Source organism: Streptomyces sp. NPDC047315 (assembly GCF_040643215.1).
GTDB lineage: Bacteria > Actinomycetota > Actinomycetes > Streptomycetales > Streptomycetaceae > Streptomyces.
Genome location: NZ_JBEYTZ010000021.1, coordinates 113,000 through 168,705, shown reverse-complemented (window position 1 = coordinate 168,705; position 55,706 = coordinate 113,000). Strand labels below are relative to the sequence as shown.

Below are 55,706 nucleotides of genomic sequence, written 5' to 3'. Positions count from 1 at the left end.
CACCGTGCTCGCGCATCCACGTTATGCAGACCTGCCGCCCGCGAGCTGCCCGGCATTGCGCCGGGCCGGGCGGTGGCCGGGTCTCTCATCAGCGGTTCCGACGGCACCTCCCGGACCCGGTGACACCACCCCCCAGGTCATCCGTTCGACAGAGGGGACACAGTCATACCGGGCCCGGAGGCCAGCGGCCCCATTGCAGGACCGCGAAAAACATAACGGGGGAGGCCGCCGATGATGAACGTGGTGACCGGCCGGTCGGCTTTCACGATCGCGTGGAGGCGGTGCTGCCCGTCGAGGACGTTGCCGTTGCCGTTGCGGTCGAGCTTGATCGCCTCGCCGTTGATCGGCCAGGTACCGGCCTGGATGTCGCGGAGTAGTCGGCGACGGTTGCCGGGCGCAGGTTCCGGTTCACGGTGTTGCGGCGCAGGAGCCGGGCGGCGAGCCGGGGGTGGAGGGAGATGATGTGCGCGCTGGGACCCGTCGAGGCGCCGAGGAGGTCTTCGAGGGCGGCGAGGGTCTTCGGCTCGTCGTAGCCGGGGGTCTTCAGGGCAGAGCAGTTCGACATGAGAGGGGCATCTCCTCGTACAGGGACGTCGTGGTGCACCCGCGGTGCGGGGCTTTCGACGTCTAGTACGCCGCACTGCGGAATCTGTTACACCTTCCGGAAAACTGCAGATCAGACCCCTGGTGAGTGGTGTGTGGGCCGGAAAGAGGTGTGGGCGCCGACCGTCGGTCGGCGCCCACACCATGGCCGCGGCTCGCTCAGATCTGGGGCGCGGCCTCTGCCGGCATTCGGCCTCGCGGGGCGTGCGCTCCCTGTCTTCGCTCGGACTTCAGGCCAAGCGTCGTACGCGGGGAGGGTCTGTGTTCGTGAGCGGTACTGGTCCCTTTCTGGGGCGGTGCTCGGGTCAGTGGCGTAGCTTGCGAATGGGTGCGCTTCGCAGGCACATTGCGCCTAATCCCGCTCCGAGCACGGCGAGGGTGAGGGCGAGGGCGATCAGTGAGTCCGCGGGGTGCAGTACCCAGGCCCACGGTTGGGGGACGTTGCCTGGTGCCCACCCGGCGGTGGAGAGGGTGACGGGTACCAGTGTGGTCGCCAGGGCTGCGGATCGTCCTCCGAGGAATGCGGCCAGCAGTATCGCTATCCCGATGTAGGCCACCATGTTCCGGCCGATGACGACGGCTATGTCTTCGCGGGAGATCAGGTAGGCGACCCCTGGTACGAGGGCGGTGAAGGCCGCGCAGGAGAGACCCAGGGTTGCGTCCCATCGGTTGATGGGGCGTACCGCGATGCGTTCGCTTTTGACGTCGCCCCTGGAGATGCCGTGCATCAGGGCCACTGCCGGTAGAGCCGTGATGAGGTGCCCGGAAAGGAACGTTCCCGCCTGCCCCGTGATGGACGGTACGGGGAGTTCAGCGTCTCCGATGACGAGTCCCGTCATCGCTGTGAATACGGCGGTGATGATGAATCCGACGATCGAACGGGATTTCAGCCACCAGTTCATTCAGTGGCTCCTGGGGGAGCGAGTTGGGGCTTCGTGGAACACGAGCTGATGGCCTTCGTGTTCTTCTCGTACCAGTCGATCTGGGCGGCTGGAGGCTGCTTCCGCACGGTCGTTGCGAGGGCCAGAGCGCCGGGTATGACGTGGCGGGAGGCTGTGTTAGCGGGGACACCTGCGGTGAGGAGGAGCCATGCGGAGACCGGGGCGACGGCAAGAGCGCCCGGGTACTCTTCCTTTGCGGCACATGCGGGTAGGTCGGGGACGAGGCCCGAGACCACCCCGAGTGGCACCCTGACCGCCTTGTCGTCCGGCAGAAGGCCGAGTTTCGTCTCTCCGTCCTTGGGGCGGGCCGCCATGGTGAAGACCGGGTCGGTGGATAGACCGGCGGCATGGAGTTTGTTGACGACGTTGGCTGTCTCGGCGCGTACCTCGGTGCCGTGTTCCATCTCGGGCCAGAGGCATACGGTGATCCCCGACTGGGCCGTGCAGTTCAACTCGTCGGTCGAGCGGTCTACCGTAGGTTCCGCCGACAAGGACGACGCGATGCCGGTACCGAGGCCCGCACCAGCGGTGATCAGCACTGCGGACATCAAGAGGGTCGCCACAGACGTCCGGCGGCCCATCATGATGACGCAGGCGAGGATCACGGGGACAGTGAAGGCCACTGCACTCCACAGGGCCCGATCGTCGAAACTGTTGTCGACCGAGCAGCAGTTGCGTAGTCCTCCTCCGACGAGATGCCTAATCCACAAGGGCTCCCAGGACACGGGATACGCGTTGGCGATGAACGCTGCGATGAGGACTGCGGGAACTGACAGGACGGCGGTCCAACGGCGGCCGATGCAGTAGCCGACGAAGGTGTTGGTCATGATGAGGAGCAGTACGACGAGTAGCATCCGCAGCTCAGGCAGACCGGCTCCGACGCCTGCGGAGCTGGCGGAGAGGAGCAGGGCGGCCAGGGCGACCAGCATGCCGCCGATGACCACGGGGGCGAGGACAGGCGCAGTGATCCCTACAGCACTGCGGACGGACGTCTGGGTGAAAACCCGCCCGCGGGTCAGGCGCGCGCCTTCCCACGCGCCCAGTCCCGCGCAGATGGTGCTGATGAAGGGCAGGGCGTAAGTCGACGTCCCTGTGACGGAAGGCCAGTAGTTGGGAGTCGTCCCTAACGTGATGTCGTTCCCGATCGCGCCGAGGACGAACACGAGAAGGAAGGGTGTGACGTAGGTGGCAGCAGAGGATCGCAGGAGCGCGCGGAGCCGCATGCTTACGCCTCCCCGTGGACAAGTCGCGCGTAGGCTGCTTCAGCCCGCTCTCGTGAACCGGCCACATGGTCACCAGCAAGGTTGTGGAACTCTGCTGTGGTCCCCTGAAATCGCACTGTTCCTTGGTCCAGGACGACGACTTGCGAGTAGGAGTCGGCAAGGTCTTCGGTCTGATGGGTGGAGACCACCACCTGGACGTCGTTGCGAAGGTTCTCCAACAGACGTCTGAACACTTTCCGTTGGGTGGGGTCGAGTCCGGCTGTCGGTTCGTCCATCAGGACGATCTCACTGCGGTGCGTCAGTGCGCCGGCTAGTCCCATGCGCCTTCTCTGACCGCCGGACAGCTTGTTGCTGGGGCGACCAGCCAGGTCAGTGAGATCGACTCGACCCAGGGCGTCGGTGGACGCCTGCCATGCCGACGCCCGTGACATGCCCTTCAGCCACCCCGCGTACGCGACTTGCTCTCGGACGGTGAGGCCAGGGATCGCCACGACGTCCTGGGGCAGCCATGCAACGGCACGTACGTAGGCGGCGCGTGTCCGACGGTTCGAAGGGCGGTTGCCGCGCCACCGGACCTGTCCACGTTGCGGTTGAACGTCGGTCGCCGCCAGGGCCATCAGCGTCGACTTCCCGGCTCCGTTCGGGCCCAGGAGAACCGTCGCAGGATGGTCGAGGGTGAGGCTCAGTCCAGTGAAAACGGACGTCTGTCTGTTGTAGCGGAAGTCAATCCTGGTGAACTGCAGTGTCATGGGGGGTGAAACTCACTCTGCTGGCAATGGGGTTGGAGTGCAGCGTTGGCACATGAACAAATGTGAGGATGCGTTGGGCCCTGCGGACGGTTCCCGCAGGGCCCAACGCATCAACCGGTAACTACCACCTAATGTGCGCGGAATCCGCGAAGAAGACTGATCCTCCCGTGAAGCCACTCAGCTTGAAGTAGTAGTTTCCCGCTTGGGGGTCTCCCCAGGCCCACGTCCGGCAACGTTCGGTCTTCGTGCCGTAGCTGTCGTCGGGAGCGAAGTCGACTACCCGGTAGAGGGTGAGACTGGCGAAGGTGAACTGCGTGTCGGTGCTGCAGCCCACCAGAGCCACTGCTGTGGTTTCTGCGTCGCTGTTGCGGTCGTACCAACGGTTCGACTCATGGCCGACCTGCCAACCCTGAATGTAGCTCCACCGCTCGTTCTCGGCGTGGGCCGGAACAGCGTTCACGAGCAGCAGCATCACTCCTCCGGCAACAGCTGCCACGACTTTGCGCACAGTATTCATAAGCCCCTCCCCTATGACGGTCCCGCGCTGGTCAGAGCACAGGACTCCTGGCGTAGATCGCGATCGCAGAGTGATCATAGACCTACCCAGAGCACCCACTGTGGAACTTGTGTTCGAATTGGCCGGAACTGCATGCACGATGACGCTGCGACGCGGGCGCAGGCCTAATCACCTGGCGCGAGACCGACAGGCCAGCTCTCGTTGCTCGCGTGACCGGCACTGGAACCCACGCTACTCAGAGCTGGCGACCCGCTCCTCCGCGGCGGGTCCGATGTACGGAGCGAGCTCACAGCGCTCGATCCGGACTGGGTGTGAAGCGGCACGGACCGGGCAACGGTCGCATCGGACGGCAGCGTGACACCGTGTGCCTTCGCCCCTTCCCTCGGCGTCGGGAACGTCCGCGACGGCGGCCTGGACGATATCGTTGACGGGTCCGACACGGGCACCACCAAAGCCCTCATCCGAGAGTCGGTGCGCGAAGGCGGGAACGCCGGCGATGACGATGACGGGGACAACAAGTGCAACCCGGGGGCCGCCCCTGAGGAATGCAGCCCCTGGTACCCGGCCTCCAGATGCGCACCCAGGAACTAGCCCGCATGGAAGCTGACGTGACCGAACGCCTTCCCGATCCTGACTTCTTGGACCTCGTACGGCCCTTCACCGGGCCGGTCACGGAGATGAGGGCCACGGAAGGCGGATTCATGTCCGATGTTCTGGTGCTGGTCGACGGTGATCTCGGCCGCTACTTCGTCAAGGGCGTCCGGAGCGGGACGGAGGGCGCCGGGACTCCCTGGTCCGCGAACGGCTGATCAACGAAGCGGCGCGACCGGTCTCCCCTCCCCTGCTGTGGCACACCGAGGACAACCGGTGGACGGCGCTGGGATTCGCAGACGTGCACGGGAGGCCGAGTCGCTTCGAACCGGGCTCCCCTGACCTCCCGACCGTGCTCGACCTTCTCGGCCGAATCGGCGAGATCCCCTTGCCCGGCCTGGTCACGGACTGGCACGAAACACGCTGGGATGCCTTCACCGCGGGCCCGGATGAAGCCCGGTTGTTCCGCGGCAACAGCCTGATCCACGGCGACATCGCTCCGGGCAACTCCCTCGTCGCCCTCGATGGCTGCGGCGGCTGGGCGGTCGACTGGGCCTGGCCAACACGCGGTGCCGCCTTCATCGACCCCGCAACCCTGGTCCTCCAACTCATCGCCGCCGGCCACACCCCAGCAGCCGCCGAAGACCTGGGGTCCGCGTGCCCCGGCTGGGCGAAAGCCGATCCCCGCGCCATCGACGCGTTCGCCAGAGCCAACCTTCGGATGTACCGCCACCGCGCCGAGCGGTTCACGAAGCAGACATGGCTCCACGACATGGAAGCGACCGCCCAAGCGTGGGTCGACCACCGCACCGCCGGGTCAGCTCACCCCTCCGCCTCAGACTTCTCAGCGACGCGGGCCACCTCTGCCCACACCGTCAGCGTCGCCGACGCCGACGCCGATCTTCACGCAGATACCGTGCACCTCGCCATGGGTCACGCTGTCGTAGCCGCGCTCGATCCGCGAGAAACGCACCTGAACTCCAGCCATCGCCCGCGCGACGTTGGCGGACGGCATCTCGATCTCTTCGCGCCTGCGGCGCAGTTGTCCACCCACCCGTCGCTTCTCGGTGGGCGGGGTCCCCTCTTCTGCGTCGTCGTAGTCTGTCCCGCCTGAGTCACGCTTGACCATGCGCTCAAGCAGCCAGCAGATCCAGACAAACGACGGCCCGACTCCCCTGGATACCGTCCGAGAGAGACGGGCCATGCGTATTTGATCAGGCGCCGAGTTCGCCTCGTGTAACAGCTTCAACGAACGCCTCCCAGACGGCTGCGGGGAACGCGAACGCGGGTCCATGGGGGTGATGATTGCGGTGAACTCCAGAGGACTGGTCCGACGCAGGACCTCTTGGCGAGTCATTCGTACGGCAACCAGTCGATCGATTTGCTCGCTTGAAAGACCGGTTTGGACTTGCTCATGAATTGCTCGGATGTACGCCTCGGTCTGAAGCAAGCCGGGAACGTACTTGCTCTCACAGTTTTCCAACTTCTCGGCGGTGGCCTCAAGCCCGAGATACGCCTTGAAACTGGGCAGGATGACGTCCCGGACGTCCGGCGACTGCCACCAGTCCTTCTTGGTCTTCGTGACGGTGGCATAGCCGACCAGCGTTTCCTACGCCTCAGGCGATGCACCGTAGATCTGACACAGGGCGATGACGTCTGCGGGTTCCACAGCGCCGTTGTCTGCTGTCTCCAGTCTCGTCAGTTTCGAGGGGGCCCAGGACAGCTCGCGGCACACCGCGGCCCCCTTCTTCCCAGAGGCGACACGCAGTTCATGCAACGTCACACCAAGCTGCAGGCGGCACAGAGCAGGTGTCGCCGCCTCGAAGGACGGCATCCCCGGATCGCTGTCAGTCATCCCTGCGCCCGGTCCTGCATGTACGTGCCGCTCCACAGCATGACGCCGAACGTTCGACGGGTGCAACGCACCTTCTGCCGTTTCGCAGAACGTTCCCGCATGTGCGCCAACTCTCTTACGTTGAGGGAAAATTAGCAACAGAACTCCTCTCGCAGAATTCTGCGAAACGACTTCCACGGGCAGATTTCCGCTGCCATGCTTGCGCAGCCCCAGCCCCAGCCCCAGCCCCAGCCCCAGCCAGCGTCTCTGCCGTCCCCGCCGGACCGGCCGCCGCAGCAAGCAGGCCGCTCTCTCTGACGGAGGTACGCGATGCCCACAGCACGGCCCGTACACACCGGGCAGCCTCATTCTCCGGCCCCGGACGTCAGCCGCGACTTTGTGACTGCCTTCGAGCCCGACGTCTCCCGCGTTCCGCAGATGCGGCGACTCGCCCGGGAAGCGCTCCGTCTCTGGAGGCTGGAATCGGTGGTGGACGAAGCGCTCATCGCCGTGAGCGAGTTAGAGGTCCTAACAAAGGCGTTGGACGTGGCGGTGGGTGATCAGGCAGGTGGCGAGGCCGAGGAAGGCTTCGTGGATGTCGTCGCGTCGTTCCCATCGGATGCGCAAGCGGCGGAAGCCGTGCAGCCAGGCGATGGTGCGCTCAACCACGTACCGGAAGACGCCCAGGCCGGAGCCGTGGGGTTGGCCTCGTTCGGCGATGACTGGGCGGACGCCGCGGGCCCGGAGTAGACGGCGGTACTTGTCGTGGTCATAACCGCGGTCGGCGAGGATCGCGTCGGGCCGGCGTCTGGGCCGGCCGACGACGCCGGCCACGGCCGGGACCTTGTCCAGCAGGGGCAGGAGCTGGGTGACGTCGTTGCGGTTCCCGCCGGTCAGGGACATCGCGAGCGGGATGCCCTGCCCGTCGGTGAGGACGTGGTGCTTGCTGCCGGGCCGTGCGCGGTCGACCGGGCTGGGGCCACTTTTGGGCCGCGCCGAGCCGCCCGAACGTGGGAGGAATCGATCACCGCCCGCGACCAGTCCAACTTCTTCGCGGCCCGCAGCTTCTTCAGCAACACCAAGTGCAGTTGCTCCTAGACGCCGGCCTCGTTCCAGGCCGCCAGGTGGACGCCAACAGGTCATCCCCGAACCGAAGCCCAGCTCCTGGGGCAGGTACTCCCACTGGATACCGGTATGCAGCACGAACAGAATCCCGCATAACGCCCGCCGGTCCGGCACCCGAGACCGCCCCTCCACCAGCTTCGGACCCGGCCCCGGCAACAACGGCTCGATCAACGCCCACAGTTCATCCGACACAATCCACGGCCGCGGGCTGACGTTTCCCCACGACCCGACCAACGAGCAGACAAGCCAACAGTCACGTGATCAACAACTTCTGTTAGGACCTCTAAGCCCTCGCGTAGGCGAGACGGAACAGCTCCACGGCCCGCTCCAGGTCCCGCTCGGACAGGAGTTGGACCTCCAAGTCCCCCGTACCGTGATGGCCGAGGCCCGTCACGTCCCAGGTGACCCCGGGCACGAGGTCGACCTCCTTCGGGTCGGCCTTCAGGTAGGCGAGGATCTTGTCCTGACGTGCCGGCGGGACGCAGACGAAATTCCGCAGCCGACGGTACGCGGTGTACTGCTTGCGCCGAAACGCCGCCACATCACCCCCCAGGCCCAGCAGCACCTCGCCCAGGGCCGCCGAGAGATCCCTCATCGCTCCATCGGTTTCCCGGAGCCCCGGCGCCGCCGTGGTCCTGGCCCCCCGTCGGCTGCGGGGCGCTCCGGCGTGCCCGTGGGCGGAGGCGACGGTCTCCATCCCGATGTGGTGGTCGCCGTGGAGCCGGTAGCGGACGAGGTCGATGCTGCGGCGGTGCTCGCGTACGGCGTGGACGTCGTAGCGGGTGAAGTCGCCGGCCACGCAGATCACCCGCGGGTTGCTCCACAGGATCCGCCCGGCGGCCTCGGCAGCAAGGCGCTCCCGCACCAGGTGCTGGAACTCCGTGCGGTGGTCCATCAGCCAGGCCAGGTAGAGCAGGCCCTGGTGGATCACCCCGGCGTCCGTCGCCCGCTTGTACTCGACGATCACCGGTGCCCCCGTTCTCGTCCAGGCCCAGCGAGTCGACCCGTCCGCCGTGGACCGGCCCGGTGCTGTACTCGCTCGCCAGGAACCGTACCCCGAGCATGATCTCCATATGGGCCTCGACCAGGCTCTGCACATCCGCCTCGACATCCGCCAGACGCGGCATGGCCTCCGTCATGCCGCGCTCCGTGCTGAACAGCCTCAGCCCCATCGCCCCCATCCCAATATCGCTTCAGGGGGCCCAACACATGCGGCGGTAGGAATATTTCGCCGAGGAAGCCGAGCTCGAACCTGGCAAACGGAACCAAGTTCCGGAGAGCGACGATCCCCCTGGAGCGGCTGCAGGACCAGACTCCGGCGCCCTACCAACCCCTCCGGTCACGGTCAGCAGTTGCTGGCACCTCCACTGCAGCGGCGTCTGGGGGCGGTGCGTGAGTCGCTGCACAGGGTCGTGTACAGCCCGCACCCGCGACCAACGGTTTTCACAGCGGACAGAGTGGCACCTACCTCACTCGGGGTCGCCCGGCCGTACTCCTGCGCCCCAGGAGAGGCCGGTGGCCCCGTCTCGGTGCGCCGCGTCGAGTAGTTGCCGTGCAAGGGTGCCGACTTCGGCGCGCGCGACTGCCGGTTCCTCGGATTCTCCGATGACCATGGCGGCCTCGCTCAGCATGCGGAACAGCACGCGCGTCGCCAGTGAACTCGGCTTTAGGCTCATCTGCCCCGTTGCGGCCAGTTCGTTCAGCATCGTGTCCAGCAGGCCCATCATCTGGGCCTCCAACTCGCGGCAGCGCTCCCAGCCCAGCACGGCGGGTGCCTGCTGGAGACAGATGCGCTGGTACTCGTGGTCCAAGCACGCGTCGAGATAGGCGTCCAGGCCGCGCATCAGCCGGTCCCAGGGTTCCTCCTCGCTTTCTGCAGCGTGGACGACCTTCTCGGCGATGCGCGTGTTGACCGTCGCCAACACCTGCTCGAAGAGTGCCCGTTTGCTGGCGAAGTGATGGTAGAGCGCCCCCTTGGTGAGTCGGGCTCCGGCCGCCACCTCGTCCAGCGAGGTCTGCGCAAAGCCCTTCTCGGCGAACAGTTCCAAGGCCGACTCCAGCAGTGCGGCCCGGGTCGCGTCCACGTACTCCTGGCGTCGTCCCTTGACAGTCATGACCAGCAGGATATTCCATACTCTGAGTATCTAACCAACCGAGAGAATGTTTCTCTCGTCTCGTCCTCAGGGGGCCCCATGCTTGCCCGACTGGCGTCGCTCGCCTTACGACGACGCCGAATCGTCCTCGTCCTCGCCGTTCTTGGCTTCGCGATCGCCGGGGCCCTCGCCTCACCGGCCATGAAGGTCCTCTCCGCAGGCGGGTTCGAGGACCCGGACGCCGAATCGTCCGTGGCCGTCGACATCCTGCGGGACCGGTTCGACACAGGCGATCCGAACTTCGTGCTGCTGGTCCGTGCAGCCGGGCAGGCTGATTCCGCAGAGGTCGCCGCCGACGGGCGCGCGCTCACCAAGAAGCTCGCCAGCCAGACGGGCGTGGCGGAGGTGACCTCGTACTGGACGGCCAGTCAGGCCGCCGACCTCCGCTCAAAGGACGGCAGGTCTGCGCTCGTCCTCGCCCGTCTCGCCGGAGACGACGACGAAGTGCTCAAGACGGCCAAGCGCGTCGCCCCGCTCGTCACCGGAGAGCAGGGCGTGCTGGAGGTCCGGTCCGGAGGGCGGGCCGAGTTCAACCGGCAGGGCTCCGATCGCATCACCAGTGATCTCATGCGCGCCGAGGGCATCGCCGTGCCCGTCACCGTCCTGCTGCTGGTCCTCGTCTTCGGCTCCGGAATGGCGGCCTTGCTTCCGCTGGCCGTGGCGGGAGTCTCGGTAGTTGGCTCACTGGCCGTGCTGCGACTACTCAACGAGGTGACCGGGGTATCGATCTTCGCCATCAACCTGTCCACGGCATTGGGTCTTGGACTGGCCATCGACTACTCGTTGTTCATCGTCGGCCGGTACCGAGAAGAGTTGCGCACAGGTCACGACACCGCGGCAGCCCTGCGGATCTCGCTGGCCACCGCGGGGCGCACGGTGGTCTTCTCCGCGCTGACCGTGCTGCTGTCCCTGTCCGCGCTCCTGGTCTTCCCGCTCTACTTCCTGCGCTCGTTCGCCTACGCCGGCATCGCGGTCGTGTTCTTCGCCACCCTTGGCGCGGTCGTCCTGCTACCGGCGCTTCTCGCCGTCCTCGGCCCCCGCATAGACCGGTTCGACGTGCTCGCCAGGTTCCGTCGGGGCAAGGCGGGGAAGCCGACGAAACGGCCCGAGGACGGCTTCTGGCACCGACTCGCCACGGCCGTCATGCGGCGCCCGCTACCGGTCCTCACGGTGGTCCTCGTCTCGCTGGCCGTCGTCGTCATGCCCTTCACCCAAGCCTCGTTCGGCCTACCGGACGACCGAGCCTTGCCCAAGGACATGTCTGCCGCACAAGTCGGTGCGGCAACACGCACCGATTTCCCGTCCTTCGCCGGGCAGGGACTGAAGATCGTCCTACCGGAAGGCAGGCCGGACGCTGCTGCGCTCGGCAGGTACGCCGAATCCCTCTCCGAAGTGGCCGGTGTCGACCGTGTGGACACCGTGACCGGCAGTTACCGTGACGGCGCCCAAATCGCACCCCCGGCCGCAGGGGCGGAGAAGTCGTTCACCGACGCCGACGGAGCCTGGCTCGCCTTGACGACCGGCGTCGAGGCGTACTCCGAAGCAGGTCAGGAACTCGTCTCCGACGTACGGAACGTCCGCCCGCCGCAGGGTGCCGAGGCCCTGGTCGCCGGCCCAGCCGCCACGTACGAGGACACCCTGGACAGCCTTTGGTCTGCACTGCCGTACGCGGCACTGATCATCGCCGTGCTGACCTTCGTCCTGTTGTTCCTGTTCACCGGCAGTGTCGTGATGCCGGTGAAAGCCGTCCTCCTCAACCTGCTCAGTCTCACGGCGACGTACGGGGCGATGGTCTTCGTCTTCCAGGACGGCCATCTGCAGTGGCTGGTGGGAGACTTCACCGTCACGGGACGCATCGACGTGACCATGCCGATCCTGATGTTCTGCATCATCTTCGGGCTGTCGATGGACTACGAGGTCTTCCTGTTGTCGCGCATCAAGGAGGAGTACGACCGCACCGGCGACAACCGCACCGCGGTGGCGGCTGGTCTGGAGAACACGGGACGCATCGTCACAGCGGCGGCCGGTCTCCTCGCGTTCTTCTTCCTCGCTCTGGTCAGCGCAGGCGTGACACACGTCAAGATGTTGGGGCTCGGAACGGCACTCGCCATCCTCATGGACGCGGTAGTCATCCGGGGCCTGCTCGTACCGGTGTTCATGAGGCTGGCGGGACGGGCGAACTGGTGGGCTCCTGCGCCGCTGCGACGGCTGCACGACAAGATCGGCTTCAGCCACGGTCCAACTTCAGTTGACGCGGGAACACCGGTGTCCGCACAGGCCGGAGCCATGATCGTCGGCGAGGCGACAACACCGCACACCACCCGCTGAGACCTGGCTCTGGAAAGTGGTTCGGGTCCGGCACCGATCGGTGCCGGACCCGGAATCTTGACGTCGGACGAGGCGCCGCCTCAGCACCAGAACGAGACCGTGCCCACGAGTGCGACGACGGGCACGACGACGAGCCCGGCAAGGCATCCGGCGCCTGCCGTCACCGACCGCTTCGCGTCCACCGGGGCCGCGCCGAGCAGGCGGTTGATCCGTTCAGCGACATCGTCGGCCGAAGCGTGTAGTGCGGTCGACTCGACCAGGTTGGATCGGCCCTCCCCCGCGGCGACGAGCAGCGCCAGCCCCCGCGCCACGGTGACCCCTCGTGTGTTTCGTGCCGCCGCGTCGTCCGCCGCCATCTCCACCAGCCGTGCGACCGCGGGGCCGGCGGCGGTGAACAACGGAACACCCGGCAGCGCACGGGCGAAAGACGCTGCCACAGCCGTCAGTACGTAGTGCCGGCCGCTCAGATGCGCCCGCTCGTGCGCGGCGACGGCGTACAACTCGGCCCGGGGAAGAACGCGCAGCGCAGCTGTGGTGAGGACGATGCGCCCTCCCCTCGCTGCCACGCAGTAGGCGGCCGGGCACTCGTGGTCCACCACCACCGTCCCTTTGCCCAGCCTCTCGACCGGACGGCCGAGGAGGTCGATGGACTCGGCGAGGCGAAGCTGGTGTCGATGCCGTCTCAACACCTCGCACGTCACGACGGCGAGCACCCGGAGCAGTAGTCCGAACGTCAGCAGGACGCTTGCCGCCATCGGGACGGCCTTGGTCTGGTGACCGCGAAGTACGTTGAGGAGTTCGCGGCAGCACTCCCACCGACTGCTGCCGAAAAGGGCCTCCGTCGCCTCGCACCCGAGTAGGAGCGCGCCTGCCAGCGACGAGACGAGGAGCCCGAGCCACACGGCAAGCGCGGTCCGGGGCACCCGCACCACCCAGCGGGCCCGGCGTAACAGCAGCGGGACCGGAACCGTGACCGCCGCGAGGTAGAGCGCCACCAGGAGGGCGCCCGTCATGTTCCGTCGTCCAGAGCCCGTCGCACCGCGCTCAGGAGTGCGGGGGAATCGGTCGATGACATCCGCTCCACGAAGTGCAGCAATACCGACTCGGGGTTGCTGCTGTTGGTGAGGGCCTCGGCCATGAGCCGGGCGGTGCAGGCGTCCCGGCTCTCATAGGGCTCGTAGAGGAACTGCTTCCCGGATCGGGCGCGATTCAGCCAGCCCTTGCGGTGGAGCTTGGCCATGGTGGACATGACCGTCGTGTACGCGAGGGCGGCCGGGCGCTCGGCGTTCATGGCATCCACCACTTCGCGTACAGGAAGAGGACGGTCCGCGGACCAGATCCGCTCCATCACCTCGGCCTCAAGAGATCCCAGACTCCACACGATGCTGCCCTCCGGTTCGTTCGTCTGCATCGTAGCCATCGGGCGCACGACCGGAAGGGGTCGTACGGCGGCCGGGCCGAGACCACGGACGCTGTACGACCCCGGGAGGGCCCGTCGGTCACTCGGCACAGGCGGGCGCGAGCCAACGGCGGAACGAGGCGGCCAGGGCAGAGCCGGCGGTGTCGCGCTCGTCGGAGGCCGGGGACGCCTTCGCCGACTCGTCCGTTCCCCTCAGTTCGGCCAGGAGGTTCTTCAGCAACCGTTCCGCCTCCGGGCGGTCTGCTTCCGGACACGTCACGCCGATGAGCAACTCGCCCTGCACCTTGCCGCAGAGCACATCGAAGCGGTGACGTACCGGTGTGTCCGGGTCGACCAACGGCCCGGGGCGCAGCGCAGACGGTCGCAGTCCGGGGATGGCGTACAACTCGTCCACCGAACCGAGGTAGTTGAAAGCGAATTCCGACGCCGGCGCGGGCAGTCCGTCCACTTCCGCGACGGTTCCGTGGGTGGCGACTTCGTCGTCGAGGCCGCCGTTGGATCGGGCACCACGCGCCGCGGCGGCACTGAGGACTGCTTCGGTAGCATCCGCCGTTCCGTGCACCTCCAGTTGGTATCGGACGGACAGCCTGCCAACGGTGCGCGACAGATCGGCGGCACCACCGGTGGACGGCAGCGTCGCGCTGCGCCCATGTCCGTCCACGTCGACCCGGGTCGACTCGCCGAGGCCGGATGTGCGAACGGATCGGGCCAAGGCTGCCAGGAGCACGTCTCCCATGGTCGCGGTGGCGAGGAGCCGGTCGCGAAGGCGTGCGGTCGCGGGAGCCTCCAGGACGTCGATGAGGGTCACGGCGTCCCGAGCCACGCCGTAGTGTGGTGGCCCTTCGCGCGGTGGGGTCGGAGCCGCGGCTGTCTTCGCCAGCCGCTGTGCGTGGCGCGTCACCTGTCGAGCCCATGCCGAGGCCGGCAGGGTTGGCGGGGGGAGTTCCGCGTGCCCCGTCTCGACGATCTGAGCGTGCGCGGCAAACAGTTCCTCCAGTACGAGTCTGAGGGAGTAGTTGTCCACCACCAGCCAGTGGGCCACCGCGAGGAGCACGGGTCGCCGGTCCCGGCCCCGGTCGAAGTACAGGACCCGCAACAGTGGCGGAGCGGCGAGGGTGAAGCTCCGCTGGGACTGCTGGGCCAGGTCCTCGACGGCGCGGTCCTGCTCTTCGGTGGACAGATCGGTGAGGTCGAGCCACTCGAAGGGAACCGCAGGCACCTCGTTCACGGCTGCCACACGCTGCCGCCAGCCCTCGGGGCCATGGACGAATCCTGTCCGAAGGGCGTCGTGGCGGCCCACGATCGTGCGGAGCGCGACCCGCAGCGCCACCTTCTCCAGGGGCTCTTCGAGTTCGAACAGCAGCGCGTAATTGTGATGCCGCGCTACGGACGCATCCAGCCCGGCGAGCAGCCTGGCCTGTGCAGGGAGCAGCGGTACGTCGCCGGCGACCTCGGCCTGCACGTCGGCCGTGCGGGGTGCTGCCAGCGTCGCCGCACCGGCCAGTCCGGCGATGGTCGGGTGCTCGAAGAACTGCCGGGCGGTGAGGGCAAGCCCTGAGTCGGCCGCTCTGCCGATCACCCTGAGCGCCAGCAGCGAGTCACCGCCGAGCTGCCCGAAGTCATCGTGGATGCCAACGCTCTCGAGCCCGAGTACCTCCCTCCATATCTCCCCCAGACGCCGCTCGATGTCGTTGCGGGGCTCCGTGCCGTGGGCGCTGCCGGGGTCCAGGACACCTGGCGACAGGGTGCCCCCTCCGGCCTGCGTTACGGGCACGGGCAGAGCGCCTCGGTCAACCTTTCCGTTGGCCGACAGCGGCAGGGAGTCAAGGAGCACGAAGCTGCGCGGGATCATGTAGTCCGGGAGCACAGCGGAGAGCGCGGCGCGGACATCGGCGATGCACGCGTCCGCGTCGATGGTGCTGGGTGTGGTGGTTGTGAGGTAGGCGGTCAGGTGGTTGTTGGTGGCGGTGACGATGCTGTCTTTGACATGGGGGTGGGTGGTGATTGTGGTTTCGATCTCACCGAGTTCGATGCGGTAGCCGTTGACTTTGACTTGGTGATCGTTGCGTCCGAGGAATTCGATGGTGCCGTCGGGGTGATAGCGACCGAGGTCGCCGGTGCGATATAGACGCTCGCCGGTGACAGGGTGGGTGATGAAGCGTTCATTGGTTTTGTCGACGTCTGCCCAGTAACCACGGGCGAGGCCGGTGCCACCGATGAAGAGTTCGCCAGGAACCCAGGTGGGAACGGGATCGAGCGCGGCATCCAGAACATGGAACGTCTGATTCCCAAGAGGACGACCATAAGGAACGCTACGCCAGGCAGGGGCAAGATCACCGATGACGTGGTAGATCGACCAGATCGATGCCTCAGTAGCACCACCAAGACTCACGACCTCCGCCTGAGGAGCAAGAGCGCGAACCCGCCCCGCAAGACCGAGGGGAATCCAGTCACCGCTGAGAAGGACAAGGCGAAGCTCGTCGAAAGTCTCATCGTGGGCAGTGCTGTGCTCGACCAGCATCTCCATCAGGGCCGGGACCGTGTTCCACATGGTGATCCCATGAGCATGCATCTGTGCGAGCCACCGAGCCGGATCACGTCCGGCATCAGACGCGGGCAGGACGAGAGCAGCACCAGCAGCGAAAGTCCCGAAAATGTCCCAGACCGAGAGGTCGAAACTCAAAGAAGACAAGCCAAGAACCCGATCCGCAGACGTCACACGAAAGCGATCGTTGACGTCCGCGACCGTGTTCACGGCACCTCGATGGTCGATCATCACACCCTTGGGCTCACCAGTGGAACCCGACGTGAAGATCACATAGGCCAAATCCTCGGGCCCAGCCGCCGAAGTCAACGGAGAATCGTCACAAGGCCACACGCTGTCGTCATCAACAGCAAGGACGGCCACATCCGCAGGCCACACGAGCGAGTCCCTGAGATGCCGTTGCGTGAGCGCGATACGACATCCTCCACGCTCAAGAAGACGATGAACCCGTTCCACAGGCCAGGAGGCGTCAATGGGAAGATAGGCCGCACCGGACTGAAGAACCCCAAGAGCCGCAACGGGCTGCTGCCAACCCTTCTCCATCACCACCGCCACCAAGGTATTCGGAACCACACCCGAACACTGAAGATGCCGGCCGATACGAGCGGCATGACGATCCAGCTCCCCATACGTCAAACTGCGATCACCAGCAATAACGGCAACGGCATCACCACGCTCACGAAGCGAACCACCAAGCCCGTGAAGCAGCCCCGAAACCAGCGAACCCCCAGTCCTGTTCGCTTCCTCACGAGCAGAGAGATCCACGGAATCAACAAGCGCGAGACGGGAGACATCCCAGAAACCGTCATCATCCGCCATGCGCTCCAGAAGGCGAGCAAAAGCAGCAAACGCCGAGTCGATCAGCCCCGACGGAAAGAGCTCCTCCACCACCGCCCAATTCACCCGCAACGAACCACCCAACTCAAACACCTGGCATTCGAGAGCCACTTGCGGGGCGGTCGCCAAGACGTACGGCAGACCTCGCAGCCACGTGGGGAGATCCGCCTCGGCGAAGTCCTGGCCCAGCACGGCATCGAAGACGAAGGGCATCGTCGTGCGTGTGCCATCCTCACTTCTGGCCAGTTCACGAAGGACCTGAACGCCGCTAAAGGCACGGTGCTCGAAGTCCCTCCAGAACCGGTCCTGTAACGTGGCGATCTGGTCGCGCACGTGCGATGTGTCGCTGACTTGGAAGGCGACCAGGATCTGTGACGTGTATTCGCCGATGACCTGGTCGATGTCGGGGTGGAGGGGAAGGCGTTCGTTGACGGTGACGTTAAGGGTGAAGTCATCGCTCGCCGACCACGTACGCAGGACAGCGGCGTACGCCCAACACAACGCCATCGACGGAGTCAGCCCCCTACGCAGGGCCCCCTGACGCAAACCGGCCCAACGCTCCGACGAGAGCTCAAGCGACCGCGAGGAGAACCGCGCAGTCCTCACCGCCTCCGGCGCCACACGCATGGGAAGCTCCGGCGCCCCGGGCAACTCCGGAAGCCGCTGCAACCAATACTCCCGAGCCCGCACGAAACGGGAGGAATCCTCAACCCCCTCCAACGCCCGCACATAATCCCGGAAGGAGATCTGGGGTGCTGGGCCGAGATCTCGACCGTCCTCCAATGCCAGCCATTCGCCCAGGAGTTGGCGGATTCCTGGGGCATCGGCGATGAGGAGGTCGATGGCGAGGTGGACACGGGTGCGCTCGTCGTCGAGGCGTGTGACAGCGATCTCGAACAACGGCCACTGCCCGGGATCCCGTACCCGCCCCGCGATCTCCTCACGAATGTCTTCCAACACGGGACCGACTCCCGCCAAACCCTCACCGGAAGCCCGTAGGTCATGGCACTCGAAACGATAGACCGGGACCTCCGGCAAAGCCTGCTGCCGACCGTCATCCGTGAAGACCGTACGCAACATGTCATGACGCGCGACAACCCGATTCCACGCCACCTCCAACCGCCCGACATCGACCGACACGGCGTCGATCTCCGCATAGAACGCCGCAGGCACATTCCCCAACGCGAAAAACCCACCCCGCCCCAGCAAATACGCCTGCTGCAAATCCGTCAGCCCGAACGGCTCGAAGCGACCTTCGACATCGACGACGAGCTTGCCGTCCTGACGTTCACCCGCAACACCATCGAGTAGGCCCAACACCGTATCGGCGAGTTGCCGCGGTGTCGTGGCGCCGCGGAACTCCGGTAGCGCGATCTCCACTCCGAGACCGGCGTTCAGGACGACGTTGAGTTCCACCGCGATGAGCGATTCCACGGTAGTGAGGGTCTCGGTGTCCGCGTCCGGCTCCAACGAACGGGTTCGTACGAGGAACTCCAGCAGGGCGTCGGCCAGCAGCTCGCGGCGTTGTGCGTCGTCTTCCTCGCGATGCAGCAGTTCCGCGAACCCGGGGTCCGCCAGTCCGTATCCGTCGGGGTCTTGGTGGGACGCAGCGTCCACGGCGTTCACTCCTCGTACTGATGGGGGTGCGGGGCACGCCCCGACGCTTCCCTGCGGGGGCACGGGTCGCAACGCCCGTCGGAGCACGCACATGGATGGTGGCCGCACGGCTACCTCGGCGGGGCCGTCGGTCCTGGTCCGAAGAGATGGCCTTCGGCCGCATCCGGCGCCGCGGTCGGACGCCTAACTTCGGCGTCATACATCACCGATCACGGAGGTAACCGTGCCGCCCCATCATGTGCCCGCCCGGTCCTTCCTCGCCTCGGAGGCAAGCGGACACTCGATCGCCGAGGGCCTGCTCAAGGCTCGGGAATCCGCAGGAATGACGGTGCTCGACGCCGATCTGAGCCCGCGCCGCATCGGATACCGCGAGCTCGCCGACCTCGCCGAGGAGGCTGCTCGCGCGCTGCGGGCCCAGGGAGTCTGCGCTGGCGACCAAGTCTGTCTGCTGTCGCCCACCACGAAGGACCTTCTGATCACCCTGTTCGGGATCTGGCGACTCGGTGCGGCACCCGTGGTCCTGCCACGCCCCCGAGGGTCCGGGTCCGAGGCGTTCGTCGAGGAGGTGCGACGGAGGATCAAGGCTGCCGTACCAACGCTCCTGGTGACGACCGAGAAGGGCGCACAACTGCTCGAAGGGCGGATCGAGGTGCCGACAGTCAGTCTTCGACGACTGCGCACGTCCCACGCTGGCGTCGGCGGGCCGCTTCCCATGCCCGACCCGGACAGCATCGGTCTGCTCCAGTTCACGTCGGGGACGACGGCGCTCTCCCGCGCCGTGCCGGTGACCCAGGCACAGCTGATCAACAACATTGCGGCGGCGGGCGAGCGCACGGGCTTCGGCCCGCAGGACACGTACGTCAGCTGGCTTCCGCTCTACCACGACATGGGCATCGTCTCCCTGGCCGGTATCGCCGCCGGTGGAGCCGACGTCGTCGTCATGGCCACCGAGACGTTCACGCAGCAGCCTTCGTGTTGGCTGCGAACTGTCAGTGACTACGGGGGTACGTTCACCGCGGCTCCCAACTTCGCGTACCGTCTGGCCGCCAAGGTCCAGGCACTCCGGCCCGCGGTGCTGAACCTGTCCGGCCTGCGCATCGCGATCAACGGCGCCGAGCCCATCGACGCCGATGCCCTGGCCCAGGCGCAGGACGTACTGGGACGGTACGGCTTCGGGGACACCGCCATGTGCCCGATGTACGGGATGGCCGAGGCGACCCTCGCGGTCTCCGGAAGCGACCACGCGACTTCGGTGCGGGTCGTCGACCCGGTCGAGCCGTCCGCTGATGCGGTAGCCCGCGGCGGCCAAGCGCTGCCTGACCGCCGGCTGGTGAGCTGCGGCCCACCGATCCCTGGTACGGAGGTGCGCATCAGCGGCACCGACGGGGGCGCGCTGCCCGAGGGGGCGGTCGGTGAGGTGCTCGTGAAGGGCCCTGGTGTGACGCCCGGCTACTGGACTGCCGGCGGGCAGGTCGATTCCTCGACTTCCCACCGGGAGGGCTGGCTCGCCACGGGAGACTTGGGCTTCCTCGACCAAGGGGAGCTCGTGATCTGCGGCCGGATCAAGGACATGGTCATCGTCGGCGGGCGCAACCTCTACCCCGAGGACTACGAGATGGTCGCCGAGCGGGTTCCCGGCGTGCGGGCAGGCAACGTCGTGGCGTTCTCCGTACCGGACAGGGAGCGCATGGTGATCGTGGCGGAGGGGCGCAGCGCCGGAGCCGACCTGGAGGTGCTGGGTCGCCAGGTCATGGACCGGCTGAACGAGGAGTCCCAGCACACCCCTCACGAGGTGCTGTTCATCAAGCCCGGGACGCTGCCCAAGACGTCGTCCGGAAAGAGGCAACGACAAGCGACGCGTCGCCTGTACGAACGGGGTGGCCTCGACGTCCTGCACACGGTCCGGTGAGCGGGCGGTGACCGCGGGACGATCGCAGAGGAGAGATCGCCATGCACCATTCGAGTCGGGGCGTGAACCATGTCGGGAGCACGTCCCGTTGGCTGCTTGAGCCTCAGGTACCGGTGTCACCGAGAGCGACGACCCTGGTCTGCGTCCCGCACGCCGGAGCCGGGCCCGGTGTGTACCGGTCCTTCGCACGACGGCTCGCCCCACATCTGCGACTCCGGCTCGTGCACCTTCCGGGACGGGAGTCACGGATCGGTGAACCGGCCCTGGACAGCGTTCCGGGCGTCGTAAAGGCGGCATTGCCGTGGCTTGTCCCGGAGTTGCGCGGCAGGTTCGCCCTGTGGGGGCACAGCATGGGCGGCTACGTCGCCTTCGAACTCGCCCGTGTCCTTGAGGCCCGCTACGGTCTGCGGCCGGAGGCCCTGGTGGTCTCCGGTTGTCAGGCGCCCCTGTCTCCGGGGCGGCGGGCGCTGCCGCAGCGTCGCGAGATGGGCGACGACGAGTTGTGGCTCAGCGCGGTCGGACTGAACGGGATCCCTGAGGAGGTCTCCCGCGACCGGAACCTGCGAGAACTCCTCCTGCCCACGCTACGGGCGGACTTCGCCGTCTTCGAAACGTACGACTACCGCGAGGGTCCGCCGTTGGGCTGTCCAGTGCACGTGTTCGCGGGCCGGGACGACCCGGAAGCCTCGGAGGCGGACATGGAGTCCTGGAGGCGGGAGACACGCACGGAGTTCACGCTGACGGGATTGGCCGGTGGCCACTTCTTCCACCTGGACGACCCCGAAGGGTTTAGTGGTCGACTGACTGCGAAGCTGTCTTCGCGCGGGTGACGAGGAGCCGGAACGGTCGTAGTCGGGTCAGGACGCGGTGGCGGGCACGAAGCCGAGGCGGTGGGCGATACGGGCCGGCCTCCAGCGGCGGGTGAGGCGGACCTTGACGATCCTGCGTTCGGTGCGGGTCGGGGTGCGTCGGGGGCCGTGGTGCGGGCGGGAGGAGAGGTCACTCATCCCCATTTCGCCGTGCGCGCGGTAGCGGGTGGCCCACCGCTGGCGGTGGTGGGCCGGACCCGGAAGCGTTCGGCGGCTCGGCGCAGAGGCCAGCGACACTCGACCAAGCAGCGGGCCAGCCGCAACCGGCCGGTCTCGGTCAGGGGTGCATTACGGTCGGGCATGAGGGCCTTCTGCTGGTTGGTGTAGACGTCGCAATCCACACCGAACCCGGAAGGCCCTCACCCATTCAAGATCCCCCAGCCAAGACCTCCATCACCCGTCCACAACCTCCCGGGCAATGCACCTTCCAATGAGGAACTAGTCTCCGCTTGCCGAGTCCAGGTCGACCAGGCCCAACCGTAGTCCCAGGGTGACCGCCATGGTGCGGTTCTGGCAGCCGAGCTTCACCAGGATATTGGCCACATGACGCTTCACCCCGTGAACGGTGATGCACATGCGATTGGCTATCTGACGATTGCTCATTCCGGCGGACATGAGCCGCAACGTGTCCAGTTCACGGGCGCTGAGCAGCGGTCGGTCCACGGTCCCGGTACCGGCGGGATCCGCAGCCAGTGCCAGCAGTTCTCGCATGGTGCTCCTAGGGAGGGACGCCATGCCCTGACGGAGCGCCCTCAACGTCTCGGCCAGCGTCTCGACGGAGAGGTCCTGCTCGCGCACCACGGTGTCGACTGGCAGCTCGGCAGCGAGATGCAGGTGCTCGCGGTCCAGGGCTCCGGCGAGCAGGACGAGCCGTGCACAGGTACCGGCCATCAGGGCGCGCAGCGCACTCACGTCACCTGACAACGAACTTGCCGAGAGCAGGAGGGTGACACACCGCCCCGGACGGTGGGCTACCGCGTCGTCGGCGGTCGCGACCGCCACGACACGGGACCCGGGGTTGGCCTCTTCCAGCATGTGCCGCAGTCCCGTTCGAGTGACGGGCTGCGGCTCGACGAGGACGGTCGTGGCGTCTTCGCAGCCGAGGCACTGACGACTCGGGGGCGCACAGGGGCGCGGTGCCGCGACCCCGATCATTCGCTCAGCGGACATCGAGCGACCCCCGTCGTGTACTCGTGGACTCTCCGCGAAAGGTGTGCGTCCTTGTTGAGCAGGGATGATGTCGCACCTTCGCCCGGTCTACCCATCTTTATGCCTATTTGTAAAAATCCACCCGTACTTGCCCGGCCGAAACTCCACCCAGCCGGGCCTTCCCCGTAGGCCACGAATCCCCCAATGAACTGAAGGTATGTTGCATACCGTCGTCATGTACTGTGGTCCGTAGTAGTTCGTCCTGTCAAGAAATCCACACTCCGTAGTCGCCGATGCCTAGGGGGAATTCGGTCCGATGAAATTCGATGTCGTGGTGGTAGGTGGAGGGGCTGCGGGCGTGGACTCGGCGGTCGCCGCGCGACGGCACGCCCCTGATGCGAGCGTGGCTCTCATCAGCCCGGCGCCCGACCTCTTCTACCGGCCGTGGCTGGTCTATCTGCCGGCAGCGGCCGTCCCCTCACAGGATTTGTCCATACCGCTGCCCGGCATCGCGACCCAGCACGGTTTCGTGTACGTCAAGGACGGCGTCGGCGTGGTCGATCCGGTGCGTCGGGAAGTCGTCCTCGCCTCCACCGGCGAGCGCATCGAGTATTCCCAGTTGGTGCTGGCGCCGGGAGCCCCGGCAGACCGACGCCGTATCCCGGGCGCGGACAAGCACGCACTGTTCCCGTGCGACCGGACGGAGGCGGCCCTGCTCTTCAGTCGACTCGACGAGATGACCGAGGGTACCGTGGCCTTTCTACTCACCGGTGAACGGATCGGCCCTGGACTGGAGTACGCGGGCTGGATCGCCCGGACCCTGCGGGCGACCGGGCGGGACGCGGTCCGGGTCATCCTCGTGGAGCACGGCGACGCCCTGGACCTCCAGTTCGGCGCGCGAGCCGCCGACAAACTGGTGTCCGTCGCCGGCGCACTCGGTGTCGAGACCGTCAGGCACGCACGCCCGGCACGGATCGACAGCGACGAGCTGGTCCTCTCCGACAGGGCTGTCGGGGCCGAACTGATCGCCGTCACTAGTCCCCTCCGCGGACCCGACCTCGGGCTGCCTTCCGAACTGCTCGATGTTCGGGGTCTGTTGAAGGTGGACGACACACTTGCGACGCCGTCATTCCGCGACGTCTTCGCCGCCGGCGACTTCTGCGACGTACAAGGCATAGGCATGGAACCACCCAAGACGTGGATCATGGCGCGTCTCCAGGCGGAAACAGCGGGCCGTAACGCGGCGGCGGCTCTCACTGGTGACCGCGCCGTCGGAATCAACCGGGCCAAGGTCGCACGCATGGCGGCGATCTCCATGCCGGACGTGGGAGGCCGTACGCTCTTCGTCCGCAACCGCAAGCCCGTGGTCGGCGGAAGCTGGCCTCTCCGACTGCGCTACCGCATGGACGGCAAGTACCTTTCGCAGTACCGGGACCGCCCCGGGGCGGTGCGCCCCGTACGGTGAGGCGGCCTTGGCCCCGCCTCCGCAGCACCGCCGCCCCGGGCCGTCGGTTGGAGTCAGGACCACGACGAAGGGCGTCAAGTCCGGTCCCGGATGATCGTTGATCACGGGCGCCAGCCTGCCCCGCCGCTCGCCCGACAGGGCGGGGAGCGGGGCTCGCTAGGAGTTCACGGTGTCGTCCGTCGCGCCGGCGGCGAGGAGGGCGTCTGACTCGGGGGCGCCCACCCACCGCTCGCGGCCACGGCATCCGCCCCGAAAAGCGGTCACGAAACCCTGCGCGAACAGTCAGAGCTTCCAGCCTGGTCGCAGTCGACCACCCTCAGCCTGGTCCTGGCCGTCCTCGTCACGTCTTGGACCATGCCGACGTCGGGCGCTCCACCTTCTACAGGCACTACCAGAGCAAGGACGACCTCCTGCTCAGCGGCATGCGCGAGCTGGAGTCGGAGCTCGCGGCCCGGATGTCGGCGGACGCCACACCCACGTCACCACTGGCTCCCTTGTGGCCGCTATTCGAGCACGCCGCCGACAACCACCCCCCCTCTTCCGGGCACTGCTCAGCGGGCGGGCCAGCGCAGTGACCTTCCGCGCGGGGCGCCGGATGCTTTCGGACCTCCCCACCCGCCATGTACGAGACGGTCTCGGCGTCGACGACGAGGACCGCCTCGGCATGGCGGTGGCCCACCTCGTCAACGGGCTGATCGGTGTCCTCACGTGGTGGCTGGATGCCAGGCCGGACCTATCCGCCCGGCGGGTCTTCACCGATTTCGAACATCTGGTAGTCGAGGAGCTCGGACCCCAGCGTGCGGTTAGCTGACGGCGTACTGCGCGCCGTCTGCCGGTGCCCGATGCGGGCCGGGCTCCTCTCGCTTCGGCTTTGGTTTTGGCCTCAGCGAGTCTGCCCAGATGAGCCAATCACGGCCACTCAAGGCTGAATCCTCCAAGGCGAGTTGCCGAGCTCCAGAGGTATCGGGTTATCATCACGACATGATTACGACACGGTCGCCCTTCGGCGTTCGGCGAACCCGGTTATTTCCGGGGCCGCTGAGTATCGCCTGGCTGGCCCTGCTCGTCCTCGGACCGGCTTTCGCCTCTGGAGCCAGTGTCGAGAGCTCGATCCATCACGTTAATTTTGCATCTGCCTCATCGGCGAACCCGGGTCACTCTTCGGGCGATTCACCCGTCGCGGCCATTAAGGGCGCGCAGCCCTCCGCGACCCCCTTGACCTCGGCCCACCACTTCGACCGGGCTGTCCCCCGGTACCCCATGCACCGTCTGGCTCATCCCGACGAGCACTGCATGCCAGGCCAACCACAGTTCAGCGGTGCCATCGCGAACCCTGGCCCCGAAGGGGTTCCACCGGGCCCTGCCCGTCTACGTGTCGCTCCACCGACCGCGCCAGCAGAAGCCGCGCGGACCGTCGCACCCATGGCCTGTGGGCCTTTGACAGCAATTCTGCGCATCTAGGCCGACAGTCTCGCCAAGGTCAAGCCATCACTTTTCGCCTTCTTCCTCGACGGACCATGGTGACGTCCACCCCTCCCTCAACGCGGAGGGAGATGCCTCACTCGGCATTTATAACGGGCCAATCGGACGCATTCATACGGGAATAGCGGAAAGCTCCGACTCGCCTCGAATCCCACTTCTTGCCCACTTTACTCCGGGCAGCGCTGCGTCGAGTTTCGCCCTACCTCCTCGCCCCTTCGGGAAATTCACCTCAAGGACAACCGGCGGCTTTTTGCTGCGCATTCATCTTGCATTCTCTTAGCAACGCCGAGTCGCTTGGCGAATGTCCGAACGCCCTGCCACGCCGCGGCGACCGGTTCTCCCGTGGCGCGCCGGACGACGTCTTCATCTCCCTCGCGGCGACGCCCGCACGAGAGCCCTCGTCCGTCCCGGCTGTCGCAACCGTTCCAGACGGCCGCACCGCTCACCACGACGTGAGAGCTGCCGGGCGTGGGAGACGGGCCTCTCCCCCCAGCCCCGCCAGCACAAGGCGGATGCACCACCCACCACTCCACCTCCTACACGAACGAGAGCACGACACGATGACGACCTCGCCTCACACCAGCACCAGTCGACCCCGCACCACCACTCACACCCTCCCCGCTGCGAAGCCCGCGGCACGGACCGCGCTGTCCGGCCTGGTCGGCAACACCCCCGTACTACGGGTGAATGAGCCCTTCGCCCCCGGCGACCGCGGATTCTGGGCCAAGCTGGAGGGGTTCAACCCCGGTGGCATCAAGGACCGGCCCGCTCTGCACATGGTGGAACGAGCTCGCTCCCGCGGGGACCTGCGCCCCGGTGGCCGGATCATCGAGTCCACCAGCGGCACCCTCGGCCTCGGTCTCGCCCTCGCCGGCATGGTCTACGGCCACCCGGTGACCCTCGTCACCGATCCCGGCCTCGAACAGTCGATGACGCGGCTCTTGACGGCCTACGGGGCCCAGGTCAACACGGTGTCCGAACCGCACCCCACCGGCGGCTGGCAGCAGGCCCGCCGCGACCGGGTGCAGCGTCTGATGGAGCAGCACCCCGACTCCTGGTGCCCGGACCAGTACAACAACCCCGACAACACCACCGCATACACCCCGCTCGCCCTGGAACTCGCGGCCGAGATCGGCCACATCGACGTGCTCGTGTGCAGCGTGGGCACCGGCGGCCACTCGGCCGGAGTGTCCCGGGTACTGCGCCAGATCTACCCCGAACTCCGCCTCGTCGGCGTGGACACCGTGGGCTCCACGATCTTCGGCCAGGAGGCCCGGCCCCGACTGATGCGCGGCCTGGGCTCCAGCATCTATCCCCGCAACGTCGCCTACGACCGCTTCTCCGAGGTGCACTGGGTCGCCCCCGCCGAAGCCGTGTGGACCTGCCGGACCCTGGCCTCCTCCCACTACGCCACTGGCGGTTGGAGCGTCGGCGCGGTCGCCCAGGTCGCCGGATGGCTCGCCCGCACCCTGCCAGCCGACGCCCGGATCGCCGCCGTCTTCCCCGACGGTCCGCAGCGCTACCTCGGCACGGTGTACGACGACGACTACTGCGCCGCCCACGGGCTGCTCGACGGCCCGCCCGCCGCCGAGCCCGAGGTGGTGGGCCGAGTGGACGAGAGGCAGGTCACCCGGTGGACCCGCTGCGCAGTGGTCGTCGATCCGCTCGCCCCCGCCGGGAGCGACCCGGTGGAAGAGGGCGGTCAGGGGTGAGGAGCACCCTGCGACAGGTTCGGTCGTACGAGCGCAGCGTTCAGTTGTTGATGGTGAACCAGTTCACCATCAACCTTGGCTTCTACATGCTGATGCCGTACCTGGCCGCTCATCTGTCGGGCTCGCTCGGCCTCGCGGGCTGGGTCGTCGGCCTGGTCCTCGGCGTACGGAACTTCAGCCAGCAGGGCATGTTCCTCCTCGGCGGTGCCCTCGCCGACCGGTTCGGGTACAAGCCGCTGATCGTCGCCGGTTGCCTCCTGCGCACCATGGGATTCGCCGCGCTCGGCTTCGTGGAGTCGTTGCCCGCTCTGCTCACCGCGTCCGCAGCCACCGGACTGGCGGGGGCGCTGTTCAACCCCGCGGTCCGGGCGTACTTGGCCGCGGACGCGGGAGAGCGGAGGGTGGAGGCGTTCGCCCTGTTCAACGTCTTCTACCAGGCGGGCATCCTGCTCGGGCCGCTGGTGGGAATGGCGCTGACAGGGGTCAGCTTCCAGGTGACCTGCCTGGTGGCCGCCGTGGTCTTCGCCGTCCTGAGCGCGGTTCAGATCCGTGCCCTGCCCGCGCGGCGCGGCGACGCGCGGTCCGGCAGCGCCGCCCGGGTCCGGGGCGGTTGGCGCCAGATCCTCGGCAACCGGCCCTTCCTGCTCTTCTCGGCGGCCATGATCGGCTCCTACGTGCTCACCTTCCAGGTCTATCTGGCGCTGCCGCTGGAGGTCCGACGGATCGGTGGTGGCGGGAGCGCCGGTACGGCAGCCGTCGCCGTGCTCTTCGCCGTCTCTGGCCTCTCCACGATCCTGTTCCAGACCCGGATCACCGCCTGGTGCAAAGCGCGTGCGGAGCCGGGGCGAGCCCTGGTGTGGGGGCTGCTCGTCATGGGGGCCGCGTTCGTCCCACTCCTGGCGGCAGCGGCGCTGCCGGTGCCCGATGGCGGCGCACCACGGTGGGCACTCGCCACGGTGCCGCCCACACTGGCCGCGCTGCTGCTGGCCTTGGGAACGATGATCGCCTATCCCTTCGAGATGGACACCATCGTCCGGCTCTGCGGCGATCGACTCGTCGCCACCCACTACGGGCTCTACAACACCATCTGCGGCATCGGCATCACCCTGGGCAACCTGCTCACCGGTGCGTCCCTCGACGCGGCCCGCGACGCCGGGCTTCCGGCGCTGCCGTGGGTCGCCTTGACCGTGCTCGGGCTGCTCTGTGCCCTAGCACTGCACGGGCTGTACCGCACGGGCCGGCTGGCACCGCCCGCACCGGCCGCGGAACGCCAAACCGTTTGACGCCCGCGCTGCGGGGTGGGCATCCGTGCCCGTGTTCCCACCCCGCGGCGCCCGGGCCGCTATTGCGGCGACGCGGCGGAGAACGTCCCGCCGTCCGCGTCGCCCTCCTCGCTCTCCCGTCCCTCACACCCCCGCCCCAAGGAACCTCCATGCCCTCGCCCCGCCCCACCGACGACGGCGGACTGGACATTCGCCCGTTCCGGGCCGTGCGCTACGCCGTGTCCGACACCGGTGACCTGTCCCGGGTCATCTGCCCGCCGTACGACGTTCAGGACGCCGCCCGTGCCCAGGCGCCACGACATCGCCCGCACCACCTGTCCCGGCTCCTCTACGCCCGTCCCGGCGAGGCCGCCCAGCAACTGGCCCGGTGGCTGGAGCGGGGCGTACTGGTCCGTGAGGAACGACCCGCCCTCTACGTCTACGAACAACACTCCGAAGGCGCACGCCTACAGCGCGGCGTCATCGGCGAACTCGACCTGCTGGGCGACCGCGTACCGGTCCTGCCGCACGAAGGAGTCCGCGAGCGCGTCGTGGCACAGCGCGCGGCGCACATGGCCGGAGTACGAGCGCAACTCGAACCGCTGCTCCTGGGGTACCGGGCCCCGGGACCCGCACCGACCGCCCTGCTCGACCGCATCGCCTCCGGCCGGCCGCTCGTCACCGCCAAGGACGGCGAGGTGACCCACTCCCTGTGGGCATGCGCGGACCCGGTGGAACAGGACGCCATCACTGCGCACCTCGCCCGGGGCCATGCCCTGATCGCCGACGGCCACCACCGCCGCGCGGCCTGCCTGCAACTCAACACCCAGCAACCCGACGGACCGTGGCGGCGCACCCTGGCGCTCCTCGTCGACCAGGCCACCCACCCTCTGGAGGTCGCGGCCGTGCATCGGGTCGTGCCCTCCCTCGACGCGGAGAAGTCGGCGCGGGCGGCAGCGGAGGTGGCTCGGGTGGAACCACTCCCCCGCGGACCCCGCCCGCCCCGGCCCGGCGAAATCGTGATCGCCGGCGGTGGAAGCGCCTGGAGCGTCACCGACCCCCAGCCCGCGCCCCTGGCCCGCGCCCTGGCGGGCCGGCCCGACGCCTGGCGTGCGCTGCCCGTCGCCGTCGCCGATCACCTACTCATCGAGCACACATGGTCGGTTCCGGGCCTCCCCGGCACGATCCACCACGTCCACGACATCACCCTGGCCACGACCTCCGTCGCACCACCGGGGCACGGCGTCGCCGTGCTGCTCCCCGCCGTCGCGGAACGCACCGTCCGCGCCCTGGCGGACGCCGGAGACCTCATGCCCCGCAAAACAACATCCTTCGGCCCGAAGCCAGTCGCTGGCCTGGTCCTGCGGATCCCAGAATGACGACGGGCCACCCGTCCGGCCGACTCACGGACCGCTGCCCAAGCAGCGCGAAGGTGACGACCACGTACGGATCGAATTGCACGACGACCCAGCCGGCTGCCTTCTCGTGTTCACCCATGTCCTGGCCGACCCGTCGATCGCTGAAAGTGCTTCCTCCGGATGGCAGGAGATGCTCGACCGCCTTGTCGACCAGCTCGATACCAAGGCATCCCGCTGAAGACCCCACGCCCGCCCCGGAGAACCGTCGCCCGGGACATCACGGTGGGCCTCGGGGGGTGCCCCTGTGTGTTTGGTCGAGGCCAAGGCCAGGAGTTTCGTGCGGTCATGGGCGGGCTGAACCGTAGGGGTGTGCATGGGTGACAGCCAGGTGACGATCAAGCTCACGCGTGATGAGATGAGGCGCTGGTGCTGTCGCACTGGCTGGAGAAGCTCCAGATGACGGACCTCAGGCGAGTTGTCGACGATCCGGCGGTCTGGGCGCCGATCCATCGGATCGCCGGAACGCTCGGCAAGGCGCTTCCTGAGCTGTTCGCGCCTGATCATGACCAGCGGCTTCGGCAAAGGACCCGCGACCGCTGCCGCCCGCAGACGCCATCGCGGTCGCCCCGGCCACCTTCAACGCGATCAACAAGTGGCGCCGGGATCTCCGACACCCTGGCCCTCGTCATCCTCTGCGAGGCATACGGCTTCGGCATCCCCACCGCCGTCCTGCCATACCTGAACTTCGCCCAGGCCACCCACCCCGCGTACGCCCGGAGTTTGGAGCGGTTGCGCGAGATGGGTGTCCTGATCGGTTCGTACGAACCCCACCGGCCGAAGGCCGGCGGCGGCGCGGACCGCTTCCATTGGGAGGAAGCCCTGGAACTACTCACCCCCAAGGTGTCCCCGGCGGGTTGAGCAGATTTCTTGCGCTGGTGCTGCCGGTGACGGTGGGATAGCCGCCACCGGATGGGGGGACGGCGTTCGGGGGCAGGCGCGCACGGGCTCGGGGTTCGCGGGTTGCTGTCGCTCACCCTGTTCCTGCGCATGCCTCCGCCTCCGTCAGGTACCGCGTCACCGGGCCCAGGGTCAGCATTCCGCTGGCGGCGCCGGCGTCTTCAGCACGGGCATAGTCCAGGGCAACTGCGGCACGTGCGGCGATTGCGCGCTCGCCGAGGCGTACGGCGGTGTGGGCGGTCAGGCACCACAGCGCCTCCTGCATGTGGTCACGCGGTGGTTCGGGCGCTGTGGCGAGGGTGGCACGGGCCTCTTCGACCCGGTCCTGGGCGAGGAGCACGAGGGGCCGCGTCCAGGGGTGGTACGGGCCCCAGTCGAGGTGGGGGTCGGTGGGCGCGGGCCGGTCGTGCAGCAGGCGCAGTCCGAGGAGGGCGAGCGGGAACAGGCCGCGGTGCAGCCCCGGCATTCCGGCCGTTCGGAGGGCGTCCTCGGCGGCGCGGTAGTGCGCTGCGGCTGTGGCGGCGGTCGGTCCGCCGGGTTCGGTGCTGCGGGTGGCTGTGACCCGCGCCCGGAACCATCCGGTGAGGACGGGGACGAGGGGTGCCTCGGTGGTGGCGGCGAGCTGTTCGGCGGCCTCGGCGTGTGAGGTGGCGGCGTCGAGGTCGCCGAGGGCCGAGGCGGATTGCAGGCGGATGAGTCGGCCGAGTACGGCGAAGTTCGGCAGATCGTGCCGGGTGGCCAGGTCGAGGATCTCGGCGCCGATCCCGTCCCGTACTGCCGCGAGCCCGGTGCGGGTGAAGGACTGCAGGAACACCCCGTTGAGGGCGAACGCCAGCAGGGCGGGATCGCCCAGGTGCCGTGCCAGCGCCTCGGCCTGCCGTGCCGCCTGCTGCGCGCGCTTGCGCTCGGTCCCGGACAGATCGGCGCTGCGACTCTCGACGGCGACCGTGGCCAGGAGGCGGGCGGGCAGGTCGGCGGGGCCGTCGGGGGCGAGTGCGGTGAGCGTGCGTTCGGCAGCCGCGACGACGGCGCGGGACTGTTCGGGATCGTCGGCCCGGCTCCAGATGGCGGGCACGTCGTAGGCGCCGATGACCCGGGCGGTCAGGGTGACGTCTCCCGTGCGTTCCGCCGCCTGGACGGCGGCGAGGCGGTCGCGCCGCGAGTGGACGAGGGCGTCGCCGCCCGCCAGGGCGAGGGTGCGGGCCAGTTTCACGGTGGTGCGCGGGCCGAACCGGACATCAGGGCCGGTCCACGCGGTACGTGCGCCTTCGAGGAGCGCGGCCCCGTTGAGGATGTCCGTCTCCAGGCGCTGGAGGTCGCCACCAGGGTCGAGCCCGAGTTGGTCAACGAGCATCGCTCGGGCGCGCCGGAGGGTGGCCAGCGCGTCGGCCCGGCGGCCCGCGTGGTAGAGCGCGCGGGCAAGCAGGCCCCAGGCCGGCTCGCGCCACGGGTGTTCGGCGACGTGGGCACCCAGTTCGGCGACGAGATCGGCCCCTGCCCCGGAGTCGAGGAGGACGCGGGCGCGCAGTTCCACCCCTTCCAGCCTCAACTCCTCCAGCCGGGTTCGCTCGCGCTGTGCCCATGCGGAGTCGGGCACATCGGCGTAGGCGGGTCCGCGCCAGGCCGCGAGCGCCGCGCTGAGGTCGGTCACCGCGTCGGGGTTGCGCCGGGCGTTGGCCAGGGTGTCCTGGAACCGATGGACGTCCACGTCCTCACGCGGCAGGCGCAGCGCGTAGCCGGGGCCTTCGGTGACGATGACGCGCGACGGATCGCGGGGCGGGCGGTCGGGTTCGAGGGCGCGGCGCAGCGTGGCGACGAACGTTCGCAGAGCACCCACGGCGCGGGTGGGCGGATCGATCCACAGGTCGTCGACAAGGGTGTCGGTGGTGACCATCCGTCCCTCTGCGGCGACGAGCCGGGCGAGCACCTCACGATGGCGTGGCCCGCCCAGGTCAACCGGGCTGCCGTCGTCGCCAAGGGCCCGCACCGCACCGAGCACGTCGATTCGCATGCCCCCATCCTCCGTGCCAGGGGCCGGCCGCGCCCAACCGTACTGATCGGCTGCTGATCGGCGCCGTCCACGCTGATCCGGTCAAGTCCCCGACCGCAAGGACGGTCCCCCTCATGACGCTCACCATTCCCGGCTTCGATCACATCCGCCTGCCCGGTGCAGACGGTGTGGAGCTGGCTGCGGCCGTTGCCGGCAGCGGTAGCCCGGTCGTACTGTTGCACGGCTTTCCCCAGACCCACCTGATGTGGCGGCACGTCGCCGAGCGGCTCGCCGTCGAGCACACGGTGATCTGTCCTGACCTGCGTGGTTACGGTGCCAGCGACAAGCCGGCGGCCACCGGCCCCGATGTGTACGCCAAGCGCACCATGGCCGCCGACGTCGTGACCCTGGCGGCGGCACTCGGCCACGAGCGCTTCGCCCTCGTCGGCCACGACCGAGGCGCCCTGGTCGCCTTCCGGGCGGGGCTGGACCACCCCGAGACCATCACGCACCTGGGCATCCTCGACATCGTGCCGACGCTCGACATGTGGAACGTCCTGCACGGCACCTCGGCGGCGGTCGGCTACCACCTCTTCCTCATGGCGCAGCCGCCGGGCCTGCCGGAGGCGATGATCGCAGGCAGCGCGGACACGTTCTTCGGCTCGTTCCTCGACGCCTGGGCCAACGACCCGACCACCATGCCGGAGGAAGTGCGTGCCGAATACCTGCGGGCAAGCGCCGCCGCGGTGACGTCGATCGTCGCGGACTACCGGGCCTCGGCGGGCATCGACGTCACGCACGACCAAGCGGACCTGGACGCCGGGTCGCAGCTGGCCATGCCCGTGGCGGTCGTCCAGCAGGACTGGGGCGCACAGCTGGGCTACGACGCCGCCGCGGTGTGGAAGGCGTGGGCGCCGGACCTGGACCACCGGCTGACCCGCGCCGGGCACTTCATGGCCGAGGAGGCACCCGACGAGATCGCGGCGGCGATCCAGGACCTGCTGGCCCGCTGAGCCCCGGTTCCCGGCCCGCACCGCCTCCGAGGCCGGGAGCACGGCGGGTCGATACACCACTGGTGGTCACCGCCCGGCTGGGCCCCGCAGAAGACCGGGGACAGTTGAATACGCGGGCCCACCAGCACCAAGGGCAAACTCACCGGCACTGCCCTACCCCGACCTTGAGCGGCCGGAGCCTTCGGGTGCCCGGGCGGGGAGTGGACGGCCCCGGCCCGGGCACCCCGCCATCTGGCAGCGGTCCCAGTCGTACTCGTCCTCGGCGTCCCAGCCCGCGTCCCGCTCGTCGCCGTCGAGCACGACTGCCCGCACGAAGATGAGCTAGACGGCTTGGTCAGCGCCCACCGCGACGTCCCTCAGCGCCTGGTCGACGCCTTGGTGGCCGCCGCGCGATCCACCGGACAGGGATACCGAGACGATGCAACGGCGGTCGTCCTGCTGCACCACGGCTGACTCCGAGAATCCCGTTAGCGGTCGTCAGCCGCCGGGGCGAGAACAGGTTCTGCACCGCGCTCTCGACGGCGGCGGTCCTACTGCTGGTGAAGACCAGGACGTCGCCGGCCGCGCCGGCCAGCTCCCGGAGACTCGGCGGACGCAGGTCGGTCCGGCTCCAGTGCCGCTTCACAGACTGGTCACCGCGGCTGTGCGGGGGCTATCGACCGGCTGTGGAGCAGCGCGCGAACCGGCCCGTATCACGGTGTGGTGGAGCGCGGGGCGGCGGCGGTCAGCCGCGCACCAGGTCGTCGCCGATGCGGGTGCGCGCGTACAGCACGGGGTGTCCGCGCCGCGCGCTCGTCAGCAGTCCGCCGGCGCGCAGTGCGGCCAGGTGCTCGGAGACGGTGCTGGGTGCCAGGCCGAGCAGTCGGGCGATGGCCAACGTGCTCATCGGCTCGTCCAACGCGGTCAGCACCGCCGCTTTGGCGCGCCCCATCACCCGGACGAGTCCAATGTCGTCGGGCCGGGTCGCGCCGGTGCCGGCGATCCCGCGGGCGGGGTAGATGACGGACGGCTGCCAAGGGGCGACGGCGATGACGCTGGTGCGCGGCCAGGTGAACACGCTCGGCACCAGCAGCAGCCCGCGCCGGTCCAGGGGGACCCTCGCCCGTGCCGGGTTGCGGACGACGACGGCGTCGGCGCCCGTGCGTTCGGCCAGGCGTACGTCGGGGTGGAGTCCGCCGATCGCCGCGTCCAGCCCGCCCGCCGCCAGCCGGCCCGAGCGGAAGCCGATGTCGGCGTGGAGGACGTCGCGCAGGGCCGGCCAGCGCGGGGCGATCAACTCCTGCCAGGCGGTCTCCAGCTGACCGGCCAGCAGATCGCGGGCGCGCCCCGGGTCGGCCGGCAGCCCGCCGGTGTCGACGTTCAGGGTGTCCAGCTCGGTCGCCACCTGCGCCGGCGGTGTCCGACCCACTTCGGCCAGCTGTGCCTCGGCCGTGGTGCCGGGGCCGGTCGTCGGCGGGCTGAGGAACTCGCAGATGTAGTGCGGATCCCCGAGTACGGACAGCAGCTCGGCGATGGGCAGACCCGTCATCGCGTGCGCGTCGAGCCGGGCCACCCCGGGCGGATGGGCACGCAGCCCGAGTCCGATCTCGTGCCACCGCGGGCGGTCTGTCCGCCGGGTTTCGCACCCTGCTCTCGCGCACGGTCGACGACGGCATGCTGCTGCGCGCCATCAGCGCCGACGCGATCCTGTTGGAGGCGACGACCATCGCGGGGCCGGCGCTGGCCGTGGCCCTGGGCAGCGGGCACTCGGCGGCTCCCACGGCCGGGATGGCCGCCGCTTTCGTGATCAGTTCCCTGGTGCTGCCGAGGGCGGTGTCGGGCCCGGCTGCCGTCGCGGAGGAACCGGGCGCCGACGCGGCCCCGATCGCCTGGCTCCGCACGGTCGGCTGGTTGGGGTGCCTGTTCACCATCGGGCATCTGCTGTCCACCCTGGAGGTGGGTGCGCTGCCGCTGGCTGAGCGGGCCGGCGCGGGTCAGGGCGCGGCGGCGCTGCTCATCGGGGTGCTGTCAGTGGCCAGCATCGTGGGCAGCACGCTGTTCGCCTGGCGCGGCGGTGCCGGCACGACCTGGGCCGTGCTCTTCCTGTCGGGTCTGGCCGTGGGCGGCGGTCTGACGGCGCTCGACGCCGGCCGCCCCGCGCTGATCGGCGGTCTCGTGCTGGTAGGGCACTGCACCGGTCCGCTGCTCGCGGTGGGCTCCGTCAACCTCCAGCGGGTGCTGCCGCGATCGCGCCGGGCCGAGGGGTTCTCCGTCGCCCACGTCGTGCAGACGGTCGGGTTCGCGTCCGGGTCGCTCAGTCTGGGGGTGCTCGACCTGGAGACGGCGATCGCCCCTGGGCGCGGCCAGCGCGGTAGCTTCCGTCGTGCTCGTGCTGAGCACCAGGAGGCATCTGGGGGCGGAACCGGACGCCGGGACTTTCCGGCCTCCGGATCCGCAGGCCGAAAAGTCCCCCGGGTGACGGTTCCGGGTGCGCTCACCCGGATTCGGGTGCGGTCAGCACGGCCGGCTTCCGGCGAGTCGGGGGTGCCGGATCGCCGGCGCCCCGGTCGGTGAGGGTCCGGGTCGTCGCCGCAGGCCCGGCTCAGCAAGTGTGTCCAGGCGTCGAACACCCGGCGCAGGGCGGGGCGCTCACGCCGCCGGAGCCGCAGTCGGGCCGCGTGGCCTACAGCCGGGACCTCAACACGTCGACCTCGCAGCCCGGCGCGAACGCGTCGAAGCCGTGCTCGACCAGCCAGCGGACCCCCAGGAGGCTTCGCAACGACCACCAGGCGCGAATCACGTCGAGGTCGACGTCGGTGCCGTAGCCGGCGATGACGTCGTTGAGGTGGTCCTCGCGTCCGAGCGTCAAGGTGGCGAGGTCGAACAGGGCGTCGCCGCGGCCCGCCTCGGACCAGTCGATGATGCCCGTGACCTCGTCGCCGTCGACGAAGACGTGATCGATCTGCAGGTCGCCGTGGGTGAACGCCGGAGTCCACGGCCGGATCGCGGCCTCGGCGACCTGGCGGTTGCGGGTGACCAGGTCGGCGGGCAGGACACCGTTCGTCACGAGCAACTCGCACTCGCGGTCGAGTTCCGCCGCCAACTCGTCGGGGCTCCGGCGGCGTCGGCCGGGCCAGGGCGGCAACGGCGCATCGTGCAACTGTCGGATGGCGGCGCCCGCCGCGGCCCATGCTGCCGGCGACCCGGTCGACGGGCCGCCGAGGCGCCCGAGCGCCGCCCCCGGGAGTGCTGCGATCGCGAGCGCGGGCGGTTTGCGCCACAGGACTTCCGGGGTCGGGACGGGCGCCAGGGCCATCGCCTCGACCTCGACGTCGATGCGCGCCTGATCGGCGTCCACCTTCAGGAACACGTCGCCGACGCGCAGAGTCGCCCGCTCGGAATGGGCGACGACGACTTTGACCTCATCCATGGGCGAGCAGTATCCCGGAGGCGATGGCGGAAGTCGTGCGGGTTTTCGCGTGCGACTGCACGGTCGACCGCGTACGTCGAGGTCCGTTGGCCGGCGCTGGGGAGCCACCAGCGAAGTCCCACAAAGGTCCGGCCCCGGCGGAGTGCGCCGGGGCCGGGACGGGGCGGGAGTTCGTGGCGGTTACCTGCCCTGGGCCGCGACGCCGCGGGCGACCGGGGCGATCGAGGTGTACGGGGAGATGAACTGCCACTCGGCCCGCTCGTCGAGGTCGTGGCCGGCGCTGCGGACCAAGGCGAACTGGAAGCCCTTGACCGCGTCGTGGTCCTGGCCCTGGCGCTGGCCCTGCTGGATTTCACGGCGCAGGAAGTTCGTCAGGACGCGGTAGGACGGCTGGTCCTTGACGGTGGTGAGACCCCGGTCGATGACGCGGAGGAGTTCGGTGCCCATGTCGAATACCGCCTTTCCGGCGCGGCGCTCGGGGTACCACAGCATCTGGTGCGCGCGCCGGTTCCGCACCAGTGGTACCTGCTTCCAACCGGAGGTCTCGCCTTGGCGGGAGAGCGTCCGGTAGACCAGTTCGTAGTCGTGCACGGAGGGGTCGGGGGCGAAGAAGCGCCAGTTCGGGATGGTGGCCAGGAGGTCCCTGCGCCGGGCCCGGCCGAAGAGGTCGCCCGGGTGTTGGGCGGCGACGGTGAGGCTGAGGGCGGCGGCTCCCGCGATCCGCCATCCCGCGCCGGGTCCGCGTACCGCCTCCTTCAGAAGACGGGTGACCGTCATCTCCTCGCTCCTTCCGGGCGGGGGTGCGCTGACCGGTCGGGGGCCGCGAACCTTTCGATCAACCGGGTGGTCTCCAAGGCGTGTTCGGGCCGGACCAGCATTCCGTCGCGCCCGGCGCCGGCCAGCACCACGCACTCCCCGCCCCGGCGGTGGGCGCCGGCCAGTTCGCGGTGGAGCAGGAGTTGGTCGGGGTCGCCGTCCGCCGTCGCCTGGGCCGTGATCACCAGGGCCCGCCCGGGTGCGGTGGGAAGCTCCCCGGTGTGGCGGCGGAACTCCTGTTCCACGGCCCGCCACTCGCGGAGGGCGGCCCACCACATCCGGCTGTCGGCGTACTGGTCGTGGACCCTGCGGCGTACGGGGTCGGGGAGGTCTTCGGCCCAGTCGAGGGGGGAGAGCAGGGCGCCGGTGCCGAGGCGCAGGAACCAGGCCATCCGGGTGAGGCTTTCGGTCCGGTCCTCGGCTGCCCGGGACTGCCGTTCGGAGCGGTTCAGTTCAGCGGGGTGGGAGGCGTCCAGGTAGACGACCCCCTGCACCCGGTCGCCGAGCAGCAGTGCGGCGCGACGGGCGACCTCCCCGCCGAAGGCGTGTCCGACGAGGACCACCGGGCGGCCGGGGCGCACCCGGGCTTCGACGAGGTCCGCCAGGTCCCGGGCGGATTCGGCGAGGGCGTAGGGGGCGGTGGCCCGCCGGCGGGATCCGTTGTATCCGGCGCGGGCGTAGCCGAGCACGCCGAACCGGGTGGTCCCGGCGAGGCGTTCGGTGAGGTGGGCCAGGTGTTCCGGGGTGGCGGCGAGGCCGTTCCCGAGAACGATCGCGGGCTGGTCCGGGTCGCCGTCGCCGTGGTGTTCGTACTGGAGGACGTTGCCGGAGCGGGCCACCAGGAGGCGGCTGCCGGGTGAGCCAGCGAGGACGGCGGCCCTGCGCCGTGCCGTGGCGACGGCGGCGAGGGCAGCGGCCGTGGCGAGGGCAGCGGCGGCGAGCGGGAGGAGGCGGTCGTCGCGGCATGCGCCGACCGGATGGGTCTTCGGCACGGTGCGTGGTGGTCACCTCCCGTACGTCACCGGGCCAGGTGCGGTCCGCCCTGCTGGCGGGGGCGCTCGGCTTCGTGCCGAAGTCGGCGTCCGCGCTGGGGCTGGCGGCGGTCGTCCGGGCCGTGCACGGGGGCGCCCGCCACGTCGACTCCGCGCTCGCGGCGGAGGCGATCGCCGCCGGCGAGTCCCCGCTGACTCCGAGGGAGGCGGACGTCCTCGCGCTCTCGGCGGACGGCGCTCCCATCGCCACCGTCGCCCGGCGCGCCGTCCTCACTCCGGGCACCGCCCGGAACTATCTGTCGAAGATCACCACGAAGCTGAAGGTGGCCAACCGGCACGAGGCGGCTCAGCTCGCCCGCCGCCACGGCTGGATCTGACCTGGATCCGATCTGGATCTGACCTGGATGTGACCTGGATCTGACGAGGACGGTTCAGGGCGCTCGCGGCGGCGGGCATTCGCCGCTTCCCCCGCCAGCACGGCATCCGACCCCTGGCCCTTGCCCTTCGGCCCTCGGCCTCCGATGCGTACCTCAGACGGCTCCAGGCGAGGGCCGCGACTCCTTCGGCTGCGCCGACTGCGCGGACTGCGCAACCCAGGTCTCGAACCGGGCGGGGTCCCGGACGCCGTCGTCGAGGACCGCGCGGTAGACGTCGAAGCTCTTGACCGTCGTGCCGTACTCGGGGCGGTCGACCCAAGCCCGCTTGATGTCGACGATGGCCGCCCGGGTCTCGTCCGTCAGACGCGGGCGCAGGGTGGTCAGGTGGACGGTCGAGGGCTGGCGTTCGGGCTCGTCGAGGAACCAGATGTCGAGGTGCCAGGTGGCCCCGGACGACACGCACTCCACCCCGAGGTACAGACCGTTGGGGTAGGCGTCCGGCTCCTGGTTCCACGCTCCGCAGTCGTTGCGGAAGGTCACAAGGCGGACCTGCGGGTGGGTCGCGAGCCGGGCACCGACCGCGGCGACGGCCGCCACGGCAGCGTCGTCGAGACGCTCGCACGCCACGTCCAGATCCAGATCCCGGCGGACCATCAGGCCCAGCGCCGCGCTCCCGACGACGGTCGCCGTGCCGACGTCGGCCAGCAGCCCGTCGAGCCCGAGCTCTCGGTAAACGCCTTCCGCTTCCGCGCGCAGCGCGTCCTGCTCCCCCAACACCTCAGCTACGTCCACGTGCTCACCCTACGGCGTCCGGTGGATCACCCCGCCGGCCCGGCGGACGGGCTCCGGAGTCAAGGAGGAGGGGCGCAAGGAGTCACGCCTTCCACGACGCAATGTCGCAGTAACGGTCGTCGCCGGGACCCGCGCCGTTGTGATCGAGACAGATACGGAATTCGTACCTGGTGCCTTCGGACAGGTTGAATCGGCCACCGTCCGCAGCGGTGCGCTGGTTGCAGTTGCCGTTCTGGCGGGCCCTGATTCCGTAACGGGTGGATCCGTTCGGGTTGATGACGTAGCCGACCGCGCTCCACCCGTCCGCTTGCTCGTCGCAGACCGTCACTATGTCGCCGTTGCTCTTGAAGGACAGCTTGCCGCCCGGGTCACCGTCGTCGGTGTACACGTCGCCGCCGTCGGCGTGTGCTCCCGTGGCCGTCGCCAGGGACAGGACGACCGTTGCCGCCACGACACCAGTGGCCTTGAGCACGCGCTTGAGAGTCATGGAATTCCCCCTGATTCAGGCTGTCAGCGCAGTGAACTACAGGGAGGCTTGCATGCTGAAGAATGTGCGCACAGAGGGTGTTTCTGCCATTCTCACGCGACGACGAGCGACTCAGCCACGTACGAATGCGGACGTCAGATAGGCGTCCTCGACTCCCTTGACGGTGGCCGGAATCCTGCCTCGACCTCGAAAGAGGATCAGTCGCTTTCCGGGATATCCCGCAGCCCCAGGTGCCGGGCCAGCGCGGTGCGCCCGGTGTCGGTGAGTTTGACGGCGCGGGTGGTGCCGATCCTGCTCAGCCAGCCGGCTTCGAAGGCGTGGCGGCAGATCGCGGCGCCCACCGCGCCGGCCAGATGCGGGCGGCGCTCCGTCCAGTCCAGGCACGGCCGGACCGCAGGGCGGCGGCTTCCGGTCGGTGCCGGGGTGGGGATCGCCAGTCGGTCGAGCCAGTCCCGACCGGCGGGGGTGAGCGTCAGGCCGTGCGTCCAGTCGAGCAGGCCGCGGTCGGTCATCGCGTCGGTCACGGCGACGCCCAGCGCGCCGGCGAGGTGGTCGTAGCAGGTCCGGGCGCGGGCGAGGGCGTGGCTGCGTCCGGCGGCGGACAGTGAGACGGGTGCAGGAGCAGGGGGCGTCGACGGCTCGGCGAGGGCGGCCAGGCGCTCGATCAGCTCGGCCACTTCGGGTCCTGCCAGCCGGACGTACCGGTGGCGGCCCTGCCGCTCCTGCGCCAGCAGACCGGCGTCGACCAGGGCGTTGAGGTGCTCGGTCGCGGTCGAGCGGGCCACCCCGGCGTGCCGGGCGAGCTCGCCCGCGGTCCAGGACCTGCCGTCGATCAGGGCGAGACAGAAGTGCGCACGGGTGCGGTCCGCGAGCAGGGCGGCGACGGCCGCCAGGCCCTGCCCGTCCGCGGCGGGCGGCCCGCCGCCGTTCCGACCGATGCGTTCCATGCCGTCCATCCTCGCGCACCGACGGTTCGGCGCCGCCCGAACCGTCGGCGCCCTACGGTCGCCGCATGCAAACGACACACCCCCCGACCGTGCGCTCCAGCAACCACGTGACGATCACGCCGAGCATCCTCTACTTCGGCACGCCCGTCGCGCTGGTGTCCTCCGAGAACGCCGACGGCACCTTCAACCTGGCACCGATCTCGTCGGCGTGGGCCCTCGGCCAGGTGGTCGTACTGGGGCTCTCGCAGTACGGACAGACCGGAATGAATCTCATGGATCGCCCAGAGCTGGTCATCAATCTGCCCGAGCCCGGGCAGTGGGCGGCCGTCGAGCGGCTGGGCGAGCTGACCGGGCGGCCTGCGGGTGCGGGGCCAGGGGAGCGTGCGGCCCGCTACGAGCCGGACAAGTTCGCGGCGGGCGGCTTCCGGGCCCAGCCGTCGCACGCGGTGCGCCCGCCGCGGGTGGCGGAGTGCCCGATCCAGTTGGAGGCGCGGGCCGCCCGGGTCGCCCCCGACGCCGCCGGAGAGTTCCTGATCGTCGAGGCCCGGGTGGTGAAGGTGCACGCCGACGCCCGGCTGGTGGTCCCGGGGACCCAGCACGTCGATCCGGCCGCTTGGAGCCCGCTGATCTACAACTTCCGGCACTACTTCGGCCTCGGCGTCGAACTCGGCCACAGCGGCTTCTCCCAAACCCCGCGCTAGCACTGCCCCGCACGCCGTGGGCCATGGGGCCCTGGGCTACTGGAGGAGGTCCCACAGTTGGTTCGAGCCGTTGTGGCAGCTCCACAGCTGGACCTTGGTGCCGTTGGCAGGGAGGGTGTTGGCGTCCACGTCCAGACACTTGCCCGACGCGAGGCTGAACAGGGTGTCCAGGTTCTGCCGGATGTCGAAGAACCAGACCTGGTTGGAGTTCCCGTTGCAGTCCCAGAGTTGGATCTTCGTGCCGTTGGCAGGGAGGGTGTTGGCGTCCACGTCGAGGCACCGGGTCGGCTGGTCCCCCTCGCCGATCTGGATCTCGAAGTAGCTGGTGTTGTACCGGGCCGTCGAGAAGTACCAGGTCTGGTTGGCGTTGCGGTTGCACGTCCAGATCTGGATCTTCGTGCCGTTCTGGTCGATCGTGTTGGCGTCGGCGTCCAGGCACGCAGCCCGGTCCTCCACGCCCTGGGTGATGACGAAGCGCAGACGGTAGACGATGCGCTCGCCGGGGCCCCGCTTGGGCGCCGCGACCCGTTCGGCCGCGGCGATCTCCGCGATCGACGACACGTCCACGACGCGCGCACCGTCCTCCGGACGCCACCCGCCGCCTTCCCCGCTGACGCCTTCCCCGCCGGCACTGGCACTGGCGCCGTGCGGGGCGAGGGCGAGTGCGCACGCGGCGATGATCGCCAGACCGATCCCCGGCAGGGACGTCTTCGGTCGCATGGGCATGGGGGTTCCTCCTGGTCTGACGGGGTGCTGCGGGCGAGGTGGGGGCCGCGTCGCGATGAGTCGATCAAGGCGCCCCGAACCCCGCAAACCCGACGTGACCATTGGTGGGACGGGCACCCCGTGCGGCGGCACCGCGGGACGCACTGCGGCCGTCATGAGGCGCCGTCAGAACGTGACCGACGCCGACAGGTGGCGGCTCCCCGGCCCCTCCCGGCCCTTCCCGCCGTACGGATGACGCGTCGTCACCCGGCTGCTACGCCCGGGCCCCCGGGCGCGGTCACGTCAGGATGATCGGATTGGTGAGCGCGGCGACGCCCCCGTTGGGATGGCGGACCTCTATGCGGACGAACATCGATTCCTCCGCCGTCGTCCGCCATCGCACCGCGCCCGGCCCGGCACCCGGCAGCGGCACCCGGTGGATCTTCCCCGAATCGGTGTGGAAGCTGACGGTCCCCACCGGCACGCCTCGCACCACCACCTGCACTTCGACCTGCCCGCCACGAGTCGCGAGCCGCTCCCCCACCCCGGCCGCGCGAGCGCCGGTGTGGGCAGTGAACGACACGTCCACGTCCGCCGACTCTGCGATCCAACTGCGACCGGCACGGATCCCGGCCAGGATCGCCCCGGTGCTCAGCTCCGCGGCGAAGACCACGGTGTGGGGAATGCCCATCTGCCCCTCCAGATGGGTGTCGCTGTTGCCCATCGCCGGCCGCCACGAGCCCGTGCGGATGTCGGCTGCGAGGCTCCGTCCCCACTCCGCCAGAGCGGCCTCGTTGTCAGCGTTCCAGGGTCGGTCCGAGGTCCACAGTCCGTTCCACACCTCCACCACGTCGAAGCCCCGGAAGGGGAACATGAAGTCGCCCGACGGATAGGGCGCATGCGGATGCGCGACCACGCACAGGCCGCCCGCTCGATGGACCCGGTCCAGGCACCGGTCGATCAGTCCGTCCCTGACCTGGTGGTTCGAGTCGACGACCTGACCGGGGTCGATGCCGAGCGCGAGCCAGTGTCCGGTCTTGGTGGTCACTTCCTCACCGAGGACGACCAAGAAGTCGTCGGCCGCAAGATGCCCCCATGCGCCGGGAGCCGCCGCCGAGTTGTGCTCAGTCGTCGCGATGAAGTCGAGCCCGATGGCGCGGGCTCGCACCACCAGTTCCTCGGGCGTGAGTTCCCCGTCCGAGTGGACGGAGTGCACATGGCAGTCCCCTCGGTACCAGGCGGCACCGCGCCCGACCGCCCGCGTCGGCGGAAAGCTCACGTTCGACAAGGCTCTCCCCCCTCAAGGGCCAGCGAGGTCCAGCGAGATCCTGCCGAGCCAACGCCCAAGCAGAGCTGCCGGTTCCCCCACACGGCCGATGGTCACTGCACAGACAGTGCCGTCGCCTGCCCCGCACGGCACCGCCCGTACATGGCCGTTCGAGCCAAAGGGGCCGAAAAGGCGTCATTCCGTGAGCTGGGCATTCGGCCGACCCTGAGAAGCGAGGGAAGAGGACACGGGCGGAGTCGAGGGGGCAGCCATGTCCGGACCGCTGTACGTTCCCGTTCTACCGGCCAAGAGGCACGCCGCGACGGCGTATCAACAGCTCAGCCCGGACGTTCAACGAGGCGTCGCACCGCTGTGGAACCTTCCGCCGCTGCGCGGGGTGCCGCCGGGCGAGCTCGTCGGGCGGACGCGGCGCGATGTGGGGGTGGTGAGTCGGGTGCAGCGCAGCCACCCGGCGTGGCTCGACGCGGCGTTCGCGGACGAAGCGCAGTTCGCCGCCGTCGCCGAAGTGATGTCGGAACGGTCGAAGAGCAGTGTGCTGCGCCCGGTGACCGGCCCCGACCGGCCGGGCTTCCAGCAGGCGGCCACGCTGGACGTCGCGCGCCGTGGCCAAGCAGGCTTCGCCGTGCGCGTTCCGCTGCACGGCGAGTGGGACGGGGCCCACGCCCATGCCGTCCGTGATCTGCTCGACCGTGCGGACCCCGCCGTGGAGGCCGACCTCCTGCTCGACCTGGGTGCCGTCCGCACCGACCGGCCCGGGGCGGGGAAGGAGGCGCTGCGCGCCCTCGACGCACTCGTCCCCCTGACTCAGTGGCGGACCAGCGCGCTGCTCGGCGGTGGCTTTCCGCAGGTCGCCGAGGTGGAACTGGAGCACGGGCCGCTGCATGAGCCCCGGATGGACTGGGCTTGTTGGCGTGAGGTGACGGCGAGCGCCCGTGCCTACGTCCCGTGGCTCAGCTACGGGGACTACGGGACCCAGCCCACCGCGGCGATCGCTCGGGGACCGTCGTCCGGGCAGGGCGGGCCGCCCTGGGGCGTACTGCGCTACACCACCGAGGGTGCGTTCGTCCTCGTCAAGGTGTTGTCCAGGGGCGCGGACAACGTCGCGGTCAACCGCGCGGCGGCCCGGGAACTGGTGGAGCTCCCGGACTTCCGCGGGGCGGTGGCCAGCGCGGGCGAGACCTGGCTCAGGGACTGCGCCCGCGGCCGGGGCCCGAAAGGGACCGGCAACGCCGAGGCGTGGCTTCGCGTCGGCAACGTCCAGCACTTCGCCTACGTCGTCCGAACACTGCGGACGTGACCCGCGCCCTCGGCCTACACATCGATGCGCAGCAGCGCGACGCTCGTACACGGCACGCACTACAGGCGAAAGCACGGCAGGCACGGCACGCACGGCGAACGTGCGTCCCTTGCCGGGTCGGTCACCTGCCCCTGGCACGTCTGACCCTTCTGACGGTGTCCTGACCAAGCTGACCGCCGTCGAGCCTCACACGGCGCCGGGGCGATCCGGCTTTGATGGGACGCATGTCAGATAGGAGCTACGTGGTGCCCTGTGGGAAACGGCCGTACGCACCCGGCGAGCGCGACCGCTGGCCGGCTGCCGGCGCTGCGCTGACCTCGCGCGGCGCGGGAGGGCGTGCGCCGGGCCGCCGCCGCGAAACCGGGCCTTCGGGACGTGTGCGCCTCGGCCGACCAGGACGGCATCCGGATCACCAAGACGGGGTTCGCCGCCGTCGGCGACTTCCTGGACCTCGGCCAGCGTGACCCGCTTCGTGCCGTTCATGCTGGACCGCAAGGACCGGACGATCATGGCGGTCGGGCTTGGGGTGCGCGTGCCGTTCTGCGACCACCGGCTCGTCGAGTACGCCCTTCAACGTCCCCTGGGCGATGAAGTCCTTCGACGGGAAGGAGAAGAGCCTGCTGCGGGCGGCGACCCGCGACCTGCTCCCCGACAGCATCGCGGAGCGGAGGAAGAGCGCCTATCCGATCAGCCGCGACCCGGCCTACGACGTGGCGCTGCGCGCCGAGTTCGACCGGCTGGCCGCCGCCCCGGGCGCGCCGGTGCACTCCCTGGTGGACCGCAGCGCGGACCGCGGCGGCGCCGGACGCCAGCGGGGAGACGGCTGGCCGTCCCGTACCGGTCTTGAGTTCATGGTGCAGCTCGACAGCTGGCTGGAGACCCACGAACTGGACGTCTGACGCGCGTCCTTGCCGGGCCGGGCCCCCGGACCGCTCCAAGAGCGTCCGGGGGCCGGCGGTCACCGCCGCTACAGCAGCGGGAACTTGGTGCGGACGTCGCGACGCAGCCGCCCGCCCGCCGCCTCGACGGCCGCGGCCAGCGGCTGCTCCTGAAGGGGCGTGCGGCCGTGGGGCACGACGTCGAGGTCGGCGACGAGGGCCGCGAGGACGCCCGCCGGTTCGAGGAGGTGCGCGTAACGGTGCACCAGGTACTGCTTGCAGCGCCGATGCGCCCCAGCTCGGGCGCCCGCTCCCGCCTGCGCCTGCGCCTGCGCCGTGACGTGACGGGCCACGTCGGCGGCGTTGGCGTCGGTGACGGCCAGCCACGGGGCGTGGCGCAGCAGCAACGGGTGGAGCTGCTGCCCGGCGAAGGCCCGGGAGACGGATTCCCGTACGTCGTCCCGGGGCAGGACGGCGGCGGCCAGGACGCTCCCCCAGCCGGAGGGCCGGGCCGTGGCGAGCGCTCGTACGGCGTCCTCGGGGAAGAGCGCCGCGACGAGCAGGGCGAGTTGCTGCACGACGTTGTGCAGGGCGATCCAGTCGGCGGGCTCCTCGGTGCGCGCCAAGCGCTGCCAGGCGGCGTCGAGCCGGTCCAGCGCCTCGTCGGGTCCCTCCTGCGCGGCGGCGAGGACCTGGGCGCGGACGTCCTCGCTGGTGCAGAGCATCCCGACGGCGGTGCCCAGGGGAAGGGTCTCCAACGTCTCGAACTGCTCCGAGTCGTCGTACACCGTCCGGTACTCGACCAGGGACCGCACGACGGCGGCCCACCGCGGGTCCTTGAAGGCGTCGGCGAGCTCCGTCACGTCGTCGACGGGGACGTACGAGAAGTCGTACGAGCCGTCGAAGAGCGTGCGGAAGACGCCCAGCGCGAGCCGCATCTGCGGGTAGGTGAGCTGCTGTGAGGGGGCCGGGGGGCGCGCCTCGACCTGGAGGGTCCAGGTCCCCGCCATGAGGCGCCGTTCGGAGGTGAAGACGAGTTCGGGGAACCAGGTGTTGCAGTGGACGAGCAGGGTGGACAGGGCGTTCAGGCGTCCGGTCTCCTCCGCGGGGACGTCCGGCGGCTCCGTCCACTCGCCCTCCACCCGGTCGGGCCGGAACAGGAGGCTGGCCTTGTGGATGCCGAGGGGGACGTCGAGTTCGATGCCGTCGCGGGTGAAGCGGAGCAGCTTGTCGCCGCCGGGCCCGAACCGGTCGGACATCCGGTGCAGTTCGCGTACGCGGGCGGGGGCCCGCTCGGCGGGGTAGCGGGGGGTGCGGGCCAGCAGCCACTGGTGGAGCGCGTTGTGCAGTTGGTGCGGGGTGTCCGGCGCCTCGCCCTCGCCGTCGCGCGCGAAGGCGGCGGCCCGCTCCAGCAGTCGCTGCCAGGTCTCCTCTTCGTCCAGGGTGTGGTCGTCGACGACCGGGCCGTCGCGCCAGTCGGCCAGCCAGCCCTCGAAGCCGACGAGGCCCTGCCGTTCGACGGGCGACAGCTCGAACTGTCCGATGAGTGCGAGCCAGCCCGCCAGCACGTCGAGGTACGCGCGGTGTCCCGCCTCCCCGGGGCGGTCCACGAGGTCCAGCAGCAGCCTCTTGAGGGTGCTGTCGTACGTCTCGATCAGATCGGCGCGCGTCAGGTCGAGCGGCACCGCGTCGTGCCCGCCGCGCCAGGCGTCGGCCGCCGCGTACGCGCGGTACGCGTCGTTCAGGGCCAGGGCGCGGCGGGCGACGTCGCTGACGTCGGCGGCCGACAGGTCGAGCCGGCAGCGCTCCAGGGCCAGGTAGCGGGCGGCCAGTTGTTCGTCGGCGGCGGCGAGCGCGAGCAGGCGGTGGGTCTCGCCGGGCGGGGCGGAGGTGCGGGCGGCGAACCGGCTCAGGGCCGTGGTGCGCACCGGGTCGTCGACCGGCAGTTCGGCGACCGTGCGGGCCAGGACGTCGTCGCGTTCCTCCTCGGTGTAGAGGTCCAGCGCGTGCATGGCGGCGGCCAGGGATTCGACCGCAGCCAGCAGGGCGAGCGCGGCGTCCGTGTGCGGTGGGCCGCCCGTGGCCGCGAGCGCGAGGGTGCGGGGCAGCACCGCCTTCAGCGCCCGGTCCGAGACGGTGCGCGAGGTCTCCAGGCGGGCGAGTGCGACCGGGAGTCGTACGTCGAGCGCGCCCGCCACCGAGCGGGTGAGCGCCTGACCTGCCGCCCGGGCGCAGCGGGGAAGGACGGCCGCAACGGACGGGCCGTCCTGCGCGCGGGCCGCCGCCAGGCCGCGCAGGTACGGTCCGGCTTCCGCCGGCAGTGCCGCGCGCACCCGGTCGGCGGTCCGGCCCAGGGCGAGGAGCGCGTCGGCGACCTGGGCGACGAAGGAGGGGGAGGTGACCTCGGCGCCGTGGCGGCGGTAGCTGTCGGCCGTCGGGAGGTAACTGTCGCGGACGATGCGTTCGCGGGCGTGTTCGGGCAGGTGGTCGAGCGCCCGCAGTCGGGCGTGGCCGGGCATGGTGTCGGGGCCGGTCACCGGGGTCTGCGGGGGCGAGCCGGCCGCGTGGGCGGTGCCGGCGTCCCGGGTGAAGAGCAGTCGGCACCCTTGGGGAACCGCTGACGTGCGGCGGGTGTGCGTCTCGGCTGCGGGGGGACGCCCGGTGCCGAAGTAGCACTCCTGGCGCCAGGGGTCGACGAGGGCGTAGGAGGCCCCCTCGACGACGTTCTCCGGCTGGCCGCGCAGGACGGCGACGCCGTGTTGTCGGAACATCACGGCCGCGTGTTCGGAGGGGCTTCCCCGTTCGACGAGGACGTGTCCGATCTGCTCGCGTTGCGGCGCGTCGAGGCTCACATAGCGGCTCCAGGCGTCCTCCAGCCGGACGGCGGTGAGGAAGGAGGACGGCTGCATGAGGCGCGGCGGGACCAGGATGTCGACGGGGGCGGTGGTGGCGGACGTCTGCCACCGTGCGCGGGATTCGTCCGTGAGGGTGTGCAGGGTCGGCTCGGGGTCGAAGGCGTTCGCCGGCCGGGCCTGCACCAGGTGCGTCCGGTCGACGCGGGTGTGGCGCAGGAGAGCGCCCCGCCACAGGGTCGTGCCCGGGAGCCCGGTGAGCCAGGCGAGGCTGTTGTCCTCGTCGCCGAGGTTCTGCGCGGAGGCGAATCCGAAGCCGAGCGAGAGTTGGCCCACGAGTCGGCCGTCGGCACTCAGTTCGGTCAGCCCGGTGATCGACACCGCGCCGGCGTCGGTGCTCAGGACCCACTCGGAGTCCAGTCGGGGCATCGCGTAGAACCGGTGCAGCCGGGTGAGCCAGCCGGTCAGCGCGGCGACGTCCGCGTCGCCGAGCAGGGGGGTGTCCCCCGACGGCACGGGGCGCCCCGTGCCGTTGAGGGGGACTTCGACGAGGGGTTGGACGAACGCGGCGATCGGCGACGGCCGGTAGGCGGGGTCGGTCAGCCGCTGCTGCGCGATGGACTGCTCGCCGTAGCCGCTGAAGGCGACGGCGGCCAGCGTGGCGTGCAGGTCGTCGGCGTGTCGGCAGATCAGGCTCTCGTATCCACCGGCGTTGACGTTGTCCTCCTGGTCCTCCGCGCCTGAGCTGCGGACGATCCAGGGGGCTTCGCCGCACTCCGCCGCGACGGCCTCGGCGAGCTCCGGTCGCCTTGCGCGCAAGTGCCTGGCGAAACCGTCGGCCAGCTCCTTCGGTGCTGTTTTCCCCCGCCCTTCCCCCTGCAGGTATCGATGAGCCTCGGCCGGGTCGACCGGGAACACCGGAAGCGATATCTCGGAGAATTGCGGGTCGCTGCGCAGGAGTTGGAGACGGGTGCATTTGGCACCGTGGACGTCTGCTCCCTCGGGAGGAGTATCTTCGACGGAACTGTACATAGCGAAGCGTCCAGAACCTTTCTTCTGCCGCCGGTCGGGGAAGGGGATGGATTCGTCAGTCGTCCAGCAGGAGGGCGATCAGGTCCTCGGTCGCGCCGCGGTCCCGGTCCCCTTCCCCGAGGCCGTCCAAGACGTTCCAGGCGGCCCGGTAGCGCGCCGCCTCGTCGGGGCGCGGCTGGCCGCGGTAGGGCGCGAGCCGCTCGCACACCCGGGTGAAGCGGTCCTGGGCGTCGGCGACGACGGCGTCGTCGAACGCCGCCGACACGGCCTGGTTGTCCCCCGCGTAGAAGAGCAGCCCCTCCGCGTCGGCGGCCCGGTTGAAGTCGGCCTCCACCCCCTCGCTGGCGGGTACGAACTGGAAGAACGTGCCGTCGCCGACGACGTCCAGGGGCAGGGACGCCTCCGCGAGCGCCGCGCGGGCCTGGCCGAGGAACCGCTCCCCGGCGTCGCGGGCGGTGCGCTGCGGCTCGCCCGTCGCCACCCGTTCCAGCGTGTGGTCCGCCGCCGCGAGGATCGTCGGTTCGAAGAAGGAGGTGAACGACACTTCCTTGAGCGGCTTCAACAGGGCGCGCGAACCGCCGACCGCCGCCACGGCGAAGCCGTTGGCCATGCCCTTGGCGACGGTGTAGACGTCCGGGCGAAGCGTGTCCGCGGTGGACAGGCCGGGACCGTAGCGCAGGCCGACCTTGACCTCGTCGGCGATGACGGGGACCTCGGCGCGGTCGCAGAGCTGACGGGCCTGCCGGTACCAGTCCGGCGACAGGTGCATGTGGTCCGGGGAGATGACGACCGCGGCCACGGACTGCGGGGTGCGCAGCAGGTCGTCCAGGAGCCCGAGGTCGAAGTAGAAGTCGATCACGCCGTCGGTGTTGGGCGCCGACAGCGCGGGGCCGGGGAACCACATGGGGTCGTATCCGTGGTACCCGGCGCTGAGCACCAGGTCCCGTCCGGTGCTCTCGCGCACGGCGAGTACGGCCGCGCGCACGGCCGCCGTGCCCGAGCGGAACAGGCCCACGGTCTCGCCGCCGCACAGCTCGCGCAGCCGCTCCAGCACGGTGTCGAGCCGCGGGCTCCACCCGGTCGCGGTGCCGGCGGCGCCGGTCGCCGCGTGGGCGACCGCCGCGGCGACGCCCGGATCGCCGTGGCCCAGCAGAACCGATCCGCGCGCATTGTCGAAATCTACCCAACGAAAACCCGAGTCATCGGTCAGATAAGCGCCGGAAGCATCGGCGAAAACCCGGGGGCGGAGTTTTTCATCGCGCGGGCACGTGGGGACTTCGGCCAGCAGGGAGAGATTTTCCGTCATCTTACACCTCGCGGAGAGTGGGCCATTGAAAGGCACTGGATGCGGGAGCAGAGTGTATTCACCACTGGCTGGACCGGCGATGAATCGGGTAATTCGGTTCGCTTGCGAAGGAGTTCCTTGTGACGATATCCCGTACTGCTCTCCCCGAATTGCATCGCGCTTTTGTGGAAACAGCACGAAGGGCGGGGAGTTCGGCGGCGCTGCACGCGTGCGCCTGCTTCACCGAGCAGTTGCTCGCCGACGCTGCGGCGGGCGTCGCGGAGGCGTCGGCCGTGCTCGGGGGCGATCTCGAAGGCGTGGCCGGATCCCCGATCGGGGCGCGGGGGCCCGAAGTGCGCTCGCTGTGCACCGCGCTCGCCCGCGAGATGGCCGCTGATCCGCACGCGCCGGCACGGGAGCCGGATCAGCGGCTGGCCCTGCTCACCGAGGCCCTGACCTTCGCCGCCACGGCCGTCGACGCGCTGTGGAGGTCGGACGCGGCCGGTGCGGGGGCGGCTGCGGCGCTGTTGCAGCACGCCGCCGACTGGAAGACGCCCGAGTGCTACGGCTACGACCTCGCCGACCCCGAACTGATGTTGGCCCAGGCCGCGCAGTGGCTGGCGGCCCGACCCGGCGACGGGCCCGTGCTCGTCGTCGCCGTCCGCACCGGCGGGTCCTATCTCGCTCCCTTCTGGCAGGCGGCGGCCGAGGACGCGGGGCGTGCCGTCGGGCCCTGGCACAGCGTCCGCCCCCTGCGCGGTCCGGGCGGGATCGACCTCCCCGATGTCGAGTTGCGGGCGCTGCCCGCGCAGTTGCCCGTCGGCACGGACGTCGTGCTGGTGGACGACCAGCCCGACACCGGTGCGACGGCCCTGGCCGTCCGCGAGCGGCTGCGCGCCAGGTTCCCCGGCGCGGGGGACGTCGTCCTCTCCTCCCCCGGCCGTCTCCACGACCTGTCCGGGCCGCACGTGCGGCAGGTCTTCGCCGCCCGGCCCGTGCACCGGCGGGCGGGGCGGCTGTGGGAGTTGCCCGTCGAAGACGCCGCCGGCGTCGTGGACCGGGCCCGTGCCGTCGGCGTACGGCTCCCGCCCGGCGGGGCGTGGCGCGTCGAGCCCTTCCGAGGAGAGTTCGCCGCCCGCTACGGGGCGACACGACGAGGGCAGGACGGTCCGCAGCGCGTCGACCCGCGCAACCGGCCCTTCACTCTCACCGCCGGGCCTGCGGCGGTGGCCCCCGCCACAGGCCCGGACGACCACCACTTCCGGTTCATCGGCACCGGCACGCACGGTCTGCACTGCTACCGCGCCCTGCGCTCGCTGCCGGGGCTGCTGCCGCCCGACATCGGTTACGCCGACGGCTATCTGATCACCCGCCACGAGAGCGGGCTGAGCCCGCTGCGCACCGCCCTGCCGACGCTGCCCGCCCACCGGCAGCGCGAGGTGCTCGAATCCGTCGTCCGCTCCTGGCTGGAGCTGCGACGGCTCGGCGAACTCGGCCGACCCGGCCCGGGCACCGCCTACGATCCGCGGGCGCGCCTCGCGAAGGGGCTGGACAGGCTCCGGGACCGGGTGGGCCGCCGGCTGCCCGTCGACGACGTCTGGCTGGTCCGATACGTACCGGACCGCGTCCCCGTGGGAGGCAGCGAGGGCACGCTGTTTCGCACCCCGCTGCCCTACGGCCACGGAGACTGGCACTGGCAACTGGCCAACGCCCACGCCAACGCCTACGCCAACGGGGAAGGCGAAGGGCAGCCCATCGGCGTCCGACGGTTCGGGCTCGACTGGATCTGGGGCGGCAGCGGTTCCCTGGAGAGCGAGGTGGCGTCCTTCGTCGTGGAGAACCGGCTGCGCCCCAGCGCACTGCGCCTGCTGGAGGTCGCGATCGCCGACGCCCTGGGGGACTCCCGGGTGTTCGACGGTGGACTGCGACTCGCCGGCGAGGCCCTGCACTGGAACGTCAAGTCCTGGCTGCGGCGCTGCCCGGACCCCGACGCCGGGGCGATCCAGCGGATCGAGTCCGAACTCGTCGACCTGGCCCGGTACGCGTCCGAGCTGACCTGACGGCCGGTCGAGCGGGCTCACCGGTGCCCCGGCGAGCCCGCCGCGGCCCACAGGCGCTCGCGGTGCACCGCGCCACCGGCCCGCGCGGCGGGCCGGCCGTCCGACGGGGTGCGCCGCGAGTGGTGCAGCGCCTCCCGCACGCACTCGTCGTCCGTCTGGCTCCCGTAGACGTACATGCCGCGGACCTTCTCCTGCACGACCGTGGTGATGTCGACGCTGTCGAAGGGCACGAGGCGCTGCTCCTGCCTCAGCAGCCGTTCCACCGCGCCCAGTTCGCGCTGTCCGGCGTAGGGCAGGTCCTCGTAGAACAGGACGAGGGCGCCGGTGCCCGTCGCGCCGCGCACGGCGTCGTGGACGAGACGGTGGTCGATGTGGCCGCCGACGGCCGCGGGCGCGAGGACGGTGTCCGCGGCGAAGTCGCGCACCGCTTGTGCCACCGCCTCGTCCACCTTGTCGCGCAGGGCGTCGTCAGCGGCCGACGAGGTCACCTCGGTCACCTCGTCGTAGCCGCGCAGGCTCGCGTCGGCGAAGCCCAGGGAGAGGTAGCGGCCGACTCCGCGCAACTGGCAGTACCGCAGCTCTTCTTGGTGTCGGCGGGCGCTGATGACGTCGGGACCGGCCCGCCGCAGTCTCTTTTGCAGGGCCCAGGCGGAGCGGGTGAACACCGTCAGGAGGGTCGCGTCCGCGGGGCGGCCGACGGCGGCGAGCGTGCCGCCGCAGGAGTAGGCGACGTCGTCGGGGTGCGGAGAGACCAGCAGCGTCCGCCCGCCCCGCAGCCTGGCCACCACTCCGCGTGCGTCCGGCCCTGCTGAGTGCGTGGGCGTGGGCGTGGGGTCAGTCATCGCGCCTCCCTTCGGTGATGACGTCGGCGTACTTCTCGGCGACGTCCTCCCAGGTCATCGACAGCCGCGGCACGGGCTCGACGTCCCGGTCGCCCTCGGCCACCCGGTCGAGGAGTTCATCGAGGGTGCCGCGGCGCACGGAGGCGAAGCGCGGCAGGTTGCCGCCCTCCCCGAGGGTCGCCACCGGAACGCCGAGTTGGACCGCCTCGGCCGCCGCGAAGTTGAACGTCTCGTGGAACGCCGAGGGCAGCAGGAACAGCGACGCCCCGCCGAAGACCCGCTCCCAGTCGGTGCGGATGTCGTAGGACTCCAGCACCTCGATCGCGTGTCCGGCGCCGGCCCGGGCGCGGACGAGTTCCCGGGCCTTCCTGCCCTGGCTCGACCAGGTGGCGAACATGATGCGCAACGGCACCCCGGCCTCCGTCAGCCGCCGCAGGCACAGTTCGGCCTGCGGCGTCTCGACCTTTCCGAGCTGGAGGACCACCGGGCCCCGGGCGTCCCGGAGGTCCTTTGCCGGCACGTGGTCGGCCGCCCAGGGGATGACGGTGCGGCCGGGGAAGCACTTCGTCCAGGCCAGCTCCCGGAGGAACACCTCCCGCACGGGCGCGTCGGGGTGCGCGCCTTCGGCGGTGCAGCGGGCCCCCGGCGCGGGAGCGTCCGTGCCGTGCGCGGGGCAGGGCGGCGGGGTGGTGAGGTCGTCGGCGAGCCGGCTGACGTCGTGCCAGATGCGAACGGTACGGGCGTGCAGTCCGGGCAGCCGCCGCCACTGCCCGCCCTCGAAGAGCGGGCTTTCGACCAGCGGGAAGACGGCGTCCACCCGTTCGCGTTCGACCCTGGCGGCCAGGGCGTCCAGGTCGGCGCCCTCGGACTGCGGGTAGAACTCGGCACTCACCCCCCTGGCGCGCAGCCGGTGCACCAGGTACCACAGGGCCGTCTCCACGCCGCCCCAGGTGGGCGAGGCGAACCCTTCGTCGTAGATCTCGAAGAGGGCCCGGCCACCCGCCCGGCCACCCGCCCCGCCGTCCGCCCGGCCACCCGCCCCGCCGTCCGCCCGGCCACCTGCCCGGTCAGCCATGCCGGTCCTCCGCGGACGGCCGGGAACTGGGGGCGGACGAGGCCGTCACCCGCTCGACCAGCTCGCTGAGGACGAACCTGTCCACGGGCTCGGCACGCATCGACAGCGTGCAGTCGAAGTACGACTCCAGCCGGTTGACGACGTGGACGAACTCGCGGCCGTCGACGTCCACGCCGTCGTCCGCCGCGATCTCGGCCGCGTCGTCGCCGGTCTCGTCGCTGA

46 protein-coding genes and 6 pseudogenes (1 of these 52 cut by a window edge) are annotated in these 55,706 nt (G+C 69.9%); 21 read left to right on the top strand and 31 right to left on the bottom strand.

What is annotated here, in order from left to right:
- Positions 1-262 precede the first annotated feature (262 nt).
- From ABZ842_RS24250 to ABZ842_RS24230, 5 genes are all read right to left on the bottom strand, one after another.
- Entirely contained in the window at positions 263-565 is a 303-nt protein-coding gene (locus ABZ842_RS24250) for a hypothetical protein (protein ID WP_361540265.1), read from the bottom strand.
- Between the two features lie 343 nt (positions 566-908).
- Positions 909-1,505, bottom strand: coding sequence for a hypothetical protein (locus ABZ842_RS24245; RefSeq protein ID WP_361540263.1), 597 nt, complete (start codon positions 1,503-1,505; stop codon positions 909-911).
- On the bottom strand, positions 1,502-2,767 hold the full coding sequence (locus ABZ842_RS24240; protein ID WP_361540260.1) for a hypothetical protein: 1,266 nt from the start codon (positions 2,765-2,767) through the stop codon (positions 1,502-1,504). Before ABZ842_RS24240 ends, ABZ842_RS24245 begins: the two co-directional genes overlap by 4 nt.
- 2 nt (positions 2,768-2,769) lie before the next feature.
- Positions 2,770-3,516, bottom strand: a complete 747-nt coding sequence (locus tag ABZ842_RS24235; RefSeq protein WP_361540257.1) for an ATP-binding cassette domain-containing protein — start codon at positions 3,514-3,516, stop codon at positions 2,770-2,772.
- 121 nt (positions 3,517-3,637) lie between these two features.
- Entirely contained in the window at positions 3,638-3,988 is a 351-nt protein-coding gene (locus ABZ842_RS24230) for a hypothetical protein (RefSeq protein ID WP_361540255.1), read from the bottom strand.
- A gap of 378 nt (positions 3,989-4,366) precedes the next feature.
- On the opposite strand from ABZ842_RS24230, the pseudogene ABZ842_RS24225 reads away from it, so the two are divergent.
- The 3 genes and pseudogenes from ABZ842_RS24225 to ABZ842_RS24215 all read left to right on the top strand — a co-directional run.
- Positions 4,367-4,624 (top strand): annotated as a pseudogene (locus tag ABZ842_RS24225) (SPASM domain-containing protein); the annotation flags it as partial.
- Positions 4,625-4,629: 5 nt separating this feature from the next.
- On the top strand, positions 4,630-4,842 hold the full coding sequence (locus tag ABZ842_RS24220) for a hypothetical protein (protein ID WP_361540252.1): 213 nt from the start codon (positions 4,630-4,632) through the stop codon (positions 4,840-4,842).
- A 134-nt stretch (positions 4,843-4,976) separates the two neighbouring features.
- On the top strand, positions 4,977-5,738 hold the full coding sequence (locus tag ABZ842_RS24215) for a hypothetical protein (protein WP_361540249.1): 762 nt from the start codon (positions 4,977-4,979) through the stop codon (positions 5,736-5,738).
- 195 nt (positions 5,739-5,933) lie between these two features.
- Here ABZ842_RS24215 and ABZ842_RS24210 read toward each other — a convergent pair.
- The 5 genes and pseudogenes from ABZ842_RS24210 to ABZ842_RS24190 form a co-directional block, all read right to left on the bottom strand.
- Positions 5,934-6,155, bottom strand: a pseudogene (locus ABZ842_RS24210) (Scr1 family TA system antitoxin-like transcriptional regulator); the annotation flags it as partial.
- Between the two features lie 78 nt (positions 6,156-6,233).
- Positions 6,234-6,458, bottom strand: coding sequence for a helix-turn-helix transcriptional regulator (locus ABZ842_RS24205; RefSeq protein ID WP_361540287.1), 225 nt, complete (start codon positions 6,456-6,458; stop codon positions 6,234-6,236).
- 528 nt (positions 6,459-6,986) lie between these two features.
- Positions 6,987-7,775: an IS5 family transposase gene (locus ABZ842_RS24200; RefSeq protein ID WP_361540284.1), complete on the bottom strand. Its 789-nt coding sequence runs from the start codon at positions 7,773-7,775 to the stop codon at positions 6,987-6,989.
- A gap of 91 nt (positions 7,776-7,866) precedes the next feature.
- Positions 7,867-8,722: pseudogene (locus ABZ842_RS24195) on the bottom strand (DUF5655 domain-containing protein).
- A 330-nt stretch (positions 8,723-9,052) separates the two neighbouring features.
- Positions 9,053-9,697, bottom strand: coding sequence for a helix-turn-helix domain-containing protein (locus ABZ842_RS24190; protein WP_361540246.1), 645 nt, complete (start codon positions 9,695-9,697; stop codon positions 9,053-9,055).
- 78 nt (positions 9,698-9,775) lie between these two features.
- On the opposite strand from ABZ842_RS24190, the gene ABZ842_RS24185 reads away from it, so the two are divergent.
- Complete coding sequence (locus tag ABZ842_RS24185) at positions 9,776-12,064, top strand: MMPL family transporter (RefSeq protein ID WP_361540243.1); 2,289 nt, start codon at positions 9,776-9,778, stop codon at positions 12,062-12,064.
- Positions 12,065-12,144: 80 nt separating this feature from the next.
- On the opposite strand, the gene ABZ842_RS24180 is transcribed toward ABZ842_RS24185, so the two are convergent.
- From ABZ842_RS24180 to ABZ842_RS24170, 3 genes are all read right to left on the bottom strand, one after another.
- Entirely contained in the window at positions 12,145-13,077 is a 933-nt protein-coding gene (locus ABZ842_RS24180) for a M56 family metallopeptidase (RefSeq protein WP_361540240.1), read from the bottom strand.
- Positions 13,074-13,475, bottom strand: a complete 402-nt coding sequence (locus ABZ842_RS24175; protein WP_361540237.1) for a BlaI/MecI/CopY family transcriptional regulator — start codon at positions 13,473-13,475, stop codon at positions 13,074-13,076. The genes ABZ842_RS24180 and ABZ842_RS24175 overlap by 4 nt, the downstream gene beginning before the upstream one ends.
- A gap of 88 nt (positions 13,476-13,563) precedes the next feature.
- Complete coding sequence (locus tag ABZ842_RS24170; RefSeq protein WP_361540234.1) at positions 13,564-18,483, bottom strand: amino acid adenylation domain-containing protein; 4,920 nt, start codon at positions 18,481-18,483, stop codon at positions 13,564-13,566.
- Positions 18,484-18,706: 223 nt separating this feature from the next.
- On the opposite strand from ABZ842_RS24170, the gene ABZ842_RS24165 reads away from it, so the two are divergent.
- Both ABZ842_RS24165 and ABZ842_RS24160 read left to right on the top strand, forming a co-directional pair.
- Complete coding sequence (locus tag ABZ842_RS24165) at positions 18,707-20,392, top strand: AMP-binding protein (RefSeq protein ID WP_361540231.1); 1,686 nt, start codon at positions 18,707-18,709, stop codon at positions 20,390-20,392.
- A 41-nt stretch (positions 20,393-20,433) separates the two neighbouring features.
- Positions 20,434-21,222, top strand: coding sequence for an alpha/beta fold hydrolase (locus tag ABZ842_RS24160; protein WP_361540228.1), 789 nt, complete (start codon positions 20,434-20,436; stop codon positions 21,220-21,222).
- A 51-nt stretch (positions 21,223-21,273) separates the two neighbouring features.
- Here ABZ842_RS24160 and ABZ842_RS24155 read toward each other — a convergent pair.
- Positions 21,274-21,563 (bottom strand): annotated as a pseudogene (locus ABZ842_RS24155) (leucine zipper domain-containing protein); the annotation flags it as partial.
- A 136-nt stretch (positions 21,564-21,699) separates the two neighbouring features.
- Positions 21,700-22,296: a response regulator transcription factor gene (locus ABZ842_RS24150; protein WP_361540225.1), complete on the bottom strand. Its 597-nt coding sequence runs from the start codon at positions 22,294-22,296 to the stop codon at positions 21,700-21,702.
- Positions 22,297-22,726: 430 nt separating this feature from the next.
- On the opposite strand from ABZ842_RS24150, the gene ABZ842_RS24145 reads away from it, so the two are divergent.
- The 7 genes and pseudogenes from ABZ842_RS24145 to ABZ842_RS24115 form a co-directional block, all read left to right on the top strand.
- A complete protein-coding gene (locus ABZ842_RS24145; protein ID WP_361540222.1) occupies positions 22,727-23,875 on the top strand; it encodes an FAD-dependent oxidoreductase in 1,149 nt (382 codons plus the stop codon).
- 595 nt (positions 23,876-24,470) lie between these two features.
- Positions 24,471-24,686: a hypothetical protein gene (locus ABZ842_RS24140; protein ID WP_361540219.1), complete on the top strand. Its 216-nt coding sequence runs from the start codon at positions 24,471-24,473 to the stop codon at positions 24,684-24,686.
- Positions 24,687-25,917: 1,231 nt separating this feature from the next.
- Positions 25,918-27,069 (top strand): PLP-dependent cysteine synthase family protein, encoded by a 1,152-nt coding sequence (locus ABZ842_RS24135; RefSeq protein WP_361540216.1) that lies wholly within the window; start codon positions 25,918-25,920, stop codon positions 27,067-27,069.
- Complete coding sequence (locus tag ABZ842_RS24130; protein WP_361540213.1) at positions 27,066-28,352, top strand: MFS transporter; 1,287 nt, start codon at positions 27,066-27,068, stop codon at positions 28,350-28,352. The genes ABZ842_RS24135 and ABZ842_RS24130 overlap by 4 nt, the downstream gene beginning before the upstream one ends.
- A gap of 149 nt (positions 28,353-28,501) precedes the next feature.
- Positions 28,502-29,710, top strand: coding sequence for a DUF1015 domain-containing protein (locus ABZ842_RS24125; RefSeq protein WP_361540210.1), 1,209 nt, complete (start codon positions 28,502-28,504; stop codon positions 29,708-29,710).
- Positions 29,682-29,927, top strand: coding sequence for an SRPBCC domain-containing protein (locus tag ABZ842_RS24120; protein WP_361540281.1), 246 nt, complete (start codon positions 29,682-29,684; stop codon positions 29,925-29,927). Before ABZ842_RS24125 ends, ABZ842_RS24120 begins: the two co-directional genes overlap by 29 nt.
- A gap of 346 nt (positions 29,928-30,273) precedes the next feature.
- A pseudogene (locus tag ABZ842_RS24115) lies at positions 30,274-30,607 on the top strand (flavoprotein); the annotation flags it as partial.
- 112 nt (positions 30,608-30,719) lie between these two features.
- Here the strand turns inward: ABZ842_RS24115 and ABZ842_RS24110 are convergent.
- Positions 30,720-32,657, bottom strand: a complete 1,938-nt coding sequence (locus ABZ842_RS24110; protein ID WP_361540207.1) for a BTAD domain-containing putative transcriptional regulator — start codon at positions 32,655-32,657, stop codon at positions 30,720-30,722.
- A 113-nt stretch (positions 32,658-32,770) separates the two neighbouring features.
- Here ABZ842_RS24110 and ABZ842_RS24105 point away from each other — a divergent pair, with 113 nt between their 5' ends.
- Positions 32,771-33,649, top strand: a complete 879-nt coding sequence (locus ABZ842_RS24105) for an alpha/beta hydrolase (RefSeq protein WP_361540204.1) — start codon at positions 32,771-32,773, stop codon at positions 33,647-33,649.
- A 153-nt stretch (positions 33,650-33,802) separates the two neighbouring features.
- Here the strand turns inward: ABZ842_RS24105 and ABZ842_RS24100 are convergent, their stop codons facing one another.
- Together ABZ842_RS24100 and ABZ842_RS24095 are read right to left on the bottom strand one after the other, a co-directional pair.
- On the bottom strand, positions 33,803-33,961 hold the full coding sequence (locus ABZ842_RS24100; protein WP_361540201.1) for a hypothetical protein: 159 nt from the start codon (positions 33,959-33,961) through the stop codon (positions 33,803-33,805).
- Between the two features lie 412 nt (positions 33,962-34,373).
- Complete coding sequence (locus ABZ842_RS24095; RefSeq protein WP_361540198.1) at positions 34,374-35,201, bottom strand: DUF5937 family protein; 828 nt, start codon at positions 35,199-35,201, stop codon at positions 34,374-34,376.
- A gap of 101 nt (positions 35,202-35,302) precedes the next feature.
- Here ABZ842_RS24095 and ABZ842_RS24090 point away from each other — a divergent pair, with 101 nt between their 5' ends.
- The gene (locus ABZ842_RS24090; protein WP_361540196.1) at positions 35,303-36,202 is read left to right on the top strand and encodes a hypothetical protein; all 900 of its coding nucleotides are present in this window, start codon (positions 35,303-35,305) and stop codon (positions 36,200-36,202) included.
- A gap of 109 nt (positions 36,203-36,311) precedes the next feature.
- Here the strand turns inward: ABZ842_RS24090 and ABZ842_RS24085 are convergent, their stop codons facing one another.
- From ABZ842_RS24085 to ABZ842_RS24075, 3 genes are all read right to left on the bottom strand, one after another.
- A complete protein-coding gene (locus tag ABZ842_RS24085) occupies positions 36,312-37,058 on the bottom strand; it encodes a phosphotransferase (RefSeq protein ID WP_361540193.1) in 747 nt (248 codons plus the stop codon).
- A gap of 180 nt (positions 37,059-37,238) precedes the next feature.
- Positions 37,239-37,835 (bottom strand): hypothetical protein, encoded by a 597-nt coding sequence (locus ABZ842_RS24080; RefSeq protein ID WP_361540190.1) that lies wholly within the window; start codon positions 37,833-37,835, stop codon positions 37,239-37,241.
- Positions 37,832-38,866, bottom strand: coding sequence for an alpha/beta hydrolase (locus tag ABZ842_RS24075; protein WP_361540188.1), 1,035 nt, complete (start codon positions 38,864-38,866; stop codon positions 37,832-37,834). Before ABZ842_RS24075 ends, ABZ842_RS24080 begins: the two co-directional genes overlap by 4 nt.
- A gap of 5 nt (positions 38,867-38,871) precedes the next feature.
- Here ABZ842_RS24075 and ABZ842_RS24070 point away from each other — a divergent pair, with 5 nt between their 5' ends.
- The gene (locus tag ABZ842_RS24070) at positions 38,872-39,243 is read left to right on the top strand and encodes a response regulator transcription factor (protein WP_361540185.1); all 372 of its coding nucleotides are present in this window, start codon (positions 38,872-38,874) and stop codon (positions 39,241-39,243) included.
- A gap of 153 nt (positions 39,244-39,396) precedes the next feature.
- Here the strand turns inward: ABZ842_RS24070 and ABZ842_RS24065 are convergent, their stop codons facing one another.
- From ABZ842_RS24065 to ABZ842_RS24055, 3 genes are all read right to left on the bottom strand, one after another.
- Complete coding sequence (locus ABZ842_RS24065) at positions 39,397-40,035, bottom strand: hypothetical protein (protein ID WP_361540182.1); 639 nt, start codon at positions 40,033-40,035, stop codon at positions 39,397-39,399.
- An 82-nt stretch (positions 40,036-40,117) separates the two neighbouring features.
- Positions 40,118-40,522: a hypothetical protein gene (locus ABZ842_RS24060; protein ID WP_361540179.1), complete on the bottom strand. Its 405-nt coding sequence runs from the start codon at positions 40,520-40,522 to the stop codon at positions 40,118-40,120.
- Between the two features lie 197 nt (positions 40,523-40,719).
- Complete coding sequence (locus ABZ842_RS24055) at positions 40,720-41,469, bottom strand: helix-turn-helix domain-containing protein (RefSeq protein WP_361540176.1); 750 nt, start codon at positions 41,467-41,469, stop codon at positions 40,720-40,722.
- 65 nt (positions 41,470-41,534) lie between these two features.
- Here ABZ842_RS24055 and ABZ842_RS24050 point away from each other — a divergent pair, with 65 nt between their 5' ends.
- Positions 41,535-42,170, top strand: coding sequence for a flavin reductase family protein (locus tag ABZ842_RS24050; protein ID WP_361540173.1), 636 nt, complete (start codon positions 41,535-41,537; stop codon positions 42,168-42,170).
- 36 nt (positions 42,171-42,206) lie between these two features.
- On the opposite strand, the gene ABZ842_RS24045 is transcribed toward ABZ842_RS24050, so the two are convergent.
- A complete protein-coding gene (locus ABZ842_RS24045; RefSeq protein ID WP_361540171.1) occupies positions 42,207-42,896 on the bottom strand; it encodes an RICIN domain-containing protein in 690 nt (229 codons plus the stop codon).
- A 277-nt stretch (positions 42,897-43,173) separates the two neighbouring features.
- Complete coding sequence (locus ABZ842_RS24040; protein ID WP_361540168.1) at positions 43,174-44,154, bottom strand: CehA/McbA family metallohydrolase; 981 nt, start codon at positions 44,152-44,154, stop codon at positions 43,174-43,176.
- 259 nt (positions 44,155-44,413) lie between these two features.
- Here ABZ842_RS24040 and ABZ842_RS24035 point away from each other — a divergent pair, with 259 nt between their 5' ends.
- The 3 genes and pseudogenes from ABZ842_RS24035 (at position 44,414) to ABZ842_RS24025 (ending at position 46,359) form a co-directional block, all read left to right on the top strand.
- A complete protein-coding gene (locus ABZ842_RS24035; RefSeq protein ID WP_361540165.1) occupies positions 44,414-45,460 on the top strand; it encodes a hypothetical protein in 1,047 nt (348 codons plus the stop codon).
- 481 nt (positions 45,461-45,941) lie between these two features.
- Positions 45,942-45,986: pseudogene (locus tag ABZ842_RS24030) on the top strand (hypothetical protein); the annotation flags it as partial.
- 61 nt (positions 45,987-46,047) lie between these two features.
- Entirely contained in the window at positions 46,048-46,359 is a 312-nt protein-coding gene (locus ABZ842_RS24025) for an asparagine synthase-related protein (protein WP_361540162.1), read from the top strand.
- 68 nt (positions 46,360-46,427) lie between these two features.
- Here ABZ842_RS24025 and ABZ842_RS24020 read toward each other — a convergent pair whose 3' ends face one another.
- Positions 46,428-50,009: a hypothetical protein gene (locus ABZ842_RS24020; protein ID WP_361540159.1), complete on the bottom strand. Its 3,582-nt coding sequence runs from the start codon at positions 50,007-50,009 to the stop codon at positions 46,428-46,430.
- Positions 50,010-50,277: 268 nt separating this feature from the next.
- The gene (locus ABZ842_RS24015; RefSeq protein ID WP_361540156.1) at positions 50,278-51,528 is read right to left on the bottom strand and encodes an aminotransferase class III-fold pyridoxal phosphate-dependent enzyme; all 1,251 of its coding nucleotides are present in this window, start codon (positions 51,526-51,528) and stop codon (positions 50,278-50,280) included.
- Positions 51,529-51,692: 164 nt separating this feature from the next.
- Between ABZ842_RS24015 and ABZ842_RS24010 the strand changes: the two genes are divergently transcribed.
- Positions 51,693-53,567, top strand: a complete 1,875-nt coding sequence (locus tag ABZ842_RS24010; protein WP_361540153.1) for a hypothetical protein — start codon at positions 51,693-51,695, stop codon at positions 53,565-53,567.
- A gap of 17 nt (positions 53,568-53,584) precedes the next feature.
- Here the strand turns inward: ABZ842_RS24010 and ABZ842_RS24005 are convergent, their stop codons facing one another.
- The 3 genes in view from ABZ842_RS24005 to ABZ842_RS23995 are tightly spaced (each overlapping or abutting the next) and all read right to left on the bottom strand, a layout consistent with a single transcriptional unit that may run on beyond the window.
- A complete protein-coding gene (locus tag ABZ842_RS24005) occupies positions 53,585-54,409 on the bottom strand; it encodes a PIG-L family deacetylase (protein ID WP_361540150.1) in 825 nt (274 codons plus the stop codon).
- Positions 54,402-55,484, bottom strand: a complete 1,083-nt coding sequence (locus tag ABZ842_RS24000) for a hypothetical protein (protein ID WP_361540147.1) — start codon at positions 55,482-55,484, stop codon at positions 54,402-54,404. The genes ABZ842_RS24005 and ABZ842_RS24000 overlap by 8 nt, the downstream gene beginning before the upstream one ends.
- Positions 55,477-55,706 carry the 3' portion of a DUF6137 domain-containing protein gene (locus tag ABZ842_RS23995; RefSeq protein ID WP_361540144.1) on the bottom strand. 28 nt of this gene lie beyond the right edge of the window, so only the last 230 of its 258 coding nucleotides appear in the window; the start codon falls outside the window, past its right edge — the gene reads right to left on this strand; the stop codon is at positions 55,477-55,479. Before ABZ842_RS23995 ends, ABZ842_RS24000 begins: the two co-directional genes overlap by 8 nt.

What these genes read in the sequence shown, in the direction of transcription:
- ABZ842_RS24250 (WP_361540265.1), bottom strand. Translation starts at nt 565, where the DNA reads ATGTCGAACTGCTCTGCCCTGAAGACCCCCGGCTACGACGAGCCGAAG.
- ABZ842_RS24245 (WP_361540263.1), bottom strand. Translation starts at nt 1,505, where the DNA reads ATGAACTGGTGGCTGAAATCCCGTTCGATCGTCGGATTCATCATCACC.
- ABZ842_RS24240 (WP_361540260.1), bottom strand. Translation starts at nt 2,767, where the DNA reads ATGCGGCTCCGCGCGCTCCTGCGATCCTCTGCTGCCACCTACGTCACA.
- ABZ842_RS24235 (WP_361540257.1), bottom strand. Translation starts at nt 3,516, where the DNA reads ATGACACTGCAGTTCACCAGGATTGACTTCCGCTACAACAGACAGACG.
- ABZ842_RS24230 (WP_361540255.1), bottom strand. Translation starts at nt 3,988, where the DNA reads ATGCTGCTGCTCGTGAACGCTGTTCCGGCCCACGCCGAGAACGAGCGG.
- ABZ842_RS24220 (WP_361540252.1), top strand. Translation starts at nt 4,630, where the DNA reads ATGGAAGCTGACGTGACCGAACGCCTTCCCGATCCTGACTTCTTGGAC.
- ABZ842_RS24205 (WP_361540287.1), bottom strand. Translation starts at nt 6,458, where the DNA reads ATGCCGTCCTTCGAGGCGGCGACACCTGCTCTGTGCCGCCTGCAGCTT.
- ABZ842_RS24190 (WP_361540246.1), bottom strand. Translation starts at nt 9,697, where the DNA reads ATGACTGTCAAGGGACGACGCCAGGAGTACGTGGACGCGACCCGGGCC.
- ABZ842_RS24185 (WP_361540243.1), top strand. Translation starts at nt 9,776, where the DNA reads ATGCTTGCCCGACTGGCGTCGCTCGCCTTACGACGACGCCGAATCGTC.
- ABZ842_RS24180 (WP_361540240.1), bottom strand. Translation starts at nt 13,077, where the DNA reads ATGACGGGCGCCCTCCTGGTGGCGCTCTACCTCGCGGCGGTCACGGTT.
- ABZ842_RS24175 (WP_361540237.1), bottom strand. Translation starts at nt 13,475, where the DNA reads ATGCAGACGAACGAACCGGAGGGCAGCATCGTGTGGAGTCTGGGATCT.
- ABZ842_RS24160 (WP_361540228.1), top strand. Translation starts at nt 20,434, where the DNA reads ATGCACCATTCGAGTCGGGGCGTGAACCATGTCGGGAGCACGTCCCGT.
- ABZ842_RS24150 (WP_361540225.1), bottom strand. Translation starts at nt 22,296, where the DNA reads ATGCTGGAAGAGGCCAACCCCGGGTCCCGTGTCGTGGCGGTCGCGACC.
- ABZ842_RS24145 (WP_361540222.1), top strand. Translation starts at nt 22,727, where the DNA reads ATGAAATTCGATGTCGTGGTGGTAGGTGGAGGGGCTGCGGGCGTGGAC.
- ABZ842_RS24140 (WP_361540219.1), top strand. Translation starts at nt 24,471, where the DNA reads ATGCTTTCGGACCTCCCCACCCGCCATGTACGAGACGGTCTCGGCGTC.
- ABZ842_RS24135 (WP_361540216.1), top strand. Translation starts at nt 25,918, where the DNA reads ATGACGACCTCGCCTCACACCAGCACCAGTCGACCCCGCACCACCACT.
- ABZ842_RS24125 (WP_361540210.1), top strand. Translation starts at nt 28,502, where the DNA reads ATGCCCTCGCCCCGCCCCACCGACGACGGCGGACTGGACATTCGCCCG.
- ABZ842_RS24110 (WP_361540207.1), bottom strand. Translation starts at nt 32,657, where the DNA reads ATGCGAATCGACGTGCTCGGTGCGGTGCGGGCCCTTGGCGACGACGGC.
- ABZ842_RS24105 (WP_361540204.1), top strand. Translation starts at nt 32,771, where the DNA reads ATGACGCTCACCATTCCCGGCTTCGATCACATCCGCCTGCCCGGTGCA.
- ABZ842_RS24090 (WP_361540196.1), top strand. Translation starts at nt 35,303, where the DNA reads ATGCTGCTGCGCGCCATCAGCGCCGACGCGATCCTGTTGGAGGCGACG.
- ABZ842_RS24085 (WP_361540193.1), bottom strand. Translation starts at nt 37,058, where the DNA reads ATGGATGAGGTCAAAGTCGTCGTCGCCCATTCCGAGCGGGCGACTCTG.
- ABZ842_RS24080 (WP_361540190.1), bottom strand. Translation starts at nt 37,835, where the DNA reads ATGACGGTCACCCGTCTTCTGAAGGAGGCGGTACGCGGACCCGGCGCG.
- ABZ842_RS24060 (WP_361540179.1), bottom strand. Translation starts at nt 40,522, where the DNA reads ATGACTCTCAAGCGCGTGCTCAAGGCCACTGGTGTCGTGGCGGCAACG.
- ABZ842_RS24055 (WP_361540176.1), bottom strand. Translation starts at nt 41,469, where the DNA reads ATGGAACGCATCGGTCGGAACGGCGGCGGGCCGCCCGCCGCGGACGGG.
- ABZ842_RS24050 (WP_361540173.1), top strand. Translation starts at nt 41,535, where the DNA reads ATGCAAACGACACACCCCCCGACCGTGCGCTCCAGCAACCACGTGACG.
- ABZ842_RS24045 (WP_361540171.1), bottom strand. Translation starts at nt 42,896, where the DNA reads ATGCCCATGCGACCGAAGACGTCCCTGCCGGGGATCGGTCTGGCGATC.
- ABZ842_RS24035 (WP_361540165.1), top strand. Translation starts at nt 44,414, where the DNA reads ATGTCCGGACCGCTGTACGTTCCCGTTCTACCGGCCAAGAGGCACGCC.
- ABZ842_RS24025 (WP_361540162.1), top strand. Translation starts at nt 46,048, where the DNA reads ATGAAGTCCTTCGACGGGAAGGAGAAGAGCCTGCTGCGGGCGGCGACC.
- ABZ842_RS24015 (WP_361540156.1), bottom strand. Translation starts at nt 51,528, where the DNA reads ATGACGGAAAATCTCTCCCTGCTGGCCGAAGTCCCCACGTGCCCGCGC.
- ABZ842_RS24005 (WP_361540150.1), bottom strand. Translation starts at nt 54,409, where the DNA reads ATGACTGACCCCACGCCCACGCCCACGCACTCAGCAGGGCCGGACGCA.
- ABZ842_RS24000 (WP_361540147.1), bottom strand. Translation starts at nt 55,484, where the DNA reads ATGGCTGACCGGGCAGGTGGCCGGGCGGACGGCGGGGCGGGTGGCCGG.